At 72.7% G+C, this 50,238-nt stretch carries 41 protein-coding genes; 29 read left to right on the top strand and 12 right to left on the bottom strand.

Annotated elements, in window-relative coordinates; translation table 11 throughout:
* The first annotated feature begins 230 nt into the window (after nt 1-230).
* Together cobT and ABT112_RS26740 are read left to right on the top strand one after the other, a co-directional pair.
* Nucleotides 231-1,325, top strand: coding sequence for a nicotinate-nucleotide--dimethylbenzimidazole phosphoribosyltransferase (gene cobT / locus ABT112_RS26745; RefSeq protein ID WP_351513752.1), 1,095 nt, complete (start codon nt 231-233; stop codon nt 1,323-1,325).
* A 245-nt stretch (nt 1,326-1,570) separates the two neighbouring features.
* A complete protein-coding gene (locus ABT112_RS26740) occupies nt 1,571-3,256 on the top strand; it encodes a phosphatidylglycerol lysyltransferase domain-containing protein (RefSeq protein WP_502975460.1) in 1,686 nt (561 codons plus the stop codon).
* Nucleotides 3,257-4,009: 753 nt separating this feature from the next.
* Here ABT112_RS26740 and ABT112_RS26730 read toward each other — a convergent pair.
* Nucleotides 4,010-4,747: a hypothetical protein gene (locus ABT112_RS26730; protein ID WP_351513749.1), complete on the bottom strand. Its 738-nt coding sequence runs from the start codon at nt 4,745-4,747 to the stop codon at nt 4,010-4,012.
* 85 nt (nt 4,748-4,832) lie between these two features.
* On the opposite strand from ABT112_RS26730, the gene ABT112_RS26725 reads away from it, so the two are divergent.
* From ABT112_RS26725 to ABT112_RS26695, 7 genes are all read left to right on the top strand, one after another.
* Nucleotides 4,833-5,696, top strand: coding sequence for an adenosylcobinamide-GDP ribazoletransferase (locus ABT112_RS26725; RefSeq protein WP_351513747.1), 864 nt, complete (start codon nt 4,833-4,835; stop codon nt 5,694-5,696).
* Between the two features lie 370 nt (nt 5,697-6,066).
* Nucleotides 6,067-7,599, top strand: a complete 1,533-nt coding sequence (locus ABT112_RS26720; protein ID WP_351513746.1) for a leucyl aminopeptidase — start codon at nt 6,067-6,069, stop codon at nt 7,597-7,599.
* 659 nt (nt 7,600-8,258) lie between these two features.
* Nucleotides 8,259-9,647: a dihydrolipoyl dehydrogenase gene (gene lpdA / locus ABT112_RS26715; RefSeq protein WP_351513744.1), complete on the top strand. Its 1,389-nt coding sequence runs from the start codon at nt 8,259-8,261 to the stop codon at nt 9,645-9,647.
* A 52-nt stretch (nt 9,648-9,699) separates the two neighbouring features.
* Nucleotides 9,700-11,430 carry a 2-oxoglutarate dehydrogenase, E2 component, dihydrolipoamide succinyltransferase gene (gene sucB / locus ABT112_RS26710; protein ID WP_351513742.1) on the top strand — a complete coding sequence of 577 codons (1,731 nt, stop codon included), beginning with the start codon at nt 9,700-9,702 and terminating at the stop codon, nt 11,428-11,430.
* A gap of 434 nt (nt 11,431-11,864) precedes the next feature.
* The gene (locus ABT112_RS26705; protein WP_351513740.1) at nt 11,865-12,869 is read left to right on the top strand and encodes a helix-turn-helix transcriptional regulator; all 1,005 of its coding nucleotides are present in this window, start codon (nt 11,865-11,867) and stop codon (nt 12,867-12,869) included.
* Between the two features lie 418 nt (nt 12,870-13,287).
* A complete protein-coding gene (locus tag ABT112_RS26700) occupies nt 13,288-13,806 on the top strand; it encodes a DUF4240 domain-containing protein (RefSeq protein ID WP_351513758.1) in 519 nt (172 codons plus the stop codon).
* A 152-nt stretch (nt 13,807-13,958) separates the two neighbouring features.
* Nucleotides 13,959-14,735, top strand: a complete 777-nt coding sequence (locus ABT112_RS26695) for a GNAT family N-acetyltransferase (RefSeq protein WP_351513738.1) — start codon at nt 13,959-13,961, stop codon at nt 14,733-14,735.
* Nucleotides 14,736-14,944: 209 nt separating this feature from the next.
* Here the strand turns inward: ABT112_RS26695 and ABT112_RS26690 are convergent, their stop codons facing one another.
* Complete coding sequence (locus ABT112_RS26690; protein ID WP_351513736.1) at nt 14,945-15,451, bottom strand: GNAT family N-acetyltransferase; 507 nt, start codon at nt 15,449-15,451, stop codon at nt 14,945-14,947.
* A gap of 72 nt (nt 15,452-15,523) precedes the next feature.
* On the opposite strand from ABT112_RS26690, the gene ABT112_RS26685 reads away from it, so the two are divergent.
* Both ABT112_RS26685 and ABT112_RS26680 read left to right on the top strand, forming a co-directional pair.
* Nucleotides 15,524-16,426, top strand: a complete 903-nt coding sequence (locus tag ABT112_RS26685) for a TIGR01777 family oxidoreductase (RefSeq protein WP_351513734.1) — start codon at nt 15,524-15,526, stop codon at nt 16,424-16,426.
* A gap of 448 nt (nt 16,427-16,874) precedes the next feature.
* Entirely contained in the window at nt 16,875-18,206 is a 1,332-nt protein-coding gene (locus ABT112_RS26680) for an NAD(P)/FAD-dependent oxidoreductase (protein WP_351513732.1), read from the top strand.
* Nucleotides 18,207-18,469: 263 nt separating this feature from the next.
* Here ABT112_RS26680 and ABT112_RS26675 read toward each other — a convergent pair whose 3' ends face one another.
* Complete coding sequence (locus ABT112_RS26675; RefSeq protein WP_351513730.1) at nt 18,470-19,963, bottom strand: NsdA family TPR-like regulatory protein; 1,494 nt, start codon at nt 19,961-19,963, stop codon at nt 18,470-18,472.
* Between the two features lie 313 nt (nt 19,964-20,276).
* On the opposite strand from ABT112_RS26675, the gene lipB reads away from it, so the two are divergent.
* From lipB to ABT112_RS26655, 4 genes are all read left to right on the top strand, one after another.
* Complete coding sequence (gene lipB, locus ABT112_RS26670) at nt 20,277-21,107, top strand: lipoyl(octanoyl) transferase LipB (protein ID WP_351513729.1); 831 nt, start codon at nt 20,277-20,279, stop codon at nt 21,105-21,107.
* Nucleotides 21,108-21,240: 133 nt separating this feature from the next.
* Nucleotides 21,241-22,206, top strand: coding sequence for a lipoyl synthase (gene lipA, locus ABT112_RS26665; protein WP_351513727.1), 966 nt, complete (start codon nt 21,241-21,243; stop codon nt 22,204-22,206).
* A gap of 237 nt (nt 22,207-22,443) precedes the next feature.
* The gene (locus ABT112_RS26660; protein WP_351513726.1) at nt 22,444-22,653 is read left to right on the top strand and encodes an SCO2195 family GlnR-regulated protein; all 210 of its coding nucleotides are present in this window, start codon (nt 22,444-22,446) and stop codon (nt 22,651-22,653) included.
* A 10-nt stretch (nt 22,654-22,663) separates the two neighbouring features.
* A complete protein-coding gene (locus ABT112_RS26655; protein ID WP_351513724.1) occupies nt 22,664-23,353 on the top strand; it encodes a DUF4191 domain-containing protein in 690 nt (229 codons plus the stop codon).
* A 210-nt stretch (nt 23,354-23,563) separates the two neighbouring features.
* Here the strand turns inward: ABT112_RS26655 and ABT112_RS26650 are convergent, their stop codons facing one another.
* Entirely contained in the window at nt 23,564-24,031 is a 468-nt protein-coding gene (locus ABT112_RS26650) for an RDD family protein (RefSeq protein ID WP_351513722.1), read from the bottom strand.
* A 405-nt stretch (nt 24,032-24,436) separates the two neighbouring features.
* On the opposite strand from ABT112_RS26650, the gene glnA reads away from it, so the two are divergent.
* The gene (gene glnA, locus ABT112_RS26645) at nt 24,437-25,846 is read left to right on the top strand and encodes a type I glutamate--ammonia ligase (RefSeq protein ID WP_351513720.1); all 1,410 of its coding nucleotides are present in this window, start codon (nt 24,437-24,439) and stop codon (nt 25,844-25,846) included.
* A 322-nt stretch (nt 25,847-26,168) separates the two neighbouring features.
* Here glnA and ABT112_RS26640 read toward each other — a convergent pair whose 3' ends face one another.
* Genes ABT112_RS26640 through ABT112_RS26630 form a run of 3 tightly spaced genes read right to left on the bottom strand, consistent with a single transcriptional unit; the run spans nt 26,169 to nt 28,839 of the window.
* The gene (locus ABT112_RS26640; protein ID WP_351513718.1) at nt 26,169-26,603 is read right to left on the bottom strand and encodes an NUDIX hydrolase; all 435 of its coding nucleotides are present in this window, start codon (nt 26,601-26,603) and stop codon (nt 26,169-26,171) included.
* Entirely contained in the window at nt 26,600-27,853 is a 1,254-nt protein-coding gene (locus ABT112_RS26635) for a DegT/DnrJ/EryC1/StrS family aminotransferase (RefSeq protein WP_351513716.1), read from the bottom strand. The genes ABT112_RS26640 and ABT112_RS26635 overlap by 4 nt, the downstream gene beginning before the upstream one ends.
* Nucleotides 27,850-28,839: a Gfo/Idh/MocA family protein gene (locus tag ABT112_RS26630; protein WP_351513714.1), complete on the bottom strand. Its 990-nt coding sequence runs from the start codon at nt 28,837-28,839 to the stop codon at nt 27,850-27,852. Before ABT112_RS26630 ends, ABT112_RS26635 begins: the two co-directional genes overlap by 4 nt.
* A gap of 155 nt (nt 28,840-28,994) precedes the next feature.
* On the opposite strand from ABT112_RS26630, the gene ABT112_RS26625 reads away from it, so the two are divergent.
* The 3 genes from ABT112_RS26625 to kilB all read left to right on the top strand — a co-directional run bounded on the left by ABT112_RS26625 (nt 28,995) and on the right by kilB (nt 31,594).
* The gene (locus ABT112_RS26625) at nt 28,995-30,320 is read left to right on the top strand and encodes an NsdA family TPR-like regulatory protein (protein ID WP_351513712.1); all 1,326 of its coding nucleotides are present in this window, start codon (nt 28,995-28,997) and stop codon (nt 30,318-30,320) included.
* A gap of 677 nt (nt 30,321-30,997) precedes the next feature.
* Complete coding sequence (locus ABT112_RS35445; protein WP_502975458.1) at nt 30,998-31,150, top strand: hypothetical protein; 153 nt, start codon at nt 30,998-31,000, stop codon at nt 31,148-31,150.
* A gap of 9 nt (nt 31,151-31,159) precedes the next feature.
* Entirely contained in the window at nt 31,160-31,594 is a 435-nt protein-coding gene (gene kilB / locus ABT112_RS35440; protein ID WP_502975456.1) for a plasmid transfer protein KilB, read from the top strand.
* Between the two features lie 74 nt (nt 31,595-31,668).
* On the opposite strand, the gene ABT112_RS26615 is transcribed toward kilB, so the two are convergent.
* Both ABT112_RS26615 and ABT112_RS26610 read right to left on the bottom strand, forming a co-directional pair.
* Nucleotides 31,669-32,607, bottom strand: a complete 939-nt coding sequence (locus ABT112_RS26615; RefSeq protein WP_351513708.1) for an MGMT family protein — start codon at nt 32,605-32,607, stop codon at nt 31,669-31,671.
* Entirely contained in the window at nt 32,604-33,068 is a 465-nt protein-coding gene (locus ABT112_RS26610) for a hypothetical protein (protein ID WP_351513707.1), read from the bottom strand. Before ABT112_RS26610 ends, ABT112_RS26615 begins: the two co-directional genes overlap by 4 nt.
* A 230-nt stretch (nt 33,069-33,298) precedes the next feature.
* Between ABT112_RS26610 and ABT112_RS26605 the strand changes: the two genes are divergently transcribed.
* The 6 genes from ABT112_RS26605 to ABT112_RS26580 all read left to right on the top strand — a co-directional run bounded on the left by ABT112_RS26605 (nt 33,299) and on the right by ABT112_RS26580 (nt 37,761).
* A complete protein-coding gene (locus tag ABT112_RS26605; protein WP_351513705.1) occupies nt 33,299-34,201 on the top strand; it encodes a phosphotransferase family protein in 903 nt (300 codons plus the stop codon).
* A gap of 107 nt (nt 34,202-34,308) precedes the next feature.
* Nucleotides 34,309-34,635: a divalent-cation tolerance protein CutA gene (gene cutA / locus ABT112_RS26600; RefSeq protein WP_351513703.1), complete on the top strand. Its 327-nt coding sequence runs from the start codon at nt 34,309-34,311 to the stop codon at nt 34,633-34,635.
* A gap of 136 nt (nt 34,636-34,771) precedes the next feature.
* On the top strand, nt 34,772-35,263 hold the full coding sequence (locus ABT112_RS26595; RefSeq protein WP_351513701.1) for a hypothetical protein: 492 nt from the start codon (nt 34,772-34,774) through the stop codon (nt 35,261-35,263).
* A 401-nt stretch (nt 35,264-35,664) separates the two neighbouring features.
* Nucleotides 35,665-36,183 (top strand): hypothetical protein, encoded by a 519-nt coding sequence (locus ABT112_RS26590; RefSeq protein ID WP_351513699.1) that lies wholly within the window; start codon nt 35,665-35,667, stop codon nt 36,181-36,183.
* A gap of 36 nt (nt 36,184-36,219) precedes the next feature.
* Nucleotides 36,220-36,762 carry a VOC family protein gene (locus ABT112_RS35435; protein WP_502975455.1) on the top strand — a complete coding sequence of 181 codons (543 nt, stop codon included), beginning with the start codon at nt 36,220-36,222 and terminating at the stop codon, nt 36,760-36,762.
* A 378-nt stretch (nt 36,763-37,140) separates the two neighbouring features.
* Entirely contained in the window at nt 37,141-37,761 is a 621-nt protein-coding gene (locus ABT112_RS26580; protein ID WP_351513698.1) for a winged helix-turn-helix domain-containing protein, read from the top strand.
* A gap of 167 nt (nt 37,762-37,928) precedes the next feature.
* Here ABT112_RS26580 and ABT112_RS26575 read toward each other — a convergent pair whose 3' ends face one another.
* Both ABT112_RS26575 and ABT112_RS26570 read right to left on the bottom strand, forming a co-directional pair.
* Nucleotides 37,929-39,659, bottom strand: coding sequence for a PepSY-associated TM helix domain-containing protein (locus ABT112_RS26575; RefSeq protein ID WP_502975454.1), 1,731 nt, complete (start codon nt 39,657-39,659; stop codon nt 37,929-37,931).
* 418 nt (nt 39,660-40,077) lie between these two features.
* On the bottom strand, nt 40,078-40,776 hold the full coding sequence (locus tag ABT112_RS26570; protein ID WP_351513696.1) for a hypothetical protein: 699 nt from the start codon (nt 40,774-40,776) through the stop codon (nt 40,078-40,080).
* Nucleotides 40,777-41,070: 294 nt separating this feature from the next.
* Here ABT112_RS26570 and ABT112_RS26565 point away from each other — a divergent pair, with 294 nt between their 5' ends.
* A complete protein-coding gene (locus ABT112_RS26565) occupies nt 41,071-42,570 on the top strand; it encodes a DUF1996 domain-containing protein (protein WP_351513694.1) in 1,500 nt (499 codons plus the stop codon).
* Between the two features lie 181 nt (nt 42,571-42,751).
* Here the strand turns inward: ABT112_RS26565 and ABT112_RS26560 are convergent, their stop codons facing one another.
* Nucleotides 42,752-43,330 carry a hypothetical protein gene (locus ABT112_RS26560; RefSeq protein WP_351513692.1) on the bottom strand — a complete coding sequence of 193 codons (579 nt, stop codon included), beginning with the start codon at nt 43,328-43,330 and terminating at the stop codon, nt 42,752-42,754.
* Between the two features lie 159 nt (nt 43,331-43,489).
* On the opposite strand from ABT112_RS26560, the gene ABT112_RS26555 reads away from it, so the two are divergent.
* From ABT112_RS26555 to ABT112_RS26545, 3 genes are all read left to right on the top strand, one after another.
* Nucleotides 43,490-46,645: an alpha-N-acetylglucosaminidase gene (locus ABT112_RS26555; protein ID WP_351513690.1), complete on the top strand. Its 3,156-nt coding sequence runs from the start codon at nt 43,490-43,492 to the stop codon at nt 46,643-46,645.
* A 350-nt stretch (nt 46,646-46,995) separates the two neighbouring features.
* On the top strand, nt 46,996-48,999 hold the full coding sequence (locus ABT112_RS26550) for a hypothetical protein (RefSeq protein ID WP_502975459.1): 2,004 nt from the start codon (nt 46,996-46,998) through the stop codon (nt 48,997-48,999).
* A gap of 277 nt (nt 49,000-49,276) precedes the next feature.
* Complete coding sequence (locus tag ABT112_RS26545) at nt 49,277-50,005, top strand: TetR/AcrR family transcriptional regulator (RefSeq protein WP_351513688.1); 729 nt, start codon at nt 49,277-49,279, stop codon at nt 50,003-50,005.
* Nucleotides 50,006-50,238: the final 233 nt, after the last annotated feature.

The following is a 50,238-nucleotide window of genomic DNA, read 5'->3' as shown; positions in this document are numbered from 1 at the left end:
GTTCCGGAACGTATATTTACGGCCCGGGGGGCCACAAATACACGGAAGCTTCCGGAACCCCCCACCCCTGCGGCCCCGTCCCCTCTCGTCGGTGGCCCCTGTCCGCCGCTCGTTGACCGTCCTGTAGCGGTCCCGCGCACGTTGGCTGTGCGAGTCGGACGTCCGCGGGCCACTGCGGTCCGGCGACCCGATCCGGCGGGAGTCCGGCCTCCCCCGGTAGGGTTCGGCGGATGAGTGGTCTTGATCTCGACGACTTCGGCAATCTGATCGAGCGCCCCGACTCCGGTGTCCGGCGCGACGCCGAGGAGCGCCGGGAGCGTCTCGTTGCGCCCGCCGGTGCGCTGGGGCGGCTCGACGAGCTCGGTGAGTGGCTCGCGGCCGCGCAGGGCGCGGTTCCCGTGCGGCCGATCGAACGCCCCCGGGTGGTGCTGTTCGCGGGTGATCACGGGGTGGCGGAGCTCGGTGTCTCCGGTCGGCCGGCGGGGACCACGCAGCATCTGGTCCGGTCCGTCCTGGAGGGCGCGAGTCCGGTCTCCGTTCTCGCCCGCCGCTTCTCCGTTCCGGTGCGGGTGGTCGACATGGCCGTCGACTGCGACCCGGCCGAGCTGCCCGAGGACGTCGTACGGCACCGGGTGCGCCGTGGTTCGGGCCGGATCGACGTCGAGGACGCGCTGACCGCCGAGGAGGCGGAGCGGGCGTTCCGGGCCGGGATGGCGGTCGCCGACGAGGAGGCCGACTCCGGCACCGACCTGGTGGTGCTGGGGGATCTGAGCGTGGGTGGCACCACCGCTGCCGGGACCCTGATCGCCGCGCTGTGCGGCACCGACGCGTCCGTGGTGACCGGCCGGGGCGGCGCCGGGATCGACGACACCGCCTGGATGCACAAGTGCGCAGCGATCCGTGACGCCCTGCGCCGGGCCCGTCCCGTCCTGGGCGACCAGCTCGAACTGCTCGCCACGACCGGTGGCGCCGACCTCACGGCGATCACCGGGTTTCTGCTGCAGTGCGCCGTGCGCCGCACGCCCGTGGTGCTGGACGGCGTCGTCTCGGCCGCCTGTGCGCTGGTCGCGCAGCGGGTGGCGTTCCGGGCGCCGGACTGGTGGCTGGCGGGCCAGGCGACCGGCGAACCGGCGCAGGTCAAGGCCTTCGACCGGATGGCACTCAACCCCGTGCTCGATCACAGCGTCACAGTGGGTGAGGGAACGGGGGCGTTGCTCGCACTGCCGATCGTGCAGGCGGCTGCCGCCCTGTGGGCGGAGCTCCCCGAGCGGCCGGCCCCGGAACCCGAGACGGCCGAACCGTCGGAGGGGTCCGAACGCGACTAGCGCGATCGTCCGGTCTCTCCCACCGCGCCATATGATCAATTTTCATGGGAGACGTCCGCTTGAGTCACGATCGTCGCTCCGATGCGGCTGACCGCGTATCAGCCCCGGCTCGCCCGCCGCGCCAGGCGGGCGAGCCCGGGAAGGCGCTCGCGCCGGAGGCCGAGAAGGCCGGCGCCCGGGGCCCGGAGTCCCGGGCGTGGCTCGACCGGTGGCGGTCCCGCAGCGCGGCGTTCGCCGTCTGGTACCTGCGCCTGGTCACCTTCGTCAATCTGCTGAGCGCGGTCTGGGTCTCCCTGGGGCAGGACGTCCGGCGGCACAACGTCGACGAGTTCTTCACGCCGTACCTGCTCACCGCGGGCTTCGCCTCGGGTGTCTTCACGCTCTTCCTCGCGGTCACGATGCGCCGCCGCAAGCGGGCGGCGTGGATCCTCAACCTGGTGCTGGCGGGGCTGTTCTCGCTGCTGCTGTGCCTGGTGATGACGCTGCCGGACTTCAACCGGCACGTGCAGAACTGGATCTCCCTGGTCCTCACCCTGCTGTTCCTGCTGTCGCTGGTGGTGGGGCGGCGTTCCTTCGCGGCGAAGGGTGACCGCTCCAACCCCCGGCTCGCGGCGGTGGTCGCGGCCGGCGGGTTCCTCGTCGCGTCCCTGATCGCCACCGCGCTGGTCACCTTCAGCAACGGCGCCGACGGCGGCCACCGTTCGACGCTCCTGGCCCGCTTCCAGTACGCGGTACTGCGGCTGATCTCCCTGGAGGCCGACGAGTCGGTCTTCGACGGGATCAGCACGCCGCCCTGGGTCGACGTGTTCATCAACGTGATGAGCACCCTGCTGCTGCTCGCCGTGCTGTGGGCGGCGTTCCGGTCCCGGCGCGCCACCGATCCGATCGGGCCGGAGGACGAGGAGCGGCTGCGCGCCCTGCTGGAGCGGCACGGCGAGCGGGACTCGCTGGGCTACTTCGCGCTGCGCCGGGACAAGAGCGTGCTCTGGTCCCCGTCGGGCAAGGCCGCGATCACCTACCGCGTGGTCGGGGGCGTCTCGCTGGCCTCCGGTGATCCGATCGGCGACCCGGAGGCCTGGCCGGGGGTGATCGACCGCTGGCTCGCCGAGTGCCGGGAGCACGCCTGGATCCCGGCGGTGATGGGGGCGAGCGAGGAGGGCGGCACCGTCTACGCGCGGCATGGTCTGGACGCCCTGGAGCTGGGCGACGAGGCCCTGGTGGAGGTGGGCGACTTCACCCTGGAGGGGCGCGCCATGCGTACCGTGCGCCAGGCGTACAACCGGGTGCGCCGGGCCGGTTACACCGTCCGGATCCGCCGTCACGAGGACATTCCGGAGCCGGAGATGGCGGAGCTGCTGCGGCGGGCCGACGACTGGCGCGACGGGGCGACCGAACGCGGCTTCTCCATGGCGCTGGGCCGGCTCGGCGACCCGGACGACGGCCGGTGCGTGATGCTGGAGTGCCACGACGGCGACGGTGAGCTGCGGGCGCTGCTGAGCTTCGTCCCCTGGGGGCCGAAGGGCCTGTCGCTGGACCTGATGCGGCGGGACCGGGACGCGGAGAACGGCCTGATGGAGTTCATGGTGATCGAACTCCTGCAGCGGGCCTCGGAGGTCGGCATCACCCAGGTGTCGCTGAACTTCGCGATGTTCCGGTCGGTCTTCGAGCGCGGCGCCAGGCTGGGCGCCGGGCCGGTGCTGCGGCTATGGCGGTCGTTGCTGAGCTTCTTCTCGCGCTGGTGGCAGATCGAGTCGCTGTACCGGGCCAACGCGAAGTACCGGCCGATCTGGGAGCCGCGCTACCTGCTGTTCGGGAAGAGCGTCGAGCTGCCCCGGATCGGCATCGCCAGCGCCCGGGCGGAGGGCTTCCTGGAGGCGCCGGCGCTGCCGTCCTGGCTGACCCGCCGGCACCGCCTCGGGTCGAAACGATGACCGTCGCGGTGCGCCCGGCGCTGCGCCGCGCCGCCCGCGCGGAGTGGGGCGCGCTGTACGCCGCGGTGCGGGGCGGGCTTCCCCGGAAGAGACCCGGCTTACTGCGTGCCCTGCCGCTGACGCTCGGCGCGGTCGCCCTGACCGCGCTCCTCCAGCTGGTGCAGAACCAGCCCTGGGGCTACCGGCCCGTCCAGGACCTCGGCGCCGTCCAGGCCTCCCTGCCCTGGTGGCTCGCCCTCCTCCGCACCCCCCTCTCGCTCTTCGTGCCCGCCCTCGACCTGCCGGTGTGGGGCGCGCTGGTCCAGATCCTGGTCGTCTTCGGCCTCTGCGAGATCTGCCTGGGCCGGCTGCGGACGCTGGCGATCGCCTATCTGGCCACGCTCACCGGGAGCCTGTACGCCCGGTACGGCACCTCGGTCGGCCCGGGCGGATTCCTCGGCCTGCCCGCCGAGGACGCGTTCGTCCACGACACCGGGCCGTCGGCCGCGGTGGTCGCGCTCGCGGTGCATCTGTCGTGGACCCACCGCGCCTGGTTCACCGGCGCGGCGGTGGTGCTGGCCATGGTCGTCGAAGTGATCGTGAAACCGAATCTGGCGGGCAAGGAGCATCTGGCCGCGATAGGGGGCGTGCTGGTGCTGGGGGCGGTGCGGTCGCTGTGGCGGGCGGCGCGGGTCCGGTCCGCGGGCCGGCGCTGGGCCGGACGGCCGGGCGCCCCCTCGCCTGCGGCCGCGCCCGCGCCTGCGGCCGGCCGGTTCAGCGGCTGGGGGCGCCGGCCACCAGGTCCGACAGTCGGCGCCGCAGATGGTCCCAGCGCTTGTCGTGCCGATACGCCCGCAGCCGTGATCTCGCCCGGGCCCGCGGCCGGTTGCGGTAGCAGCGCTTCGCCCAGAACGAGCCGGGCAGGGCGAGGCGTACGGCGCCGATGAGCGCCAGATAGGGCACCAGGACGCCGATCACCGCGAGCTGGGTCTTCCCCTTCAGCAGGGCGATGAGGACGATCAGGAAGTTCACCGCCACGGTCAGCGCGACGGTGGCCCGGTCCTGCTGCTCGTCGGCGGACAGGTCGTTCACGCCGAAGGGGAGGAAACCGACGAGCATCAGCCCGACGACGGCCGCGGTGAGGACGACCGCCTCGACGCTCTGCCGCCCCTGGTCGGTCCAGTAGACGTCGGAGAGGTGCAGGACGAGCGCGAACTCGTCGAGGACCAGCCCCACGCCGACGCCGAAGAGGACCGCGGCGAGGGCGGTGCCGAAGCCGTGCCGGTCGCCGGCGATCACACCGAAGCCGCCGATGACGGTGAGGATGATGCCGGGGACGACGTGATGGACGTGGACGCCGCCCGAGCTGACGTTGCGGAACGGTCCCTTCCCGGCCCGGATCATCCGGGTGATGGAGCGGGTGATGAGGAACGTCAGGATGAACGCGGTGAGAGCGAGCAGCAGGGGCAGCTTCCCCGGCTCCCCGATGTTCTGCTCCCACCAGTGACCCATGACACCCGCTCCCGGTTCCCGCAATGCCCGGCCTGATCACGTATGAGCAATCTAGCGCCGGGACGTGCCCGATAGCCTGCGCGCGATGACCGACACGACTCCGGAACCGGCCTCCGGCCCGACCGGCTCCTCCGGCCCGACCGAGCCCGAGGGCGCCGCGGGCCCGGCCGCCCGCGCCTCGCCGGGCGACGGGCTGCGCTTCGCCTTCGGCACGCTGACCGTGCTCCGGGTGCGGGTCTCCCGCTGGGACCGGGCCGCGGCCCGGGCCGGCATGCTCGCCGCCCCGCTGACGGGCGCGGTGGTCGGCCTCGCGTCGGCGGCGCTCGGCGTGCTGTTGCTGCTGCTCGGCGGCGGGCCGCTGCTCGCCGCGGTGGCGACCGTGGCGGTGCCGGCGGTGCTGACCCGCGGGCTGCATCTGGACGGGCTCGCCGACACCGCGGACGGCCTGGGCAGCGGCAGGCCGGCCGAGGACGCCCTGCGCATCATGAAGCGTTCGGACATCGGCCCGTTCGGCGTCGTGACCCTGCTGTTCGTGCTGCTGGGCCAGGTGGCGGCGGTGAGCGAGCTGTACGCGGAGGGGCGGGCGTACGGCGCTGTCGCGGCGGTCGTCGCGGCGGTGGCGGCCCGGCTGACCCTCACCCTGGCGGCGCGGGCCGGGGTGCCGGCCGCCCGGCCGGAGGGGCTGGGCGCGGCGGTCGCGGGCGTCGTGCCGGTGCGGTCGGCGGTCGCGGCGACCGTCGTCACGGCCGCTCTCTGCGCCGCCGCGGGCGCGGCCTTCGGGCCGGACGCGGCGGTCCGGTACGCGGCGGCGCCGCTCGTCGCCGTGGCCGCCGCCGAGCTGCTGTTGCGCCGGTGCCGGCGCCGCTTCGGCGGGGTCACGGGCGATGTGTTCGGCGCCCTGGCGGAGACCGCGGCCACAGCCGCACTGCTGGTGACGGCCCTCGGCTGACCGGGACGTCACGGGGGCGGGCCACTGGGGGCGGGTCGCCGGGATCGGACCGCTGAGGCCGGGCCCTGTTTCTGACGCGACATCACATGCCGCCGCGTCAGGGCCTTCTGGCCCCGTCCCCCGGGATCTAGCGGCGGAGGGATTCGTTCCGCCCTTGGTCGCGCACAACGGCGCCGTCCGGCCCCCGTTCCGGCGGGCATCCGCGGGCCCAGGCTTCGTACAGCCGGTCGGAACACTCGGAATACGATGCACGGAGCGCCCGGGGCCGTGCGTGGTTGCACGGCTGGTGGGCTGGGCCCGGCGACGGGCCCGAGCGGCGGCCGGCCCACCGACTGGCCGAGGAACGCAACGGAAGAGGAACCCCAACACCGTGACTGCTCTGACTCTCAGCACCTCCTCAGCGGCGTCGCTCCGCGCGGACGCCATCGTCATCGGCGTGGCCAAGGGCGAGAAGGGCCCGGTCGTCGCGTCCGGAGCCGAGGACGTGGACAAGGCGTTCGACGGAAAGCTGGCCGCCGTCCTCGAGACACTCGGCGCCTCGGGCGGCGAGGGCGAGGTGACCAAGCTCCCGGCACCGTCCGGCTTCAAGGCGCCGGTCGTGCTGGCGGTCGGGCTGGGCGAGAAGCCCGGCAAGGGCGAGAGCTTCGACGCCGATACGCTGCGCCGGGCCGCCGGAGCCGCGGCGCGTGCGCTGTCCGGCTCCGCGAAGGGCGCGTTCGCGCTGCCCGTGACGGACGCGGCGGACGCCTCCGCGGTGGCCGAGGGCGCGCTGCTGGGCGCGTACTCCTTCACCGCCTACCGGACGGACGGCAACGGCAAGAAGAAGGCGGCGGACGACAAGTCCGCCCCGCTCGCCGAGGTCGCCCTGCTCGGCACCAAGCCGCGCGACAAGGCGTTCAAGGCCGCGGCCGAGCGGGCGACCGCGCTGGCCGCCGAGGTCAACCGCGCCCGCGATCTCGTCAACACCCCTTCGAACGACCTGACTCCGGCGTCGTTCGCCGCCGCCGCGCAGTCCGCGGCCAAGGAGCACGGCCTCAAGGCCGAGGTGCTCGACGAGAAGGCGCTCATCAAGGGCGGCTACGGCGGCCTGGTGGGCGTCGGCAAGGGCTCGGAGAACCCGCCGCGGCTGGTGAAGCTCAGCTACACCCACCCCAAGGCGAAGCAGCACCTGGCCTTCGTCGGCAAGGGCATCACCTACGACTCGGGCGGCATCTCGCTGAAGCCGGCCGGCCACAACGAGACGATGAAGTGCGACATGAGCGGCGCCGCGGCGGTGCTCGGTGCGGTGGTCGCCGCGTCCCGGCTGGGCCTGCGGGTGAACGTGACCGGCTGGCTGGCGCTCGCCGAGAACATGCCCTCCGGCTCCGCCACCCGCCCCGGCGACGTGCTGCGGATGTACTCCGGCAAGACCGTCGAGGTGCTCAACACCGACGCCGAGGGCCGGCTGGTGATGGCCGACGCGCTCACCCGCGCCTCGGAGGAGAAGCCGGACGCGATCGTCGACGTGGCGACCCTCACCGGCGCCATGGTGGTCGCCCTGGGCAACCGCACCTTCGCGGTCATGGCCAACACCGACGCCTTCCGCGACACGGTCCACGAGACCGCCCTGGAGGCCGGCGAGCAGTCCTGGCCGATGCCGATGCCGAAGGAGCTCCGCAAGAGCATGGACTCCCCGGTCGCCGACATGGCCAACATCGGCGAGCGCGCGGGTGGCGGCCTGGTCGCCGGTCTCTTCCTGCAGGAGTTCGTCGGCGAGGGCATCGACTGGGCCCACCTGGACATCGCGGGCCCGGCGTTCCACGAGAGCGCGCCGTTCGGCTACACCCCCAAGGGCGGCACCGGCTCCGGCCTGCGCACCCTGGTGCGGCTGGCCGAGCGGGCCGCCGGCGGCGACCTCGGCTGACGGATCACCGCTGCCCCCGCGGCTTCGTCCGGGCCCGTCCCGGCGGGCCGCGGGGGGCGGAGAACGGGCGCCGCGCCCGTGCCGCTCGGGCCGGCCGGGCCCGCGCCCGGGCCCCGGGAGCCCCGGAAGCCCCGGAAGCCCCGGGAGTAACGAATGCAACGGGCGCACCGGCGGCTCACTGCTGACGCAGGAGTACCGGAAGTCGGCCACGGACTCGGCAGCCTCGACAGCCCCGAGCGCCACAGAAGCCACAGAGGTACGTCTCCGGACGCCGGGCGCGCCCTCCGGCGGGCCACCGCACCCCGGGAGCCGCCGCCCGCACGGGGCTCGGCAGGGTCCGCGCCCGGTCCGCCGTCCCGGAGGAGGGGGCTCCGCCGGGACGTCCCCGGCGCCCGCCGCGGATCGGCGAGTTCGCCCTCAACGAAATCCGCAACCATCTACGCGCAAGTAACCCTTATCCCTGACGGGAGAGGCATCTCACAGCCTGGCCCCGCGTCCCGCCGCCCGCGAACAAGTGCGAAGATGTTGTCTCGGCAGAACAGGGCCCAGGCTCATTCACACCCCGAGCCCGACGCAAGGGCCGAAGCAAAGCGGCCGAACAACAGCCGCCGCCGGTCGGCAGGACCGGCTCCGGCGTACCCATGCATGGAGGACGTGACGTGGCGAACGACGCCAGCACCGTTTTCGACCTAGTGATCCTCGGAGGCGGTAGCGGTGGTTACGCCGCTGCCCTGCGCGGGGCGCAGCTGGGCCTGGACGTCGCCCTGATCGAGAAGGACAAGCTGGGCGGCACCTGCCTGCACCGCGGATGCATCCCCACCAAGGCTCTGCTCCACGCCGGTGAGATCGCCGACCAGGCGCGCGACGGCGCGTCCTTCGGCGTGCAGACCTCGCTCGACGGCATCGACATGGCGGGCGTGCACAAGTACAAGGACGGCGTGATCTCCGGCCTGTACAAGGGCCTGCAGGGCCTCGTCGCCTCCCGCAAGGTCACCTACGTGACCGGCGAGGGCCGGCTGACCTCGCCCACCACCGTGGAGGTGAACGGCGAGCGCTACGAAGGCCGTCACATCCTGCTGGCGACCGGTTCCGTACCGAAGTCGCTGCCGGGCCTGGAGATCGACGGCGAGCGCGTCATCTCCTCCGACCACGCCCTGGTCCTCGACCGCGTGCCGAAGTCCGCGATCGTGCTCGGCGGCGGTGTCATCGGCGTCGAGTTCGCCTCCGCCTGGAAGTCCTTCGGGGCCGACGTCACGATCGTCGAGGCGCTTCCGCACCTCGTCCCGGTCGAGGACGAGAACAGCTCCAAGCTGCTGGAGCGCGCCTTCCGCAAGCGCGGCATCAACTTCTCCCTCGGCTCCCGCTTCTCCGGCGTGGAGAACACCGCCGACGGCGTGAAGGTCTCGCTGGAGAACGGCAAGACCTTCGAGGCCGAGGTGCTGCTGGTCGCCGTCGGCCGCGGCCCGGTGTCGCAGGGCCTGGGCTACGAGGAGGCCGGGGTCAACATGGACCGCGGCTACGTCCTCGTCGACGAGTACATGCAGACCAACGTGCCGACCATCTCGGCCGTGGGCGACCTCGTTCCGACCCTCCAGCTTGCCCACGTCGGCTTCGCCGAGGGCATCCTGGTGGCGGAGCGCCTGGCCGGTCTCAAGACCGTGCCGATCGACTACGACGGTGTGCCGCGGGTGACGTACTGCCACCCGGAGGTCGCGTCCGTCGGCATCACCGAGGCGAAGGCCAAGGAGCTGTACGGCTCCGACAAGGTCGTCGCGCTCAAGTACAACCTCGGCGGCAACGGCAAGAGCAAGATCCTGAAGACCGCGGGCGAGATCAAGCTCGTCCAGGTGCGGGACGGTGCCGTGGTCGGCGTCCACATGGTCGGTGACCGTATGGGCGAGCAGGTCGGCGAGGCGCAGCTGATCTACAACTGGGAGGCGCTGCCGGCCGAGGTCGCGCAGCTCATCCACGCGCACCCGACCCAGAACGAGGCGCTCGGCGAGGCCCACCTGGCCCTGGCCGGCAAGCCTCTGCACTCCCACGACTGACCGTCACGGGCGCGACCCCATCCGCACAGATTTTTAAGGAGCAACCGTAACCATGGCGGTTTCCGTAACCCTTCCGGCGCTCGGCGAGAGCGTCTCCGAGGGCACCGTCACCCGTTGGCTCAAGGCCGAGGGCGAGCGGGTCGAGGCCGACGAGCCGCTGCTCGAGGTCTCGACCGACAAGGTCGACACCGAGATCCCGGCCCCCGCGTCGGGTGTCCTGTCCTCCATCAAGGTGGCCGAGGACGAGACGGTGGAGGTCGGCGCCGAGCTGGCCGTCATCGACGACGGCTCCGGCGCCCCCGCCGAGGCCGCTGCCCCGGCCGCCGAGCCGGCCCCGCAGGCCGAGCCGGAGCCCGAGCCGGCCCCGGCGCAGGCCGAGGCCCCCGCCGCCGCTCCGGCCGCGCCCGCCGCGGGCTCCGCCGAGGGCACCGACGTGGTGCTTCCGGCGCTGGGCGAGTCGGTCACCGAGGGCACCGTGACCCGCTGGCTGAAGCAGGTCGGCGAAGAGGTCGCGGTCGACGAGCCGCTGCTCGAGGTCTCGACCGACAAGGTCGACACCGAGATCCCGGCCCCGGCCGCGGGCACCCTGCTCGAGATCCTGGTCGGCGAGGACGAGTCGGCCGAGGTCGGCGCCAAGCTGGCGGTCATCGGTGCGGCCGGTGCCGCTCCGGCCGCCGCCCCGGCCGCCCCGGCGCCCGCTCCGGCCGAGGAGGCTCCGCAGCAGGAGGCCCCGAAGCAGGAAGCTCCGGCTCCGGCTCCGCAGGCCCCGGCCGCGCCGGCTCCCGCCCCGGCCCCGGCCCCCGCGCCGGCTCCGGCTCCGGCTCCGGCAGCACCCGCCGCTCCGGCCGCCCCGGCCGGTGAGGCCGACGGCGCGTACGTCACTCCGCTGGTGCGCAAGCTGGCCTCGGAGAACGGCGTCGACCTGGCGAGCGTGAAGGGCACCGGTGTCGGTGGCCGGATCCGCAAGCAGGACGTCCTCGCCGCCGCCGAGGCCGCCAAGGCCGCGGCTCCGGCCGCGTCCGCCGCCGCGCCGAAGAAGGCCGCCGCCGTCGAGGTGTCGCCGCTGCGCGGCCAGACGGTCAAGATGACCCGGATGCGCAAGGTCATCGGCGACAACATGAAGAAGGCCCTGCACGACCAGGCGCAGCTGACCACCGTGGTCGAGGTGGACGTCACCAAGATCATGAAGCTGCGCGGCCAGGCCAAGGACGGCTTCGCGCAGCGTGAGGGCGTCAAGCTCTCGCCGATGCCGTTCTTCGTCAAGGCCGCGGCCCAGGCGCTGAAGGCCCACCCGGTCATCAACGCCCGGATCAACGAGGACGAGGGCACGATCACCTACTTCGACACCGAGAACATCGGTATCGCGGTGGACTCCGAGAAGGGTCTGATGACCCCGGTCATCAAGGGTGCGGGCGACCTCAACATCGCCGGTCTCTCGAAGAAGACCGCGGAGCTGGCCAGCAAGGTCCGGTCGAACAAGATCACCCCGGACGAGCTGTCCGGCGCGACCTTCACGATCAGCAACACCGGCTCGCGCGGTGCGCTGTTCGACACGGTCATCGTGCCGCCGAACCAGGTCGGCATCCTGGGCATCGGTGCCACGGTCAAGCGCCCGGCGGTCCTGGAGACCCCGGAGGGCACCGTCATCGGTGTCCGCGACATGACCTACCTGGCGCTCTCCTACGACCACCGCCTGGTGGACGGTGCCGACGCGGCCCGTTACCTGACGGCCGTCAAGGAGATCCTGGAGGCCGGCGAGTTCGAGGTCGACCTCGGGCTCTGAGCCGCAGCAGCCACGCACGACGGCCGCGCCCCCGCTCCCGCACTCCGCGGGGCGGGGGCGCGGCCGTTCGCGGCTCTCCCGTCCCGTTCCGCGGCTTCTCCCCTCCCCGACCCGTTGTCTCCCCTCCCTTGCCCGGTGCGGCGGGGGCGTCCGCCGGTCCGCGGCCCGGCGCGCGGGCGGCGCGTATCGTTCCGGTGCGACCCGGCCGGGCGGCAGGGATCCGGCGGGCGGTACGGCACCCCGGCCGGGCGGGGCCGGCGCCGCGGTGGGCCCGGCGCGCCGGTTGGGCCTCGGAGCGGCAGCCCTGGAGCAGCGAGGCCCTGGCACGCCGCTTGGGCCCCAGGAGCGGCGGCCTGGAGCAGGGGCCCCGGAACCGTTCCCGCCGGCCACGGCGTCCCTGCCGGCGGCGGGTGCGAGCCGAGGAAGGAGAACCGGTGCGGGCGGCACGGCTGATGCGTCTGGTCCTGCTGCTGCAGAGCCGCGGCAGCATGACCGGCGGCGAACTGGCACAGGAGCTGGAGGTGTCGGAGCGCACGGTGTCACGCGACGTCCTGGCGCTCTCCGAGGCGGGGGTGCCGGTGTACGCGGACCGGGGACGGACCGGCGGCTACCGGCTGGTCGGCGGCTACCGCACCCGGCTGACGGGGCTGGGCCGGGCGGAGGCCGCGGCGCTCTTCCTCTCCGGTGTGCCCTCGGCACTCGCCGGGATGGGGCTCGCGGACGCCGGGGCGGCGGCCCGGCTCAAGGTGGCCGCCGCGCTGCTGCCGGAGCTCCGGGACGCGCCCGAGGACACCGCGCAGCGCTTCCACCTCGACGCTCCGGGCTGGTGGCAGGAGCCGGTGACACCGGAGCTGCTGCCCGAGGTCGCCGCGGCGGTGTGGGACGACCGCCGGATCGCGGCCCGCTATGTGCGCGACGGGTCGGAGGTGGCCCGGGAGCTGGAGCCGCACGGCCTCGTGCTCAAGGCGGGCGTCTGGTACGTGGCGGCCCGGGCGGCAGGGCGGTTCCGGGTCTACCGGGTGGACCGGTTCGCCGCGGTGACCGCCGGCCCGGAGCGGTTCGTCCGGGACGCGGACTTCGACCTGTCGGCCTTCTGGGCGGAGCGGGCCGCGGCGTTCGCCCGCTCCATCCTGCGCGACCGTGTCGTCGTGCGGCTGTCGGAGGCCGGTGCCCGGTGGCTGCCGCAGGTGACGGACCGGGCGGCGGCAGGGGAGGCGCTGGCCGCGGCCGGCCCGCCCGACGCGCGGGGCCGGGTGACGGTCTCCCTGGCCGTGGAATCGCTGGAGGTCGCCTACGCGCAGCTCCTGGGCCTCGGCCCGGAGGCGGAGGTGCTGGAGCCGCCGGAGCTGCGGAAGCGCTGCGCCGAGGCGGCGGAGCGCTCGGCGGCCCTCTACGGCCGGGCGCCGGGAGCGGAGCAGGACTCGGCCGACGCACGGTGAGCCACCGCGGGTCCCACCGCGCGGCGGGAGGGCGGAGGACCGGTGCCGTCTCCCGCCGGACTGCGGAAGCGGGGGTTCCCGGGGGCACGTGCCTGGCACCGCTCCCGGACGCACGCCCTGGTGGCCGCTCACCGGCGCCCGGCCCCCGTTGCCGCTCCCGCACTCACGCCCCTGGTGCCCGGGCGCACGGACCCTCGTCCGCTCCCGGGAGCACCGCCGGACGCCGGGAGTGCGTCCTGTGCGCCGGAGGCCGCCGCCGCGTCGGCAGTCGCCCCGGGCGCTGCGCCGACCGGGCGGCCCGTAGGACAGTCGCAAGATCACTTCGATCACGGCGCGGTACCCCGGCCGGTAACGACACAGCCGCAGCCCCGCCGCTCCGCGTGCGTCGGGGGGTGGCAGGGCCGATCCTGGTCCCGTGATGGACGAGACGGACTTCTGGGAGATCATCGACAGCGCCCGTGAGGCCGCCGAGGGCGACCCGGAGGAGCAGGCAGAGCTGCTCGTGGACCGGCTGCTGCAGTTCGACCCGGAGGCCGTACTGGACTTCGCCCGCCACTTCGAGGCGCGCTTCAACCGCGCCTACCGGTGGGATCTCTGGGGCGCCGCCTGGGTCCTGCTGGGCGGCGCCAGCGACGACGCCTTCGACAACTTCCGCTGCTGGCTGATCGGCCAGGGCCGGGAGGTCTTCGAGGGGGCGCTGCACGAGCCGGACGACCTGGCGGAGCTGCTCGACGACTTCGACGAGGAGGTCGACGGCGACGCCGAGGAGCTGGGCTACGCGGCCGACGAGGCGTACGAGCAGCTGACCGGGCTGGAGACGCCGGAACTGGGCCTGGCCCCGCCGCCCCGGGAGCCCGCGGGCACGGCCCTCGACTTCGAGGACGACCGGGCCCTGACGGAACGCTTCCCCAAGCTCTGGGACGCGTTCCGGGCCTGAGCGCCCGGACGTTCCGGCCTGGGCCCGGGCGTACCGAGGCTGGGGCACGGGCGTTCCGGCCCTGAGGAACGGGCGTTCCGGGGCGGAGCCGGGGCCGTGGGTCCCGCAAAAACCGGTTGTGGGCCGGAGCCGCGCGGTGCTGGACTCTGCGGATGGATCATGAGCCGATGCTCGACCTGTTCGACCGACGGATGCGGCGCGACGTACCGGCCGACGGCCCCGGGGCCCGGGTCGAGCGGTCCGGAGACGTGGTGCGGCAGGTGGGTGCGGAGAGCGGCTGGAACGGCGTCGTCTGGTCGGACCTGACCCCGCGCACCGCGGACGCCGCCATCGCGGAGCAGGTGCGGTACTTCACGGCGCTGGGGCGGGAGTTCGAGTGGAAGCTCTACGCCCATGACCGGCCGGGCGACCTGTCCGAGCGGCTGACGGCGGCCGGGTTCGAACCCGGTCCGGAGGAGTCCGTGATGGTGGCCCGGGTCGGCGACCTGGCGACCCGAATCGACCTGCCCGACGGCGTCCGGCTGCAACCGGTCACCGCCCCGGCGGACGTGGAGCTCCTGGCGGGCGTCCACGAGGAGGCGTTCGGCACCGGCGCCGCCGGTCTGCGGGAGCGGCTGCACGCCCAGCTGGCCGCGCATCCGGACACCGTCCACGCGGTGGTCGCGATGGCCGAGGGGCTGCCGGTGTCCGCGGCGCGGATGGAGCTGAATCCGGGCACCGGGTTCGCCGGGCTCTGGGGCGGCGGCACCGTGGCGTCGTGGCGCGGGCGGGGCATCTACCGGGCGCTGATCGCCCACCGGGCCCGGATCGCCGCCGAGCGCGGCTACGACTACCTCCAGGTCGACGCCTCCAGCATGAGCGCCCCGATCCTGGCGCGGCTCGGATTCGTCCGGCTGAGCACCACCACACCGTTCGTGTACCGGCCCTGACCCCCTCGGGGGTTCCGGGGGCGGCTGCCGGCCGACGGGACCGCCCGGTCGGGTGGGCCTCATCGGCGGTGGGGTCCCTGGACGGTGGGGTCCCCCGGACAGTGGTGCCGACCGGTCGGTGAGGGCGGTCGGTCGGTGAGGCCCGTCGGCCGGTGAGGCCGGCCGGTCCGCGGGGCCGGCCGGTGGGGCGCCGGACTCGGGGCCGCCGGTCAGGTGGTGAGCGACCGGCCCATCATCACGTCGTCGACGTACTCGCCCGCCACCAGGAACTCCCCCGGCAGCACGCCCTCCACCACGAAGCCCGCCGCCGCGTAGAGCCGCCGGGCCGGGGTGTTGTGCCCGAGCACCCGCAGGGTGATGCGGGTCGCGCCCTGTCGGCGGGCCTCGTCGCAGGCGGCGTCGAGGAGCGCCCGGGCGATGCCCCGGCCGCGGGCCCAGGTGTCGACCGCGAGGCCCTGGATCAGCCGCACATGGGCGTTGGTGGGCAGCGGCACGGGCTGGATCAGCCGCAGGTAGCCGGCCACGCGCTCCTCGTACTCGGCCACCAGGAAGTGGGCGGGGAGGTGCCGCTCGTCGAAGAAGGGGTCGGTCTCCAGCGGCGGGCTCGGGGTCACCGCGTGCAGCGTCGACCAGGTGCGCCGGTCCAGTGCGGCCAGCACGGCGTCGTCGTCGGGGACAGCACGACGAATCATGGTACGTATGTGCGAGTCGGGCATGAGGGACACTGTGCCATCCCGTCCGGCTCCGCCCGGTGCTTTTCCGGCATCCCGGGGAGCGGCCGGGGCAGGATGTCGGACATGCGCATCGCGGTCACCGGCTCGACCGGTCTCATCGGAACGGCACTCGTCCGCTCGCTGCGGTCCGACGGACACGAGGTGGTCCGCCTGGTGCGGCGGCCGCCCCGGGCGGCGGACGAAGTCGAGTGGGACCCGGAACGTGGATATGTCGACACCGCCGGTCTGATGGGCTGCGACGGGATGGTGCACCTCGCGGCCGCGGGGATCGGGGACCGCTACTGGACCGCGGCGTACAAGCGGAAGCTGCGGGACAGCCGGGTGCTGGGCACGGCCACCGTCGCCGAGGCACTGGCCTCGATGGACAACCCGCCCCGTGTGCTGCTGAGCGGCAGCGCGATCGGCTTCTACGGCGACACCGGCGACCGGACCGTGGACGAGTCCGCCCCACCCGGCGACGGGTTCCTCGCAGGGCTCTGCGTGGACTGGGAGGAGGCGGCGGCACCGGCCCAGGAGGCAGGCATCCGCACGGCGTTCGCGCGCACCGGGCTGGTGGTCTCGGGCGAGGGCGGGGCCTGGGGCCGCCGGATCATCCCGCTCTTCAGACTGGGGCTGGGCGGCCGGCTCGGCGACGGCAGCCAGTACTGGAGTCTCGTCGCGCTGCGGGACGAGGTGGCGGCACTGCGCCACATCCTGCAGACGGAGGAGCTGTCGGGGCCGGTCAACTGCACCGCGCCGGAGCCCGCCACGAACCGCGACGTGACCGCCGCGATGGGGCGGGCACTGCGGCGGCCGACCGCCCTCGCCGTCCCGGCTCCGGCACTGCGGCTGGGCCTCGGCGGGCTCTCCGAGGAACTGCTCGGCAGCAAGCGGGTGCTGCCCCGGCGGCTGCTCGAAACGGGCTTCTCCTTCGCGTATCCGACGATGGACGCCGCGGTGCGCTCCGCGCTGACCTGACCGCCGGCCGGGAGCCGGTCCCTCCGGCCCGGTTCCCGCCGACCCCGGTTCCCGCCCCGGGGAGGACGCGACAGGCGGGGTCCACCACGGCCCGTTCGACCGCCCCGGCGCCGGCCCGTTCCGCGTACCGCCGCGACGGGGTCCGGCAGCCGCGGGCGAGCTGCGGCGGGCCGGGGTCGGCGGGCCGCTGCCGACCGGTTCCGGACAGGCGTCGATTGACCGCTTTAGACCACTCTCTTCCATCTCTTGACCAGCCAACAATCCCTATGCGTTCATCGTGCGACGGGTGTGCACCCGTGCCCGGTCGATGCGCGACTGACTACGACCGAATTCGTTCCTACGCTCGTCCATAACTCGAGCATCCCGAGAGGCCGTTGAGGGCATGAGGTCCCCAGCGGCCGGGCAGGGCCGCTCAGCGCGAGACACCGCCGACCTCGGGGAGGGGCCCGTGCTCAGCAGCGCAGCACGCCACAACACACACCGGACGGACGTCGTCGTCGTGGGCGCCGGACTGGCGGGTCTCTCCGCGGCGCACCAGCTGACCGAGGCGGGCGTCGGGGTCACGGTCCTGGAGGCGGCCCCTCATGTCGGGGGCCGGATGGCGACCGACCTGGTCGACGGCTTCCGGCTCGACCGCACCCCGCAGCTCCTCAACACCTTCTACCCCGAAGTGCTCAGGACTCCGGGCCTCGGCGGTCTGACGCTCCGCCCGCTGTCGTCCGGAGTCCTGGTGCAGCTCGGCGGCCGGCACCAGCGGTTCGGCGACGCCCGGAGTTCCCGCGGCGCGCTGACCGCGGCCCGCGCCCTCGCGTCGGCCGCGCGGTCGCCGCTGGGCGGCGCCCTCGACCAGGCGCGCGCCTCGGCGTTCCTGAACCGGCTCGCCGCCCTCCCGGCCGACCGGCTGCTCACGCGCCCCGAGCGGACCGCCGCCGAGGCCCTGCACTCCCGGGGGCTGCCGGGCCGTACCGTCGACGGCTTCCTCCGGCCGCTGCTGACCGCCCTGCTCAGCGACCCGGGCATGAACACCTCCAGCCGCTGCGCCGAGCTGGCGCTGCGCGGCTTCGCCCGGGGCCGGCTCTGCCTGCCGGCGGGCGGCGCCGCCACCGTCCCGGAGCTGATGGCCGCGGCGCTGCCCCCGGGCACCGTGCAGACCGGGGTGCGCGCCGTCGCGGCGTCCACCACCTGCGTCGACACCGCCGAGCACGGGCAGTTCGCCTGCCGGGCGGTGCTGGTGGCCACCGGTGCGCGCGCCGCGGCCGAACTCCTCCCGGGCCTGCGGGTCCCGGACTTCCACCCGGTGACCGTGCTGCACCACACGGCCGAGGTGTCCCCGCTGGCCGAACCGACGCTCCTGCTGGACGGCGAACGGCGCGGGCCGGTCTCGCACACGGCCGTCGTCAGCGAGGCCGATCCGTCGCGGACACCGCCCGGCGGGGTCCTCATCACCTCGACGGTGCTCGGCTCCGCCGCCGCTCAGTCGCCGGACGTGCTCGACAAGGCGGCCCGCAGCCAGCTCGGCGAGCTCTACGGCACCTCCGCGGACGGCTGGCGGCTGCTCGGGGCCCACCACGACCCGGAGGCGGTGCCCGCCATGGACGCGCCGCACGACCTGCGGCGTCCGGTGCGGGTGCTGTCGGGCCTGTACGTCTGCGGGGACCACCGCGACACCAGTACGGCCCGCGGCGCGATCCTCTCGGGCCGTCGCGCCGCGCACGCCGCCCTGCGGGACTTCGGCCTCCCGCCGGCCGAGGAACCGCCGGCGCTGCCCGTGGCGGCCTGAGGGGCGGCCTGAGGGGCGGCGCACCGGCGCCGGGGGCGCCCGGCACCCGCCGGTGCGCCCCGGCGCGCCCGTGCGCGTCCCGCCCGCCGGCGCGCCCGCTTGCGTCCCGCTCGCCGGTGCGTCCGTGCCCGTCCGGCTCATAGGTGCGTCGTGCCCGGCTCCGACGCGGGCACATCCCGCCCCGGGGACGGCCCGGTCACCGGCCCGAGCCGCCCGTCACCACACCCCGAACCGTGCCCCCGCCCCGCCCTGCCCGCCGGGCCTCACACGCCGAGCGCCGCCACCCGCTCCCGGTACCCCCGGACCGCCGGCGCCTCCTTGTACGGCTCCAGCCGCCGCTCGAAGTCCCGGACGTACTCCACGGCACGCGCCGACCGCATCTCCGTCGCCTGCTGGGCGGCCTCCGCCCCCAGGGCGCACGCCTGCTCCAGCTCGCCCATGCCCAGCCGCGCCGAGGCCAGCACCACCCGGCAGAACAGCCGGCTGCGGGCGAACGCCGTGCCGCGCAGCTGCAAGGAGCGCTCCGCGTGCTGCGCCGCGACCCGGTACTGCTGGAGGTCGCGGTGGCAGTGGCCGAACTCGTCGGCGAGCTGCGCCTCGTCGAAGAACCGCGCCCAGTGCGGCACCTCGTCCCCGGGCCGTGCCGTCTCCAGCGCCTTCTCCGCCCGGGCGAGCGAGGTGGTGCAGGCCCGGACGTCGCCGACCACGCCGTGCCCGCGCGCCTCCACGGCGTGCAGCAGTGCCTGCACCACCGGCGGCGCCCCGCTGCCGACGCCCTGCTGGGCGACTCGGGCGAGCTGCACCGCCTCCCGGCCGTGCCCCAGGTAGACGGCCTGCCGGCTCATGGTCACCAGCACATAGCTGCCGTACGGGCGGTCCCCCGCCGCCTGGGCGAGCCGCAGGGCCTGGACGAAGTAGCGCTGCGCGAGCCCATGGGCGGCGATGTCGAACGAGGTCCAGCCCGCGAGCCGGGTCAGGTCGGCGACGGCGGCGAACAGCCGGCGTCCCGTCGACTCCCCGTACGTCCCGCGCAGCATCGGCTCGGCCTCGTGCTCCAGGTAGCGGACCAGGGCCTGCCGGGCATGCCCGCCGCCGTAGGCCTGGTCGAGGGTGCGGAACAGCTCCGCCACCGAGCGCAGGGCCGCGATGTCACCCGAGGAGACCCGCTGGCCCGCCACCCGGTCGGTCTGCCGCTGCCGGGGGACCTGTGCCCGGCCGGGGGCCGGCACCCGGCCGCCGGTGTCCCCCGGGGCGCCGGGAGCGCTACCGGACCGGGGGGCCGGTGCCCCGGGCGTCTCGACGCCCCGGCCGACGCGCTCGTCGGGCCGCCCGATCAGCCAGTCCCGGCTGGGCACGACCAGTCCCGCCGGAGTGAACGCGATCTTGCGCAGCTCGGCGTGGCTGCCGGAGTCCTTGCGCCACAGCCCGCTGACGATGTCCACCGCCTCGGCGGGGCTCGCCGCGAACTCCAGGCCCGCGTAGACCGGGGCGCAGGCGTCCAGCCCCAGGTCCTGGGCGGAGAGCCGGCGGCCCAGGCGCCGGGTGAACACTTCGGCGATCAGCGCGGGCGTCGTGCCGCGCGGCTGCTGGCCGCGCAGCCAGCGGGTCACCGAGGTCTTGTCATAGCGCAGGTCGAGGCCGTGTTCGAGGCCGAGCTGGTCGACCCTGCGGGCGAGCCCGGCGTTGGAGAACCCGGCCTCCGCGATGAGCGCGGCGAGCTGACGGTTGGGAATGCGCTGCTGGGGTCGATCCGTCATCGGCTGTGCGGTCTCCTGCCTTCCGGGCCCTGGGAGCAGAGGGCGCGAAAAGGCGACGAGCCTGCCGCTTCCCCCCGATCACCCATGTGGAACGGCGCGAACTTAACGGCCGTGGCCGCCCTGATCGCGGCCATCGCGTCGTATTCATCCGATCGTGTGAGCAAACGCCGCGCGGGAACCACGGCCCGGCGCCGCACGCGGGACCGGGTGGGGCCGCCCGGGGCCCGGGAACCCGCGTGCCGACATTTCGGGACCCCGGCCGTACAGTGGCTACCGCGTGAGAGAAGCAAGACGTGAGTTCGAAGGAGCCCCCGTGAGCGCTGCCCCCTCCCAGGAGACGGCCCCCGTGTCCGAGTCCCTGCGCTTCGTCCACCTGGGCTTCGGGGACGCCGCCGTCGAGTACACGGCGGCGTGGGAGGAACAGCGGAAGGTGCATGCGGCGCGGTTCGCGGACGAGATCCCGGACACCTGCCTGCTGCTGGAGCACCCGCCCGTCTACACGGCGGGACGGCGTACCACCGACAGTGAGCGCCCGCTGGACGGGACCCCGGTGGTCGACGTGGACCGCGGCGGCAAGATCACCTGGCACGGTCCGGGCCAGCTCGTCGGCTATCCGATCCTGAAGCTGCCCCGCCCGGTGGACGTGGTCGCGCACGTCCGCCGCCTGGAGGAGGCGCTGATCCTGACCTGCGCCGAGTTCGGCGTGGAGACCACCCGGGTCGAGGGCCGCAGCGGGGTCTGGGTGCTCGGCGACCCGATCGACCAGCGCCCGTCGACGGGCAGCCTGTCGCTGCACCTCGACCCGCGGCTGGACGACGACGAGTTCGACCCCCGGCTGCACGGCCCCGAGTACGCCCCGTCCAACGCCGGCCAGCGCCGCGAGGACCGCAAGCTCGCCGCCATCGGCATCCGGGTCGCCAAGGGCGTCACGATGCACGGCTTCGCTCTCAACTGTGATCCCGACAACACCGCCTACGACCGGATCGTGCCGTGCGGCATCCGCGACGCCGGGGTCACCTCGATCTCCGACGAGCTGGGCCGCCGGGTCTCCGTGACCGAGGTCGTGCCGGTGGTCGAGAAGCATCTGCGGGCGGTCCTGGAGGCGGCGGACCCGCTGCCCCGCCAGGTCGCGCACGCCGAGTAGCCGGGCCGGCCCGGTCCGGCGCCGTCCGGGGGAATGTCCCCACAGGCGTACGGGTTGGCCACCGCGTAGGACCGTATGAACAACGGGCGTACCCTGGTGTGCGCCGAAGAATCGAAGTCGTAGGGAGCCGGACGTGTCCGCAGTTGCACCCGACGGACGCAAGATGCTGCGCCTGGAGGTCCGGAACAGCCAGACGCCCATCGAGCGCAAGCCCGAGTGGATCAAGACCCGGGCCAAGATGGGGCCCGAGTACACCCAGATGCAGAGTCTGGTGAAGCGCGAGGGCCTGCACACGGTCTGCCAGGAAGCGGGCTGTCCGAACATCTTCGAGTGCTGGGAGGACCGCGAGGCGACCTTCCTCATCGGCGGTGACCAGTGCACCCGGCGCTGCGACTTCTGCCAGATCGACACCGGCAAGCCGGAGCCGCTGGACCGGGACGAGCCCCGCCGCGTCGGTGAGTCCGTGGTCACCATGGACCTCAACTACGCCACGATCACCGGCGTCGCCCGCGACGACCTGGAGGACGGCGGCGCCTGGCTGTACGCGGAGACGGTGCGGCAGATCCACGCGATGACCGCGGAGCGCACGGACGGCCGCACCAAGGTCGAGCTGCTGGCCCCCGACTTCAACGCCGACCCCGACCAGCTCGCCGAGGTCTTCTCCTCCCGCCCCGAGGTGTTCGCGCACAACGTGGAGACGGTGCCGCGGATCTTCAAGCGCATCCGCCCCGGGTTCCGCTACGAGCGGTCGCTGGACGTCATCACCCAGGCCCGCGAGGCCGGCCTGGTGACCAAGTCCAACCTGATCCTGGGCATGGGCGAGACCCGCGAGGAGATCAGCCAGGCGCTGCAGGACCTGTACGACGCGGGCTGCGAGCTGATCACCATCACCCAGTACCTGCGGCCGACCGTCCGGCACCACCCGGTGGAGCGCTGGGTGAAGCCGCAGGAGTTCGTGGAGCTCTCGGAGGAGGCCGAGGAGATCGGCTACTCCGGTGTGATGTCCGGGCCGCTGGTCCGGTCCTCCTACCGCGCCGGCCGGCTCTTCCGGCAGGCCATGGACCGCCGCTCCGCCACGGCCGCCCCGCAGGCGGGCTGAGGCGCCGGTTCCGCCATTCGGTCGGTGACGCGGCCCGTACGTTCCCACGTACGGGCCGCGTCAAGGTGTGTACGGGCCACGTATGGGTTTCATTGGTGTTTGACCAACCGGTCACGCGCTGGTAACACCCATCAGTGACTCTGATGGGACCGGGGAGTGACCCCGGGTTAGCACAGCGCAGTTGGTAAGCACAGCGCAGTTCCGTTCCCGCCCACCCGCTCCGAGGGGACTTTCGCCATGCAGGCCGCGCCCGTCCGCGCCACCGCCATCCCGTCCGTCACCGATGCCCTCCGCGCCGTGGAGGAGGTGCTGCTCCGCGGCGGCCAGCGCACCGCCCGCCAGAACGCCTGGACCGCGGTCCTGGAGGACCGTCGCCGGGCGAACGACCGGCGGGAGGCTCAGCACGTGCTGGAGGCCGTGGCAACCCGCGCTCCGCAGGCCACGTAAACTCTGGGGCATGGCGAGGAAGGAAACATCCGAGAACCCCGGGCGGCTGCAGCAGATCGCCCTGACCTACAAGATGACCAAGCGGGTCGACACCAAGGTCGGTCTTGTCGTCGCGGCTGTGGGAATTGTCACCTTCGGTGTCCTCCTTGCGATCGGCTTCCTGATCGACCACCCGGTCTACCTGGGCCTCCTGGGCTTCCTGCTGGCCTTCCTCGCGATGGCGATCGTCTTCGGACGCCGGGCCGAGCGCGCTGCCTTCGGGCAGATGGAAGGCCAGCCCGGAGCCGCGGCCGCGGTGCTGGAGAACGTCGGCCGCGGCTGGTCCGTGACCCCCGCGGTGGCGATGAACCGGAACCAGGACATCGTCCACCGGGCCGTCGGCAAGGCCGGCATCGTGCTGGTGGCCGAGGGCAACCCGAACCGGGTCAAGGCCCTGCTGGCGTCCGAGAAGAAGAAGATGGCGCGCGTCGTCGTCGACGTACCGGTGCACGACGTCGTCGTCGGTGACGACGAGGGCCAGGTCCCGCTGAAGCGGCTCCGCACCACCCTGATGAAGCTGCCGCGGGTGCTCCCCGGCTCCCAGGTCACGGTGGTGAACGACCGGCTGCGCGCGCTCGGCGACCTCATGAGCAACATGCCGATCCCGAAGGGCCCGATGCCGAAGGGCATGCGGATGCCGCGGGGCGGCAAGATGCGCTGAACCAGCGCAGGTGAACCCGCGCTCACGGTGGTGTCCGCCGCTCACGGCGGACCACTGGTGCGGCGGACGACGGCGCACTCAGCGACCGGCGCGCGAGCGCGTCGAGCAACGCGAAGGGCGGCCCGGAACTCGGTTCCGGGCCGCCCTTCGTGTGTGCGGGCCGGGTGCCGTGTCGGGTCCGGACCCGGTCCTCAGAGCCGGATCCGATCCTCAGATCCGGACCTGGACCGCCCGGGCCAGCTGGTCGTGCAGGCCCCGGCCGTCGCGGTCCCAGATCAGGACCGGGATCAGCAGGGCGAGCAGGGCCGAGCGGAGCACGGCGTACGGCAGGGACAGGCGCGTGCCGTCCACGGCGATGACGCGGATCCCCAGCAGCCGCTTGCCGGGCGTGTAACCCACCGTGCCGACCGTGAGCACGCTCAGCACCACGAAGACCAGCAGGGCCCAGTTGTTCGCGGCCGCGAGGTCACCGCGGGCCAGCAGCCCGTAGCCGATCAGTGCGCAGAGCGCCCAGTCGATGAAGAGGGCTCCGAAACGCCGCCCGAGGGGAGCGATCGAGCCCGGTCCGTTCTCCGGCAGTCCGAGGCGCTCGCCGCGGTGGCCGAAATCGGCCCCCATCTCCTCGGCTGCGGCGCGGGGACCGGAGAGCCACGATCCGATTGCTTGCCTATTGTCCACCCGACCACGGTACTGGGACCGCATACATTCCCCGACGGCCAGGCCCCCTTTCAGCAGCCCCCGGCCCCGGCCGACCGGGGGCGGGAGCCCGGCCTCCGGGCCCGCCGGTCCGGGTCCACGCTGGTCACAGGCGTCCGGACGGCGCCACGGCTGCTGAGCGGCCTCCCGGCCCGTTGCGCGGGGCTGCGCCGCACAATTCCCGAGGAGGTGTTTCATAGGGTGTGACGGGCGTATGCCCGCCTCATCTGCGGAGGCGGACAGCGACGCCCGGCGGTTAACCTCAGCGAAACAATTGGGTCATGCTCGGGAAATCCCGGAATCCTATGGTCGGGGCCAGCGTGCCACCGCACTGGCCACGCCCCGAGCAGCAATCCCGCCCCCTGGCGGCGGGCTAGGAGGAGTTGGATGTTCCAGAACGCCGACGACGCGAAGAAGTTCATCGCGGACGAGGACGTCAAATTCGTTGACGTCCGGTTCTGCGACCTGCCTGGTGTGATGCAGCACTTCACCGTTCCGGCGGAGGCGTTCGACGCGGACGAGGAGCTGGCCTTCGACGGCTCGTCGATCCGTGGCTTCCAGGCCATCCACGAGTCCGACATGGCTCTCCGCGCGGACCTGTCGACCGCCCGTGTCGACCCGTTCCGCAAGGACAAGACGCTCAACATCAACTTCTTCATCCACGACCCGATCACTGGCGAGCAGTACAGCCGTGACCCGCGGAACATCGCGAAGAAGGCCGAGGCCTACCTGGCCTCCACCGGCATCGCCGACACCGCGTTCTTCGGGCCCGAGGCCGAGTTCTACGTCTTCGACAGCGTGCGGTTCAACACCAGCGCGAACGAGTCGTTCTACCACATCGACTCCGAGGCCGGCGCCTGGAACACCGGTGCCGTCGAGAACAACCGCGGCTACAAGGTCCGCTACAAGGGCGGCTACTTCCCGGCCCCGCCGGTCGACCACTTCGCCGACCTGCGCGCCGAGATCTCCCTGGAGCTGGACGCGGCCGGCCTGAAGGTCGAGCGCCAGCACCACGAGGTCGGCACCGCCGGCCAGGCCGAGATCAACTACAAGTTCAACACGCTGCTCGCCGCGGCCGACGACCTGATGCTCTTCAAGTACATCGTGAAGAACGTCGCCTGGCGCAACGGCAAGACCGCGACCTTCATGCCGAAGCCGATCTTCGGCGACAACGGCTCGGGCATGCACGTGCACCAGTCCCTGTGGTCCAACGGCTCCCCGCTGTTCTACGACGAGGCGGGCTACGCGGGCCTCTCGGACACCGCCCGCTACTACATCGGCGGCATCCTCAAGCACGCCCCGTCGCTGCTGGCCTTCACCAACCCGACGGTGAACTCGTACCACCGCCTGGTGCCGGGCTTCGAGGCCCCGGTGAACATGGTGTACTCGCAGCGGAACCGTTCCGCCGCGATGCGTATCCCGATCACCGGCTCGAACCCGAAGGCCAAGCGCGTCGAGTTCCGCGCCCCGGACCCGTCCAGCAACCCGTACCTCGCCTTCTCGGCGCTGCTGCTGGCCGGCCTGGACGGCGTCAAGAACAAGATCGAGCCGGCCGAGCCGATCGACAAGGACCTCTACGAGCTCGCCCCCGAGGAGCACGCAGGCGTCCCGCAGGTCCCGACCTCGCTCCCCGCGGTGCTCGACGCCCTGGAGGCGGACAACGAGTACCTGCAGGCCGGCGGCGTCTTCACCAGCGACCTCATCGAGACCTGGATCGACTACAAGCGGACGAACGAGATCGCCCCGATCCAGCTGCGCCCGCACCCGCACGAGTTCGAGATGTACTTCGACATCTAAGAGCCGGCGCCCAGCGACCTGGGCGTAAGGCTGGATAACAGCTGTGGCCTGCGGAAACTCTTCTCGTGAGTTCTCGTAGGTCACAGCTGTTTTCCGCTCCCTTGTGCACCGCGGGTGCACCGCCCGGCCATTTCTCTGACTTGATGTCAGAAAACGATACGAGGGCCGCTACCCCATATCCGGGATAGCGGCCCCCGCTGGCTTGGCCGGACTCCCATGGCCCGCATCTCTTCACCGCTTTCGCCGGACCGCTGGGCCCAGCCGTCGAGCGAGCCCTCCCCCACCGCCTGGCCCTGGTTCGGGCGACACCCCATCGGCGGTTCTAAGCGCAGGCCAGAACCTCCCGCACGCCGTCGGTGACGCCCGGCAGGTCGTCGACGAGGGCCCACTGGTACAGGTCGTGTTCGGTCAGGATGACCGGCCCGGTCTCGGAGACGGTGACGGCGAAGTTGAACTGGCGGGTGGTGGTGCCGCGACTGTTCTCGTAGTCGAAGTGCCCGAGGTAGCGGTCCACTGAGGCGACGGTCAGGCCGGTCTCCTCCAGCGTCTCGCGGCGGGCCGCGTCCAGGATGCTCTCTCCGGCGTCCACATGACCGGAGGGGATCTCCCACAGGCCGCCCATGTAGTCGTCCGGCTTGCGGCGGACCAGGAGGATGAGGTCGGCGTCAGTGACGACGGCCGCGGCCACGAAAGTGGTGATGCCTTCGGCTTCGGCCTCCTCTGCCAAGGTTCGGGCGAGGTCGGAGGTCACGGTCACAGGAGCTCCTTGTGGTGTTCGCTGGCCTTCCTGGCCGCGCTGACGTACTGCTCGGCCAGTTTCAAATCCTGTTCACGGTGCCAGACGGGCAGCTTGATCGTCTGCGCGTGCGCCTTCTCGGCGATGGGGAAGTCACCCTCCCGGTATCGGGTGCGGGTGTTCGGGTAGCCGGGGAAGAGATGGGAGGGGTGTTGGTAGAGCGGGAGCTGGTTCAGGGGGCGGGTGGAGCCGGGCCGGTCGAACTCGGTCGCGCCCTCCGCGACGAGGGCTGCGTGGAAGCGGTCGAGGGGCAGGCCGCTGAGCTGGTCGGGCCGGTAGGTGGCCGTCAACGCGTACCAGGATGACTTCACCCCCTCGGGCATCGAGCTCACCTCAAGCCCGGGTATCTGCCCGAGCTCTCGGATCAGGTAGGAGGCGATCTCCTCGCGGCCGGCGAGGTAGGCATCCAGGCGGGAGAGCTGGTCGTGGGCGAGGGCGGCGGCCAGGGGGTGGATGCGGAGCTTGAGTCCGGCCCCGGTGACCGCGTACCGCGCGAGCGGATGGCCTGCCGGGATCTCGTTCCTGGCCCGCTTGTTGTAGTGCGCGAACGTGAGAACGCGGTAGTAGGTGTCGTCATCGTCAGTGAGGACGAAGCCGCCCTCACCCCCGGACAGGGGCTTGGGGCCGTTGAGGGAGAAGGCACCGGCCAGGCCGAACGTGCCGACCTTCTGGCCGCCGTGACCGGCCCCGTGAGCGTGTGAGCCGTCCTCCAGCAAGACCAGGTCGCGGTCCCTGGCCAGCGTGGTGAGGTCGGTCATCTGGGCGGGCTTGCCCCACAGGTGCGTGACCATGATCGCGCGGGTGCGAGGGGTGATCAGCTCGGTCACCCGGCCGGGGTCGATGTTGCCGTCCGGGCGCGTCTCGCAGAGGACCGGGACCGCGCCGAGCTGGAACAGGGGTGAGGCGGTGGCGTGGAAGGTCCAGGCGGGGACGATCACCTCGTTGCCGGGCCGGATGCGGGCGGCCCAGTAGACGGCGTGCAGGGCGGCGGTGCCGGAGCTGGTGGTGATCGCGTGCCGCACGTCGAAGTAGTCCTGGAGGGCGTCTTCCAGGTCCGCGACGATCCCGGACCGGCCGGGGATGGAGACGGCCGAATCCAGCTGGGAGACAACCTTCATGCGGGTGATGTCGTCGATCGGGGGCCAGGTGAAGTGGGCGCCGGCGTCGGTAACGGCCGGGGTACCGCCGAGGAGGGCGAGCGGGCTGGTCACAGCATCTCCTTCGGGTCGATGTAACGGCCTGCAGTCTTGGACCGGTAGCAGGACGCGATGAACGCGGCGTGGGAGAGGTGCTGATCGGGGCCGGAGACGTTGGGCCGTTCTCCGTCCAGGACCCGGCAGAAGTAGTCGATCTGTGCGGTGGCGACGCTGGGGGCGTGCGGTCGGGTCAGCTCCTCCACCACCGATCCGTCCAGGGCGAGCCGCTGCACCGCTCCCTTCGTCAACACCACTGAGCCGGCCGTCCCCACGACCCGCATGAACTCCGTCTTCGGCGCCATCCACCGCGACAGGACCAGCGATCCGTACAAACCGGAGTCGTAGCCGAGCTGGACGACGGCGGTGTCCTCCGCGTCGTAGCCGCCTTCGGGCAGGGCCGTGGTGGAGAACTCCGCGATGACCCTGCTGGGCAGGCCGAAGTACCACAGGAGCAGGTCAATCAGGTGGTAGCCCATGTCGAGGATGCAGCCCCCACCGGCCTGCTTGAGGTCCCCGCGCCAGCCAGCGCCAGGGTTGGGCGTGTGGAACGAGTAGTGCCCGCCAACGAGAATCGGGGAGCCGATCTGGTCCAGCATCCCGGCCACGCTGCTGTGGATCGGGTTGAACCGGCGCTGGAGCGTCACCATCAGTTCCACGCGGCCCTTGTGGCAGATCCCGGCCAGCTCGCGGGCCTCCTCGACAGAGGTGGCGAACGGCTTCTCCTTGAGGACGTGGACGCCCCGGGCGGCGCACTCCTCGGTCACCGCGCGCCCGGCGTGGTGCGGGACGGCGACGATCACGAAGTCCGGGGCGGTCTCGTCCAGTAGGTCACCGGCCCGGGTGAACCCGGGCACTCCGAGGGTGTCCGCTCGCTGGTGCAAGATGTCCGGGTTGTTGTCGCACACCGCGACGAGTTCGGCCCGACTGGAGCCGAGCAGGCCGGGCAGGTGATCCTCGGCGGCCTGGTGGCCAAGGCCGATGATCGCAGCACGTCGTTTCATGCGCGTTCTCCTTCCACTTCACGGAGGAACGTGTCGGGGATGACGAGTACAGCGCCAACTCCAGCTCAGGTCCTAGGTGTTAGCTGTAGTCCCGGGGTTGTCCCGCCTGTACGCGCGGTAGCCTGGCCGTCGCCGTCGATGATGGGATTGCTCCCGTGGACGACCCGATCAGGCATCCCCTCGCCTACGCCCGCCTCTTACGCGGCTGGTCCCAGAACGACCTCGTCGCGCGCCTGCACCGCGCCGCCGCGATGCGGCCCGAGGGTCTCCGCTCCGGCACCGACAAGGCGGCCGTCAGCAAATGGGAGAACGGCCGCAAAACGCCGAACATCGAATCCCAGCTCCTGATCTCGGACGCCTTCAACGTGCCGATCTCCGACCTGGAGCGGTACCCCTGGCCCCACTGGCTCCCGGGCCGGGACGACCCGGCCCCGCTCGGGGCGGCGTACACCGTCCAAGCACTTCGAGATGCACAGAGAGCCGCGATGAACCGCGAACGTCGTACCTTCCTGACCTACAGCGCACTCGCCCTGGCCGGGCTGGCCTCCCAGTGGGCCGCGCTGGAACCCGACCGCCTGACAACCGCGCTCGGCGGGCGCCGCGTCGATGACGAACTGGTGGACTGGCTGGAGGACACCAGCACCAAACTGACCGCCCTGCCGACCGAGCAACGCCAGCACACCATCAAGCTGATGGACGCCCACCTCACGACTGTGACCGACCTTCTCGAAGGCGCCCGGTACAGCGAGGCCACCGGCCGCCGCCTTCACCACTTGGCGGCCTCCCTCTCCAGCACCTGTGGCTGGTACCGCTTCGACCAGGGTCAGCACTACGCGGCCGGCAAGCTGTGGAACGCCGCTCTCACCAACGCGCACACTGCCCGCGACCGGGATCTCGGGGCCGGGGTCCTGTCCGACTTCGCCTACCAGTCGATCTGGCTCGGCCATCCCGGGTCCGCCGTAGAACCCTTGAGCCAGGCCCTGATCCATACGTCCCACCCCACCGCCCGCTCGCTGCTGTACCTGCGCAGGGCCCGAGCCCACGCCGCCCTGGGGGCCGCCGCCGACTGCCACCGTGACCTCGCCGCCGCTGAGACCGCCCTGCTGACCGACGCGGCCGACCCCGCGCCCGGCTGGTGCCGATGGATGAGCACAGCGGATCTGGCCGTGGACTCCGGCCAGTGTCTCCTCGACCTCGGCCGTACCGACGAGGCCCGCGCCCGCATTGACGAGGGCCTGACCCTGCTTCCACGGGCCCGGGACAAGACGCGCGGGGTCTTCCGCACCTACGAGGCCCGAAGTCTCGTCCAGGCCCGCGAGGTCGAACAAGCCCTCGTCGTCAGCACCGAGTCACTCGACCTCGCCACCCGCATCGGCGCCGACCGCTGCGTCACCCTGGTCCGCGAACTCGCCCCCGCTTTCAAGCCCTACCAGCAGGTCGACGGCGTACCCGAATTCCTCGAACGGCTCCGGACCGCCTGAGAGATGCGGTCGCAGGGCGGCCGTGCTTCGGGCCGGGTCACCGTGGCTGAGCCCTACGACCGCTGGCACGAAAAGCGGCCGGAGCCGGGCGAGGAGAAGTGCAGGGCTCACGGCAAGGTGCCATCCCGCGAGCACGGGCGCGGTAAGCGCTGGTTGGCGCGCTGGCGGGACCCCGACAGGCAGCAGCAGAGCGAGAGCTTCAAGCGGTATGAGGATGCCCGGCCTAACGCGGATGCTGGGGACCGTCGACGACGTACGTACATCGCCCCGAAGAAGGGCGACACGCTGCTCAAGGCGGTGATTCCTCCGCCTCTACTTCGACATCTAAGAACGCCGCAGGTCGGAGCAGATTTCTGCTCTCCTGGGCCGTCTGTGGGCCGTCGGCCGTGTTCTTCCGCTCTCGGAAGACACGGCCGACGGCCTTTTCAGGGAGCGCGGCTCAGGCCCGCGACCGGAGCCCCGTCCTCGTTGCCGTCCTCCCCCTCAGGGGCTGCGCCGAACGCGCCGTCGATGGCCTTCCGTGCGCGATCCTGGCTGTTCGGCATCAGGTGTGTGTACGTGCGTCCCGTCACGCGTCACTCTCGGGTGGGGTACGGCGAGGAAGGCGTGCCGATCCGAGTCATGGTGACCGTGGCGCCGGGGCACCTGAACACCCTCGTCTACGAATGGGATGTCTGATGAACGATCACGAGATCCGGCGCGCCACGGCGAACGACACCATGGCACAGCGCTCCGCCGACGTGACCATGCACCCGGACGCCTCCCCAGCGCAGCGGACGCTCCCCGTTCCACCGCAATCTCAGAAGGATCTCCCCATGAGCGGTGAGTGAGCCAGCGCAGTGGGTCAGGTATTGACGACCTTTATCGCTGTGGCGGGAACACTCATCGGTTCTCTTCTGGGGTACCAGTTCCAGAAGCGTGTGGCAGACCGGAGCGAGCGCCGCAGCGCCGTCCTCGCTTTCACCGCTGCGACCAACGACTTCATACGGAGTCAACACGACTGGTGGCATCGCCAGCACGAGGAACGGGACGGTCCAGCGCACGTGGCAGCCAGGACGGAGGCCTTCCGAATCCGCGGTCAGGCCTTCCAGGCCGTTCACCAGCTCCGTCTGCTCATACCCGATGGCGACCTGCATGCACGGGCAGAGCAAACCATCGGGATCATCGGTGCTCTTCACCGCGCAACAGACCGCGAAGACCTGCGGACGAAGTCAGTCGAGGCACGGGCGTCCCTCAACTCCTTCGTCGTACAGGCTTCAACCCAGATCAGGTAGACAGCCTACGGTTCTCGCGCAGGCGCGGCGCTGGTGGACCGCGAGGCCATCGCGTACGGGGGATGCCCATGCCCTCAGCCGTCGAGCAGGCTCTGGAGTTCCGGGAGGGACAGGCGGGCGGACGGGGCTGCGGTGTCTGCCTTCATGGGGACGCCGTCCGCCGCCAGCATCTCGGTCGCTGAGTCGGTGCGGCCGGGGTCCGACCATCGGAATCCGGTGCTGACCCTGCCCTTTGCGTTGAGGACGCGCCACGGGTTGGGGCAGTCACCGCAGTTGGCCAGGTGGGAGCCCACCGGCACGGCGTGGCTTCCGATGACGGCGGCCACGTCTCCGTAGGTGGTCCACCGCGCCCGCGGCAGGGCCTGCAACAGAGCGTGGAGGCTCGTCCAGTCCCGCCCCGTGCTGCCGACCTGCCCGGCCAGGTTGGCCAGGCTCAGGCCGGCCAGCGCCGACCATTCGTCCGGGTCCACTCCTTCAGGGGCATCGTCGGTGTCGACGTCCCACCAGGTGGTGCCCTGGATACCGCTGACTTTGCGTCCTTCCACCGCCTGGAAGATGTGATCGGCCAGGCCGGTCGGGGTGTACTGCAAGCCGTCGGCGCCCCAGGTCAGCGGCTTGGTCACGTCGTTGGTCCAGGTGGCGGTGGATCGGCCGGCCTCCTCGGCCGCCCACTCACGGATCCTGTCCTGGATGTATTCCGGGGCGCCGTGCCGGGGGACCAGACGGAGCCGGGCGCCGTCCGGCAGCAGCTTGGCGGCGAACAGCTTGTGGACCGCGTTCCTGGACTGTGAGCGTTCCTGCAAGGTCTGGGCTACGGCGCCGGATTCGATCCGGGCGGGGGCGAGGGTGAACTCCTCCGCCTCCGGGGTCGGATAGACCTTGGTGAAGCCGGCGACGAGCCGCTCCTCCACCTTCCACAGGTTCACTTGGACGAGACCGATGTCGAGGTTCATCTCCGACAGCCACACCACGGTGTGCGTCACCTGCTTGGGGAAGGACCCGGCGATGATCACCGGCGGGGGCGTCGCAGCACCTCGGGGGACAACTCGCCACCCACGTGATCGAGCAGGCGTTTCCGGCAGTCGTCCAGGCCGAGGGGCTCGCCCCTCCTGGCCAGGAAGTCGTGGTGCGCCTCGGCCAGTGTGTCGAGGCTGAACCGGGACACCAGCGCGGCATAGGTGATCGCCTGGAGATGGACGTCCCGGTCCGCCATACCGCGTTTGAGCTCCGCGACCACGAGCTGCCCTGTGGTGTCCAGGCCCAGCACGTCCAGCCGGTCCCGTGCCGGAACCCCGTCGGTGTCGGCCCAGCGGTCGTACTCCGCCGTGACGACCAGCACGGAGTCACCCAGGATCTCCGGGTTGGCGATCACCCATTCCTGCAGGTGCTTCCGCTCGTACAGGCTCTCGGTGGCCAGGGTCGTCGGCGTCGCCGGCGCGGCCGACTGTCCGGTGACTGTGAGGAGATGGTCCACGCGTCCCCCGTCCGCTGTGGGTCAGATGTGCCGGGAGTTTAGGCCGGGACCGGGCCACTTCACGCGGGAACGGAAGGATCGAGATCCGTCCGACCGAATCCGCTGGACAATGCACCATCCGGCTGCTCTGCCCTGCCGCTCGTCTCGCCGATGGGTGATGGGTGATGGGTGCGGCCTCCCCCGCCTGCCTTCCGGGTAAGGGAGTTGGCCGTGCTGAGAGGATGCCGGGCATGTCCTCGTTACCGAACGATCGCGCGGTCCGCGCCGCGGTGAGTGTCGCCGCGGAGTACGGTCTCCGGTGTACGGAGCCCGTGGTTCTCGGGCGGATGAGCAATGTGCTCGTCCATCTGGCGCCGCATCCGGTCGTGGCGCGGGTAGCCGGAATCATGGGGGACCTGCGGGACGGCGCGGCCGACTGGCTCGCGCGGGAGGTCGCCGTTGTGCGGCACCTCGGTGGGCGAGGCGCGGTCACGGTGTCCCGTCTGCCGCCCGGGCCGCACCTGTGCGACGGGCTGGCCCTCACCTTTGTGGCTCTGGAGCGGCCGGATCCCGCTGCCGTGCTGGATCCCGCCGAGACGGGCATGTCCCTGCGCAGACTGCACGAGGGCCTTCGGGGGCTGGAGTTGGAGCTGCCACGGCTCGGGCTGCTGGACGAGTGCGCCACGTGGTGGGACCGGTTGTCGCCGGACGCGGATCTGTCGGAGGAGACGTTGGCCCGGCTCCGGGACCGTCATGCCGAAGTCCGCGCCGCGGTGGACGGGTTGGAGTCCGCGGACCAGGTCCTGCACGGCGACGCCCATGCGGGCAATGTGATGGCTACGCCCCGTGGGCTGGTGTGGACCGACTTCGAAGACGTCACCGCGGGGCCCCCGTTGTGGGATCTGGCATGCCTGGCCGCGCGTGCACGGGTCCTGGGCGAGGGAGAGGGCGGGTACGGCCCCGAATGGGCGGACGCGGCGATCCGGGCGTACGGCGCGGATCCGCGCGATCCCCGGCTCGATCTCCTGGTCACGGCGCGCACGCTCGTTGTTGCCGCGTGGGCCCTTTCAGCGGGAGCGGAGCGGACACGGCTGAGGGCGGCCGGTCTCGATCGGGTCCGATGGCTGCTGACGGAGGGCTCGGGAGCAGCTTGAGCCGCCGGCCGCTCGGATGCCTCTCGGCGGCCTTGCTCTGGGCGGGGACGGTGTCTGTCCCGTGCGGTACGGTCGCTGGCGCCGATGACCGAAGGGAGCGGGACACCGTGGCCGATGCCGAGTTCCTTGCCGTGCTGACCACGATCGACAGTGAGGACCGCGCCCAGCGGCTCGCCGCGAGCGCGGTGGAGCAGCGGCTCGCGGCGTGCGCTCAGATCGACGGGCCGATCAGGAGCGTCTACCAGTGGCAGGGGAAGATCGAGGCGGACGCCGAGTGGCGGGTGCTCTACAAGACCACCGCCGCCCGCTACCCGGAGCTCGAGGCGCACATCAAGCGCGTGCACACCTATGACACCCCCGAGGTCATCGTCACTCCCATCACGGCCGGTAGCGATGAGTACCTCGCGTGGCTGCGGACCGAGACCGTCGGCTGACCTGCCTGCGACTCTCGTACGTCGCCCCTCCCCCGGGATGTCCCGGTTCGATGGGGCTGGTGGGGTTGGTGGGATCCATGGGGTGCATGATTCGGGAACTGCAGACGAACCGGGCCTCAAGTGACACACTGCGCGCGTGACGCATGACGAACATGAGCTCTTCCGTACCGTCGCCTTTCCCTTTCCCGAGGGACGCTTTCCCCGGGACCTGGGGGCCGTGGTCCAGCGCACCGTGGCCGAAGGAGACCTTCCGGCGCTGACCGTGGTGCATGACACGGACGGTGACTGGCTGGTCGGGGACGGCGTGAACGACCCCAATCTGCCGGGCGCGTGCATCGTCCACTGCCTCGTCCATCTCGCCGAGGCGGATCCCTCGCTCGCGGAGACCGCCTCGCTGCCGCCCGGCTATGCCGCCTACCGGGACGGGCCCGACCAGCCCTGGTCCATCGAGCCCTTCTCCTACGAGGACGGCAGTGATTCTCCCGCTCCCCCCTCTGTCAGTGGCGACTCCCCCGCCGACGCGGTCGGGAACGACGCACCTCACGGGAACGGCGCACCTCGCGGGAACGGCGGACGACGCGGGACCGGAACACCTGGCGACACCGGAACGCTGGGCAATACCGGCTGAGACGCCCCGCGGCCGCTTCACGCCGCCCGGCTCCACGCCACCCGAGGCACCCCGAGCCCGCCCGAGGCCTCCCCGCGCCTCCCCAAGCGGCCCGAAAACCTCCCCGGCCTGCTCCCCCCGCCGCGAGCCATCGGGACAGGACGCCGCTCAGGCCGCTCAGTGAAGCAGCCTGCGGCGCAGCACCCGCACGCGTCCTCGGCAGTACCCGCACGCGCCCCTCGGTAGCACCCGCGCGACCCCTCGTCAGTGCCCGCGCGCGGTCCTTCGGTAGCGAGCCGGCGCCCCGGCCGCTCCGCGACCCCGAGGGACGAAACGCCTCATAGAGGGCGAAAGTGGGTGATCAACTGCCGTAGCGTGGGGCCGCCATTGCCGCGTCCCGTTGCTTCGGGAGGAGCGCCCCCGTGTCCGAGCAGTCATCGCCGCCCGCGCCTGCGGAGTACCACGTCGAGACCTCCGACAGTCTCTTCGGCGGGGTGTACGGGCTGGTGCTGGCCAGCGCCCTGCTCTCCGCGCTCCAGACCGAGGGCGCCAGTTACACCCCGGTCTACGACGCCCTGTGGGTGCTGGTCACGGCCATCTCGTCGGCGCTCGCGCACGGCTACGCACGCCATATGTCGACCTATCGTCCCGGCACGGCGGGGCACCGCTGGCTGATGCTTCTCCGGACGCTGCTGGGCGAGTGGCCGCTCGTGGCCGCGGCCGTGCCGACGGTGCTGCTGCTGTGCGCTGCCGAGCTGGCCCACTGGTCCGAGGAACCGGCCACGGCGGCGGGGCTCGGCGTGAACACGGTGCTGCTGTTCGGACTGGGCATGTTCGCCGCGCTGCGCATGGGCTACAAGCAGGGCGGGGCGATCCTCATCGGGCTCGCCGACGCCGCGGTGGGCCTGCTGATCGCGATCGCCAACGCCATCATCAAATGACGGGGCCGGGTCCCGGTCAGGCAGCAGAATGGCCCCATGATCGGCAATCTGCAGTGTGTGGTGCTGGACTGTCCCGACCCGCGGGCCCTCGCCCGTTTCTACGCCGCGGTCCTCGGTGGTGAGGTCGACCGGCCCGACCGGCGCTGGTCGCTCGACGAGGAGTGGTCGACCCTGCACACCCCGGGCGGCCCCGTCCTCGCCTTCCAGCGGGCGGCGGACCACCGGCCACCGCGCTGGCCGGACCCGGCGTATCCGCAGCAGTTCCACCTCGACGTCGGGGTGAGCGACCTCGATGCCGCCGAGGCGCGGGTGCTCGCGCTGGGGGCCACGCGGCTCGCCCCGGCGGTCACGGGGTCCGGTTCCGAGCCGGACGGCGACGCTGTTTCCGAGCCCGACCCAGGCTCCGGGGCCGGTTCCGAGACCGGCTCCGCGGCCAGTTCCGAGACGGGCTCCGTGACCGTTCCCGAGGCTGGTTCCGGCTGCGATTCCGAGACCGGCTCGGACTCCGTTCAGGACGAGCCGGGTTGGCGCGTATACGCCGATCCGGCCGGCCATCCGTTCTGTCTCGTCCGGGAGTGAGGCCCCGGGGTGACCGGGCCGCCGTCCCTCCCGGTCACCCGCGGTCGCCGTTCCGGCGAAAGGAATCGGCCGGAGACGTGCGTCGCATTCCGTATCAACTCCTGGTCGGGGAGAGCGCGGGCGACGCCGGTTCTGCTTCAATGGGGTCATGGCCAGCTTCCAGAACACCGCACCGGGTCGCCACGACCTCGAGCCGTTCTGGCCTTCACGGCAGCACCACGACTTCGACCGCGTGTGTTGCCGCGCGACTCCCGCGCAGGCCCCTTCCCAGCGCTGACGCCGTCCCGTCGCAGTCAGCCGCCGACCGTTCCGGTCGGCCACCGGCCCGCGCGCCGTACGTCCCTCGACGACTTCTCCGCGCGAAAGAGCTGAGCTTCCATGACCAACACCCGTTCGCTGTCCGCCGCTCCCATCTCGCCGTCCGCTCCGCTGGGCCGGCACCGGCTCCGCGCCGTCGACCGGAACGAAGTGGTGCAACTCGCCGACTTCCTGCCGCCCGGCACCACCTGGCTGCCCGCGCCGCAGCACACGCTCCCGACCCTGCCGGGCCAGCCGCCGATGGTCGGCTACCTGCTCCTGGTGCCGGCGGACGCCCCTGCCGCGGGCGTCGTGCCCGTCCCGTCGGCGGATCCGTCGCACCCGGCCCACGAATCGGTGCGGGGAGCCGGACCGGTGCCGGAGACCCGCCCCGCGCCGGAGGCCGCACCGGAGACCGGGCCGGTGCGGATCGACACCGACCGGCGCATCGCGACCGTCGACGGCCTGCCGCTCGACCTGACCTACCTCGAGTTCGAGCTGCTCGCCCACCTCGTTGCCCACCCGCACCGGGTGCACAGCCGCGACCAGCTCGTCACCACGGTGTGGGGGTACGGGCACGTGGGTGACGGCCGGACCGTGGACGTCCACATCGCCCGGCTGCGCCGCAAGCTGGGCGTGCACCGGGAGTCGATCGTGACGGTGCGGCGCGTGGGCTACAAGTACACGCCGCCGGGACGGTAGCCCCGATCCGCTGGGCAGTTCATCGGCCGGGCGGCCACTTCTGCTTCGGCAGGCCACCTCTGCTTCTCCCGGCCCCCTCTGCTTCAGTACTGCGCGGCTCGGACGGCCCCGAACCGCGCGGGTCCCCGGTACGCGAGGCGCGTACCGGGGACCCGGGGCCGACTGCGTCAGGAATGCGCCTCGGCGGAGCCGGCGCGACGGCGGGCGACGGCTCCCAGTGCGGCATCCACGACGAGGAACGCCAGCAGGCTCAGTCCGAGCAGCGGAACCAGCCAGACGATCACCAGCGTTGCGGCCGCCAGCGGCAGCAGGACCGGCAACGGCACCCGCCGCCAGGCGCCGCGCGGCATCGGCCTGCCGAAGGTGAGGCCCGTGCTCTGGGCGGGCCGGCGTCGCCACCACATGACGTAGCCCCAGACGATCAGCAGGATCAGCGCCCCGGCGAGCGCGATCAGCGCGATCTGGTTGATCAGCCCGAGGAACAGCCCCTGGTGGGCGTCGATGCCCCAGCGGGTGAGCTTGGCGAGCAACGGGTAGTCGGAGAAGCTCAGTTCGTCGGTGACCTTGCCGGTGGCCGGGTCCACGGCCACCGCGTCCAGGTGCACCGGCCACTCCTTGTCGGTCTGCTTGACGAGGTACGCCGTGCCCGGCTCCGTGGGGGCGGCGATCTCGATCGGGCCGGTGAGCTTCCGGTCGAGGGCGGTCTCCAGCACCCGGTCGAGGCCGACGTCCTGGCCGGTGTGGCCGCCGTGGCCGGCGCCGCCGTGGTGGCCCGCGTGGTCACCGTGGCCCTGGCCACCGCTGTGGCCGCCGCCGGCCTCGGCGGAGATCTCCGGGGTCGCGCCGTGCACCTGGGTGCGGAGCACGTCGATGTTCTCCCCCGCGTAGGTCGACCAGGTCAGACCGGTCGCCGAGAGGAAGACCAGGCCGAGCACGGCCCACAGGCCCACCGCGCCGTGCCGGGAGAGGGTACGGCGGCGGCCGGTCGCACCGCGCTCGGGCAGCAGCAGACCGCGGGCGCCGCGGACGGTGCGCCGGCGCTTGATCCACAGCAGCAGGCCGCCGAGGGCGACCACCCAGAGCCAGCTGGCGGCGAGTTCGCTGTAGAGGCGGCCCGGTTCGCCGAGCTTCAGATTGGCGTGGAACTCGGAGACCCAGGTGCGGAACGGCAGCGCGCCCGACCCGCCGTAGCTCTCCAGCGCGCCGCGGACCTCGGCGGTGTACGGGTCGACGAACACGGCCAGGGACTTGCCCTCGTCCACGCTCGGGTCGCTCAGCAGGACCCGGGTGGTGGCGCCGTCCTCGGTGGAGGGCCAGACGGCGGTGAGGCTGCCGTCCGGGTGGGCCCGCAGGGCTGCGTCGACCTGGCGGGAGAGGGGGACGGTGTGGTCGCCGACGGGCGCGGTCAGCTCATGGGCGTAGACGACCTTCTCGATCTGGTACGAGACGGCGTAGAGCAGCCCGGTGACGGCCGCGACCAGCAGGAACGGGGCTATCAGGACGCCGGCGTAGAAGTGCATGCGCAGGACGAGCGGGCGCAGGGCGGCCCAGCCGCTCCGGCGGCCGTCGTCGCCCGGGCCGGTGGACGGGTCGGCGGACGGGTCGGTGGACGGGTCGGCCTCCGGAGCCGCGCTCTCCTCCGGGCCTGTGGTCTGCTCCGGGCCTGTTGTCTGCTCCGAGTCCGTGGTCTTCTCCGGAACCGTGCTCTTCTCCGGAGCAGTGCTCTTCTCCGGAGCAGTGCTCTTCTCGGCGTCGGTGGTCTTCTCCGGCCCGGGGGCCTTCTCCGAAGCCGTGGTCTTCTCGGCGCCGGCGGTCTTCACCGGACTGGTGGCCTTCTCCGGGCCGGGCGGCGCGGAGGGGGTGTTCTCGGTCCCCGTTACGGGGTCGTCAACGGACATGGGGTCCTTCGGTCTCGGCTCCGCGTACGGGTGAACCGGTACGCGGCGGGGTGGAGACCGTCGTGCGATGGGCGGCAGGGCAAGACAGCCGCACCAGCGGCCGACGGCCGTGGTGAAAAGCACCCACCGGCGGGTCCGTCCGCGGACGGAATCCGCGGAACCGCGCCCGGTATTCATCCCGAGCCCTGACCGGACCTCACGGGACCGGCCCTCGGCAGGCCCGGACCTCGCGGGGACAGGACCTCACAGGACCGGACTCACGGACGCCGGGTTCCCCGGAGCGGGACACCGGAACCCGGTCCTGGCGGACGGGGCCCGGCGCACGGACCGGAAGGCGGGACACGGAGCCCGGCGGAATGCCGGAACACCGAACACCGGGAGGCCGAACCGAGACGCCGGAGTGCCTGATGTGCTGACGTCAGCTACCGAGTACGGAACGGAACCCCGGAAGGTTCACACCGGTGGGGGTGACATGGCCGTGCACCGCGCCGCACGGCGGACCCCGCCGCGAGAGGACATGGGCGAGCAGCAGCCGCCGCTCCCGTCCCGGCTCGTCCGGGCAGGGCGCCGGCCGGGTCACGCCTGGCAGGGCGGGCCGCAGGACGGCGGCGAGGAGCAGCCGCAGCGGGCTGAAGGCGAGCGCGCTCAGCGCGCCCAACAGCCGGAAGAAGGCCGTCTCTCCGCGCCAGAGCCACAGGGCGCAGCAGACCGCGGCCGCCAGGTGCGCGGTGAGCATGACGCCGGAGTCGCCGGAGTCGGCGGTGTGCGCCGTGCCGGTCGTCCCGGCCGCGTGCCGCATGCCGTCGGCGGCCGATGTGGCGGCCATGCCGGCCATCTCGCGGGCGCCGTCGGGCCGCAGGGCCCGGTGCCCGCCCGAGAAGAGCAGGTGGAGCGCCGCCTGGGTGGTGAGCAGGCCGGTTCCGATGGCCAGGATGCCCCGTCGGCGGCGGGCGGCGAGCCAGGCGGCGGCCGCCGTCACCGCGAACGCGGCCAGCAGTGCGTGTCCGGGGAGCTGGCGGCCCGATGCCATGACGTGTCCGGCCGCGGCGAGCAGCACACAGACGGCCGCGAACACCGCGGCCCGTACGTGGCGTGAGAGCGACCGGGCATCTGTCATGGTGCGCACATGCTGCCATCCCGTGGCGGCGGGCAGCGCGCCAGTACGAAATGTCCCCCTCTCCCCGCCCCGGCCCGCCGGGCGCGACACGATGTCCGGACATCACCCCACACGGCCTCGCTCGACGACTACTGCCCGACCTGCCACGGATTACCCGGATCTGCCCACCGCCCCGGAAGTCGATTCCGAAGAATCTGATGCGCGTGTGAACACGGCGACGGCCCCCGCCGTATGAAACGGAGCTTCTCCGACCGGGAGTCCCCCCATCTCCCGGAAAGACGCAAGAGGGGTTCCATGAAACAGAATTCGCACAAACGCTCCCCGCTCGTGGGCAGGGCGATCGCCGCGGCGGCCGCCCTCCTGCTGGGAGGCGGAGGCCTCGTCGCCGTCAATGTCACCGCCAACGCCGGACAGAGCGATGACGGTGGCTCCACGGAGCAGATCTCCGCACAGAACGCTTCGACGATCGCCTGCCCGGAGGTGGTCGACCAGATTCCCGAAGTGCCGAGCAAGGCACGGGCGGAGGTCGACCGGAACCTCGCACAGCTGGACAGCCAGATCGGCGATGCGTACCAGAAGATGGTGAGCGCGCGGGCGAAGGGGTCCATGGACGCCGACGCCATGCAGAGCTCCATCCTTGATCCACTGGAGGCCAAGCGCAAAGCGTCGATCAACGAGATCAACTCCTCCCTCGACCGCTGGGGACAGAGCCCCGCGGGCCTGACGGATCTGGCCGATTGTCAGCTCAAGGGCAATGACGCAGCAGGAGGGGACGGCCAGGCCCTCGACGGCCAGCAGCAGGACGGCCAGCAGGCCGGTCAGGACCAGCAACAGGGTCAGGACCAGCAGGGCGGCCAGGAGCAAGGCGGTCAGGACCAGGGCGGCCAGGATCAGGGCCAGGGCGGTCAGCAGGGCGGCGGTCCCTCGCCCGACGACTTCCAGGACATCACCCAGGTCCAGCCGAATGCCCAGGACCCGAACCAGGGCAACGGCACCGGCAAGTTCACCTCCGACTGCGGAGTCAACGAGAACGGGCTCCGCAACTCGGACAACGTGATCGCCGCCCCCGGTGTGAGCAACGGCGCGCACCACATGCACGACTACATCGGCAACCAGGCCAACGACGCTTTCGCGAGCGACGACGACCTGGCGGGCGGTCAGACCACGTGCAAGAACCAGGAGGACCAGTCCACCTACTACTGGCCGGTCATCCGACTGCAGAACGGCCAGAACGAGCAGGACGCCAACGCCGCGGGTGGCGGCCAGGACGGCAACATCGGCCAGATCCAGACGCCGGTGGAGGTCACGAACGAGTTCGTGGGCAACCCCAGCAGCGATGTCGTCGCGATGCCGAAGTTCCTGCGCATCATCACCGGTGACGCCAAGGCGTTCACCAACGGCGACGCCAACGCGAACGCGTCGTGGAGCTGCACCGGGTTCGAGGACCGTCAGCTGAAGGACAAGTACCCGATCTGCCCCGAGGGCAGCAAGGTCGTCCGTTCCTTCGCCTTCCAGAGCTGCTGGGACGGTCAGAACATCGACAGCGCCAACCACCGTACGCATGTGGCGTTCGCCAAGGAGGACGGCTCCTGCGACAACGGCTTCAAGGCCATTCCGCAGCTGAAGCAGCGCATCGTCTACGACGTGCCGCCCGGCCCCGGCTTCGCGGTCGACTCCTTCCCGGAGCAGTTGCACAAGCCGATCACCGACCACGGCGACTTCATCAATGTCTTCTCGGACAACCTGATGAACGAGATGGTCAGCTGCATCAACAACGGCGAGGAGTGCCAGTAGCCGAGCAGCCCGCGGGCCCGCGGCCGGCATCCGTGCCGGCCGCGTGCTCACCGGTCACCGCCGCGGCCGGTGACACCGGATGTCCTTCCGGTGTCACCGGCCGCGGTTCTGTGTGACGGGACGCGAGGACGGGACCGTCCGGGCGGAGCCGAGCCGGTGAGGCCGGCCAGGACCGAACGGACTACGAGCCCATGTCCATGTGGTGGGAGGACGCCTGGTGGCCGCTGTGGTGCGAGGCCTTGTGGGAGCCGTGCGAGCCGCCCTCCCCGGAGCCGTGGTGCGAACCGCCCTCGTGGGAATCGCCCTCATGGGATCCTCCCCCGTGCGAACCTCCGTGCGAACCCCCGTGCGATCCTCCGTGCGAAGGCGCCGTCTCCACCTCCCCGCCGAGCTTGCCGCGCAGCTTCCCGAGCGTCTTCGGCTCGCCCACGGCCACCCACTTCGGGCCCACGAGGTAGGACCCTCCGTAGTTCTGTGCCTCACTCAGCCAGTCCATCTGGCCCTTGTTCGTGGCGAACGTGGCGAGGACATAGCGCGTCTTCTTCGACTTGCACAGCCCCTGCCGCAGCTCCTTGGCGTCGATCTGCATGTCGGGCTTGCAGGTGACCTTCTTCGCGAGCTGCTCCACGGTTCCGGTCGCCGTCTTCGGCGTCTTCTCCTTCTGTTCCCCGCTGCCGCACCCGGCGGTGAGCAGCAGCGCTCCGGTCACCACGGCGGACGCGAGAACCGCGCCCGACCGGCCCCTGCCTCGAACACGCATGGATGCCCTCCTCTGAGTAGACGCACGTCGGCACTACCGCATACGGGAACGATCGGTGATCGTCTCAATCGCGCGTCCCATTGCTCGTCCATATTCCGGTCATTAACGTGCACCCCACTCATACCTGTCGCAGCACCACCCGCCTCGTGGGGAGCGCACGTGACTGACCTGAACAGCCGAAACGTGGCCAGACGGACGCTGCTGGGGACCGCCGGAGCCCTCGGGGCCACGGCGCTCGGCAGCGGAACGCCCGCGATCGCCGCGGGGCCCGGAGCCACCGGGGCCGCGGCGAACGCCGGGGCCGGAGCCATCGGGGAAAAGGTTTCCGCAGACCTCATCGCACCCGCCCGCGCGGCGCTGCGGCGGCTGCTGCCCGACCATGCCGGGCAGTTCCGGCTGACGGCCCTCACCGGCCCGGAACGCTTCCGGGTCACCGGCTCCACCGGCCGGATCGAGGTGTCGGGCACCGGTCCGGCGGTCCTGCTGACCGGCGTCCACTGGTACCTCAAGTACGTCTGCGGGGCGCACATCTCCTGGGCCGGCAGCCGGACCGGGCTGCCGCGCCGGCTGCCCGCGCCGGGCCGCGCGCTGGAGCGGTCGGCGACCGTGGCGCACCGCTTCGCGCTCAACGACACCCACGACGGCTACACCGGGCCGTACGCGGACTGGCCGCGCTGGGAGCGGCTGATCGACGTCATGGCGCTGCACGGCCTCAACGAGGTCCTGGTGACCCCCGGTCAGGAGGCCGTCTACCACCGGCTGCTCCAGGACTTCGGCTACTCGGACGCGGAGGCACGCGCCTGGCTGCCCGCCCCGTCCCACCAGCCGTGGTGGCTGCTGCAGAACATGAGCGGCTACGGCGGGCCGGTCAGTACGGAGCTGCTGGCGCGCCGCGCCGACCTGGGCCGCAGGATCTGCGAGCGGCTGCGCGAGCTGGGCATGGCGCCGGTGCTCCCCGGCTACTTCGGGACCGTCCCGGACGGCTTCGAGCAGCGCAATCCGGGCGCCCGTACCGTGCCGCAGGGTGTCTGGGCGGGGCTGAAGCGCCCGGACTGGCTGGACCCGCGGACGGCCGCGTTCCGCGATGTGGCGGCCTCCTTCTACCGGCATCAGCGGGAGCTGTTCGGGCCCGCCGCCCACTTCAAGATGGACCTGCTGCACGAGGGCGGCAGCGCCGGGGACGTGCCCGTGCCCGACGCGGCGCGGGCCGTGGAGAAGGCCCTGCAGACCGCCCGGCCGGGAGCCACCTGGGTGATTCTGGGCTGGCAGGACAACCCGCGCCGGGATCTGCTGGACGCCCTGGACAAGGACCGGATGCTCGTCGTCGACGGCCTCTCCGACCTGGAGACCGTGACCGACCGGGAGAAGGACTGGGGCGGCACGCCGTACGCGTTCGGCACCATCCCCAACTTCGGGGGCCGCACCACGATCGGCGCCAAGACCCATATGTGGGCGGAGCGCTTCACCGCGTGGCGCGACAAGCCGGGCAGCAAACTGGTCGGCACGGCGTACATGCCGGAGGCGGTGGAGCGCGACCCGGCGGCGCTGGAACTCTTCAGCGAGCTGGCGTGGCGCCGTGAGGCGGTGGACCGGACGGCGTGGTTCGTCTCGTACGCGGATCTGCGGTACGGCGGGCGGGACCGGCAGGCGCGCGCGGCGTTCGCGGCCCTGCGCGGCACCGCGTACGAGATCAGCAGCCGGGACGGCCGTCCGCACGACAGCATCTTCGCCGCCCGGCCCAGCCTCACCGCCCGGTCCGGCACGAACTACGCCACCCACACCCCGGCGTTCGACAGCGCCGGCTTCGACACCGCGTTCGCCGCGCTGCTGGGGGTACGGGAGGGGCTGCGCGGCTCCGACGCCTACCGCTACGACCTCACGGACGCCGCCCGGCAGGCGCTGGCGAACCGCTCCTGGCATCTGCTGCCCCAGCTGCGCACCGCCTACGAGCGCAAGGACCGGGATGCCTTCCGGGCACTGGCCCGGCTCTGGCTGAAGCTGATGCGGCTGAGCGAGGACATCACCGGCGCCCACCGCCTCTTCCTCCTCGGCCCCTGGCTGGACGACGCCCGCCGGATGGCGTCCGGCGCGGACGAGGCGGCGCGGCTGGAGCGGTCGGCGCGGGTGCTGGTCACCACCTGGGCCGACCGGGTGACGGCCGACGGCGGGAAGCTCGCCAACTACGCCAACCGGGACTGGCACGGCCTCATCGGGGACTTCCACCTGCCGCAGTGGCAGGCGTTCCTCGACGAGCTGGAGGACGCGCTGGCGGAGGGGCGGGAGCCCAAGCCGTTCGACTGGTACGCGATCGAGGAGCCCTGGACCCGGGAGCGCCGGTCCTACCCGCTGCGGCCGGTGAACGACGCGTACCGGACCGCCCGGCGGGTGCACGCGGCCCTGGCCACCGCCCCGTACCAGGGGAGCGTGACGGTGACCGCCGAGCCGCCGACGCTGCCGCCGGGCGGCAGCGCGCTGGTCACGGCGACGTTCCGGAACGTCAGCGGTCTGGCGCCGACCGGCCGGGTCGACTTCGCCCTGACCGGCGTGGACGCCCAGGCGCAGGGCCCGGTCTCGCTGCCGCGGGTGGCGCCGGGCGGCAGCGGCACGGTCCGCTGGCGGGTGACGGCCCCCGCCGGGCCGCTCGAGCACCCGCTGAAGCCGCTCCCCTACGACCTGAGCACCGACTACGGGCCGCAGGGCGAGGACCGGGTGCGCACCCGGCACCCCGGCACGCTCTTCGTGGGCAGTCCGCTCGACGGGCCGTGGCGGACGGTGAGCACCAACGGCGCCGTCTTCGGGCAGCTGGCGGACCGGATCGGCGTCAACGGGGCGGGCGCGGACCTGTGGAAGGCCACGTCCGAGTTCGGCGCCGCCTACCGCGAGGGCGTGCTGACGGCGGGCCGTTCGGTCACGGTGCGGGTGGACGGCCAGACGGTGACGGGCCCCTGGGCGCGGGCCGGGATCATCGTCCGCAACAAGCTGGCGACGGCCGGGTCCCCCGGCTTCCTCAATCTGGCGGTCACCCCGGGCAACGGCGTGGTCCTGAGCCACGACACCAACGGCGACGGCACCATCGACGCGTACCAGCGGCTCACCGGCGTGCGCGCCCCGGTGCTGCTGCGGCTGACGCGGGCGGCCTCGGGGGCGTACACCGGGGCGTGTTCCACGGACGACGGCGCGACCTGGCGCACGGTCGCGACGGTCACCGTGCCGGGCGCCTCGGCCACCCAGGACGCGGGGCTGTTCATGACGGCCTCGAACGGTGGCGGCGACGCCCGGGGCACGGCGGAGTTCAGCGGCTGGCAGGTGCGCTGACGGGCTCCGGCGCCCGCTGACCCGTTTCCGACGGCCCGGCAGGGGGTGCTGCCGGGCCGTCGGTTCCGGGGACGGGGCCGACGGCCCGGGGTGGGGCGGTGTGGTGTGGTGTGGTGCGGGTGGCGTGCGGTGTTGGTGGTGTGGGCGGTGTTGGTGGTGTGTGCGGCGCAGCGCGGTGGGGGCCGGTGGCGTGGTGCGGGTGGCGTGGTGCGGCGCCGTATGGGGCCGTTCGGCGCAGGGCGGGGCGGGGCCGGTGCGGTCCCGGCGGCGCGGGCGGCGCGGTGGCGGGCCGGACGAAGGGTGCGGTCCGGGTCAGGTGACCATCCCACCATTCGCTCGTTCTGTTGAACGTGACTTCCCGGGATGCGACCACCGCTCACCGTCCGCCACCCGCTCCGATCGAGCCCGTCGGCACCGAACTGGCCGAGGCGGCGCTCGTCGAGCACTATCCGCGGCTGGTGCGGATCGCCTATCTCGTGCTGTCGCCCGCGCTCGGCCGCAGCCGCCGGGTCCTCACCGCGCACGCCGTCGTCCAGCGGGCGCTCCCCCGGCGCCGCACCACCGGCACCCCGTACGACCTCCCGGCCCAGCGCGCGGACGAGGCCGCGGAGGCCGAGGACGCCGCCGAGGCGCGGGCCGCCGGTTACGCCTACGTACGGCTGCGGGTGCTGCGGGCCGCGCTCGCCGCCGGCCGCCCCCGCCGCTCCTGGCAGCGTCCGCTGCGCTCCCCGCTCCCCCCGCTCTTTCCGCAGGTGTGGGGGCTGCGGCTGTTCCCGCGTTCGGGCGGGGCCGATGAACTCGCGCTGGACCAGGCCCTGTCACGGGTGTCCGCGCCCGCCCGTGCCGGGTATGTGCTGCGCGGGCTGGAGCGGCTGCCCGACCGGGAGGTCCGGCGGCTGCTGGCGGCGGCCGGGGTCCGCGACCCGCATGCCGCGCTGCTCGCGGCGGACGGGGTCACCGCGCCCAGCGGCAGCCGGGACGAGCTGCTCCTGGAATCGCCGGAGTTCGACGCCTGCTCGCTCCACGCCCGCCCCACCGACCTGGTGCGCCGCCGCCAGCACCTGCGGGCCGCCGCGGCGGCCGCAGCGGCGGCCGCGGTCTGCGGCACGCTCCTCGGGCTGCCCGGCGAGGGATGGGGTCCGGACGGGGCCGCCGCACCGCCCTACGCCCGGAACGCCTCCACCGAACGCGCCCTGGACCCGGCCGCGCTGACCCGGGCCGCCCCCGCCGACTGGCGCACCTCGGACCGTGCCGGCTTCGCCGCCTGGCCCGCCCGGGGCGACCGCGCCGACGACCGGGAGCTGCTGCGGCGCGCCCTCGCCGTCTGGGCGCGGCCGGGACGCGCGGTGCAGGTGTCGGCCACGCCCGGCACCGCGTCCGGGCCGCCGTCGGGGCCGGCCCAGTTGCTGTACGCGGGCGATGTGGACCGGGCGACGGTGGTGCTGCTGTACGACGGGCTCCGGGTGGTGCGGTACGCGGAGGGCAAGGGCGCGGACCGCGGCGGGGCGGCGCTGGACTTCGCCCGGACGGACGGGGCGGACACCGCCACCGCCTCGGCGCTCGTGGTGAACCGCACCGACGGCAATGTGCGCTATCTGACCGCCCCCTGGGTGTCCGGCGCGCATCTGCTGGATCTGCTGCGGCCGGGGGCGGAGGGGCGTCCGCTGCACCGCACCGTGGACGGGGTGACCGAGCCGATGCCGAGCCCGGTCCCCGCGGCGACCTGCCGGAGCTGGCCGGCCCTGGAGTTCCGCAACGCGGCCGCGGCGGGTGCCGGGCGGGCCCCGCACGTGGCGACGGACCTCGGCGAGCTGGCCCCCGCCCGGCTGACGTACGGCGATCCCGCGGGGCCGCCCGGGGAGGCTGCGGGCGACCGGGCGCGGGTGAGCTGGGCCCGTACGGCCTGCCACCTTCCGGCGATGCGTTCGCTGGGGGTGCGCACGGTCAACTCCTGGCGGTTCGCCACCCAGACCCTGCCGGCCGGCGGCGGCAGCGCCGCCTGGGTGTGCACCCGGGCGGAGACCTGGCGGGGTGCGGGCAGCAGGGTGCTCGCCCAGTTCCAGCCGCCGGTCGCGCGGGTGGGCACGCCGGGGGCGGTGACCGCCCGCGCGGCGGACTCCCGGGCCTGCGGTCCGCGCGCGCCGCGGGTGCTGGCGGGTGTGGTGTGGAAGTCGGGCACGGGCCGGTGGTACGTGCTGGCCGCGGGCAGCGGCGACGTCGCGTCCATCACGGCGTCCGGGGGTGTGCGGGGCAGCGCGGAGGGGCGTGTGCTGGCCCTGCCCGCCGGCCCGGGGGCCCGGGCCGATCTCGACGCGCGGCTGGCGGACGGCGGTCGGCTGGCGGCGTTGCGCTGAGGGCTGGGGCTGGGGGCCGAGTGCTGGGGGCTGGGGACGGCGGGTGCGCTGGTGCGTGCGCGGCCGCGGGCCCCGGTGACGGGTGTGCCGGGCCCCGGTGACGGGTGTGCCGGGGGCGTATGGGGGCGGGGCCGTTCGGGCGGGCGGCAGCGGATTTCGGGCGCGGGGCGCCCGGTTCGGGGCGGTGCCGCGAAAGCGTCGGCTCGTCCCGGAACGTGCCCTCTGCCTGCGCCAATGCCCTGAACGGCAACTTCCGCTCCCCCGTTATGGTGTTCATATGACGACTGGGGTGCGCCGCAGGATGGGCGTAGAGGAGCGGCGGGAGCAGCTGATCGCCGTGGCACAGGAACTGTTCAGCCAACGCCCTCCGGGGGAGGTGTCCATCGACCAGATCGCGTCGGCCGCGGGCATATCCCGCCCCCTCGTCTACCACTACTTCCCGGGCAAGAACAGCCTGTACGACGAGGTGGTCCGACGGGCCGCCGGCGAACTGACCCGGCGCTTCGCCGAGCCGCAGGAAGGCCCGCTCGGGGCGCGGCTGCTGCGGGTGATGTCCCGCTTCTTCGACTTCGTCGACGACCACGCGCCGGGGTTCGAGGCGCTGCTGCGCGGCGGTACGTCCGTCGGCTCGGAGCGGGCGAACGCGCTGATCGACAAGGTGCGGCAGGCGGCCTACGACCACATGCTGTTCCACCTGGGGATCACCGACCCGGGCCCGCGGATCGCCCTGGCCGTCCGGTCCTGGATCGGGATGTCCGAGACGACGGCGCTCACCTGGCTGGACGGGCGGCACATTCCCCGTACCGAGCTGGAGTTGCAGCTGGTGCACAGCTTCATGGCGCTGCTCGCGGTGAGCGCGGCGTACGACGAGGAGGCCGCGGCGCTGGTGCGGCGGATCGTCGACCAGGAGCCGGTGGACGGGACGTTCGGGGATCTGGCGGCGCGGTTGAGCGCGTTCGGGCCGGGGGGCTCGGGGGGCTCGGGGGGCTCGGGGGCCGGCCTGTAGCGGGGTGGGTGTGCGGGGTGCCGTGCCGGGTGCCGGGTGCCGTTCGGGGTGCGGGTGCCGTGTCCGGGTGCGGGTTCGGAGCGCCGGGTGCGGGTGCCGTGTCCGGGTGCGGCTCTGCACGCGGGGTGCGGACGTGGTGCCGGGTGCCGGGACCTGCGGGGTGGGGGGTTCCGGAACGTATATTTACGGGCCTGGCGGCCCACAAATACACGGAAGCTTCCGGAACCCCCCAC

Source organism: Streptomyces sp. NPDC002055 (assembly GCF_040296705.1).
In the GTDB taxonomy this organism is placed as follows: domain Bacteria; phylum Actinomycetota; class Actinomycetes; order Streptomycetales; family Streptomycetaceae; genus Streptomyces.
This window is presented reverse-complemented; position numbering and strand designations above follow the sequence as displayed.

Coding starts and splice junctions, on each gene's coding strand:
- ABT112_RS26730 (WP_351513749.1), bottom strand. CDS start 4,747: ATGGGTCACTGGTGGGAGCAGAACATCGGGGAGCCGGGGAAGCTGCCC.
- ABT112_RS26700 (WP_351513758.1), top strand. CDS start 13,288: ATGGACGAGACGGACTTCTGGGAGATCATCGACAGCGCCCGTGAGGCC.
- ABT112_RS26570 (WP_351513696.1), bottom strand. CDS start 40,776: ATGACAGATGCCCGGTCGCTCTCACGCCACGTACGGGCCGCGGTGTTC.
- ABT112_RS26655 (WP_351513724.1), top strand. CDS start 22,664: ATGGCGAGGAAGGAAACATCCGAGAACCCCGGGCGGCTGCAGCAGATC.
- sucB (WP_351513742.1), top strand. CDS start 9,700: ATGGCGGTTTCCGTAACCCTTCCGGCGCTCGGCGAGAGCGTCTCCGAG.
- ABT112_RS26695 (WP_351513738.1), top strand. CDS start 13,959: ATGGATCATGAGCCGATGCTCGACCTGTTCGACCGACGGATGCGGCGC.
- ABT112_RS26560 (WP_351513692.1), bottom strand. CDS start 43,330: ATGCGTGTTCGAGGCAGGGGCCGGTCGGGCGCGGTTCTCGCGTCCGCC.
- ABT112_RS26605 (WP_351513705.1), top strand. CDS start 33,299: ATGTCCTCGTTACCGAACGATCGCGCGGTCCGCGCCGCGGTGAGTGTC.
- ABT112_RS35435 (WP_502975455.1), top strand. CDS start 36,220: ATGATCGGCAATCTGCAGTGTGTGGTGCTGGACTGTCCCGACCCGCGG.
- ABT112_RS26630 (WP_351513714.1), bottom strand. CDS start 28,839: ATGAAACGACGTGCTGCGATCATCGGCCTTGGCCACCAGGCCGCCGAG.
- ABT112_RS26685 (WP_351513734.1), top strand. CDS start 15,524: ATGTCGGACATGCGCATCGCGGTCACCGGCTCGACCGGTCTCATCGGA.
- glnA (WP_351513720.1), top strand. CDS start 24,437: ATGTTCCAGAACGCCGACGACGCGAAGAAGTTCATCGCGGACGAGGAC.
- ABT112_RS26690 (WP_351513736.1), bottom strand. CDS start 15,451: ATGCCCGACTCGCACATACGTACCATGATTCGTCGTGCTGTCCCCGAC.
- ABT112_RS35445 (WP_502975458.1), top strand. CDS start 30,998: ATGAACGATCACGAGATCCGGCGCGCCACGGCGAACGACACCATGGCA.
- ABT112_RS26575 (WP_502975454.1), bottom strand. CDS start 39,659: ATGTCCGTTGACGACCCCGTAACGGGGACCGAGAACACCCCCTCCGCG.
- ABT112_RS26725 (WP_351513747.1), top strand. CDS start 4,833: ATGACCGACACGACTCCGGAACCGGCCTCCGGCCCGACCGGCTCCTCC.
- ABT112_RS26660 (WP_351513726.1), top strand. CDS start 22,444: ATGCAGGCCGCGCCCGTCCGCGCCACCGCCATCCCGTCCGTCACCGAT.
- ABT112_RS26675 (WP_351513730.1), bottom strand. CDS start 19,963: ATGACGGATCGACCCCAGCAGCGCATTCCCAACCGTCAGCTCGCCGCG.
- cobT (WP_351513752.1), top strand. CDS start 231: ATGAGTGGTCTTGATCTCGACGACTTCGGCAATCTGATCGAGCGCCCC.
- ABT112_RS26545 (WP_351513688.1), top strand. CDS start 49,277: ATGACGACTGGGGTGCGCCGCAGGATGGGCGTAGAGGAGCGGCGGGAG.
- ABT112_RS26565 (WP_351513694.1), top strand. CDS start 41,071: ATGAAACAGAATTCGCACAAACGCTCCCCGCTCGTGGGCAGGGCGATC.
- ABT112_RS26580 (WP_351513698.1), top strand. CDS start 37,141: ATGACCAACACCCGTTCGCTGTCCGCCGCTCCCATCTCGCCGTCCGCT.